The 53,893-nt window shown below is 63.6% G+C and carries 58 protein-coding genes, 1 tRNA gene, 3 pseudogenes and 1 riboswitch (1 of these 63 cut by a window edge); of the genes and pseudogenes, 30 read left to right on the top strand and 32 right to left on the bottom strand.

Translation table 11 applies throughout. The features are described from left to right. From ASD63_RS00310 to ASD63_RS00270, 9 genes are all read left to right on the top strand, one after another. A protein-coding gene (locus ASD63_RS00310) for an ABC transporter substrate-binding protein (RefSeq protein WP_034792104.1) crosses the window boundary here: on the top strand, positions 1 to 422 show its end. 739 nt of this gene lie to the left of the window's left edge; only the last 422 of its 1,161 coding nucleotides appear in the window; its start codon lies off the left edge, out of view; the stop codon is at positions 420 to 422. Between the two features lie 194 nt (positions 423 to 616). After that, positions 617 to 1,615 (top strand): ABC transporter ATP-binding protein, encoded by a 999-nt coding sequence (locus ASD63_RS00305; protein ID WP_029742593.1) that lies wholly within the window; start codon positions 617 to 619, stop codon positions 1,613 to 1,615. Next, positions 1,612 to 2,562, top strand: a complete 951-nt coding sequence (locus tag ASD63_RS00300) for an ABC transporter permease (RefSeq protein ID WP_034792101.1) — start codon at positions 1,612 to 1,614, stop codon at positions 2,560 to 2,562. The genes ASD63_RS00305 and ASD63_RS00300 overlap by 4 nt, the downstream gene beginning before the upstream one ends. Further along, entirely contained in the window at positions 2,552 to 3,364 is an 813-nt protein-coding gene (locus ASD63_RS00295) for an ABC transporter permease (protein ID WP_034792091.1), read from the top strand. The genes ASD63_RS00300 and ASD63_RS00295 overlap by 11 nt, the downstream gene beginning before the upstream one ends. Before the next feature lie 24 nt (positions 3,365 to 3,388). Beyond that, positions 3,389 to 4,816, top strand: a complete 1,428-nt coding sequence (locus ASD63_RS00290; RefSeq protein ID WP_034792090.1) for a gamma-aminobutyraldehyde dehydrogenase — start codon at positions 3,389 to 3,391, stop codon at positions 4,814 to 4,816. Positions 4,817 to 4,875: 59 nt separating this feature from the next. After that, positions 4,876 to 5,370 carry a nuclear transport factor 2 family protein gene (locus ASD63_RS00285; RefSeq protein ID WP_034792087.1) on the top strand — a complete coding sequence of 165 codons (495 nt, stop codon included), beginning with the start codon at positions 4,876 to 4,878 and terminating at the stop codon, positions 5,368 to 5,370. 333 nt (positions 5,371 to 5,703) lie between these two features. Further along, a complete protein-coding gene (gene fhuF / locus ASD63_RS00280; RefSeq protein WP_082572779.1) occupies positions 5,704 to 6,363 on the top strand; it encodes a siderophore-iron reductase FhuF in 660 nt (219 codons plus the stop codon). A gap of 33 nt (positions 6,364 to 6,396) precedes the next feature. Then, a complete protein-coding gene (locus ASD63_RS00275; protein WP_034793544.1) occupies positions 6,397 to 7,506 on the top strand; it encodes an ABC transporter substrate-binding protein in 1,110 nt (369 codons plus the stop codon). A gap of 250 nt (positions 7,507 to 7,756) precedes the next feature. After that, positions 7,757 to 8,281, top strand: a complete 525-nt coding sequence (locus ASD63_RS00270; RefSeq protein WP_060515871.1) for a hypothetical protein — start codon at positions 7,757 to 7,759, stop codon at positions 8,279 to 8,281. Between the two features lie 58 nt (positions 8,282 to 8,339). Here the strand turns inward: ASD63_RS00270 and ASD63_RS00265 are convergent, their stop codons facing one another. Next, positions 8,340 to 8,924 (bottom strand): cysteine hydrolase family protein, encoded by a 585-nt coding sequence (locus ASD63_RS00265; RefSeq protein WP_034792084.1) that lies wholly within the window; start codon positions 8,922 to 8,924, stop codon positions 8,340 to 8,342. A 113-nt stretch (positions 8,925 to 9,037) separates the two neighbouring features. Between ASD63_RS00265 and ASD63_RS00260 the strand changes: the two genes are divergently transcribed. Further along, positions 9,038 to 9,481, top strand: coding sequence for an Lrp/AsnC family transcriptional regulator (locus ASD63_RS00260; RefSeq protein WP_226020607.1), 444 nt, complete (start codon positions 9,038 to 9,040; stop codon positions 9,479 to 9,481). A gap of 62 nt (positions 9,482 to 9,543) precedes the next feature. Here ASD63_RS00260 and ASD63_RS00255 read toward each other — a convergent pair whose 3' ends face one another. From ASD63_RS00255 to ASD63_RS00245, 3 genes are all read right to left on the bottom strand, one after another. Continuing rightward, the gene (locus ASD63_RS00255) at positions 9,544 to 10,776 is read right to left on the bottom strand and encodes an aromatic ring-hydroxylating dioxygenase subunit alpha (protein WP_034792082.1); all 1,233 of its coding nucleotides are present in this window, start codon (positions 10,774 to 10,776) and stop codon (positions 9,544 to 9,546) included. A gap of 129 nt (positions 10,777 to 10,905) precedes the next feature. Then, positions 10,906 to 13,353: an FAD-dependent oxidoreductase gene (locus ASD63_RS00250; RefSeq protein WP_034792080.1), complete on the bottom strand. Its 2,448-nt coding sequence runs from the start codon at positions 13,351 to 13,353 to the stop codon at positions 10,906 to 10,908. Next, a complete protein-coding gene (locus ASD63_RS00245; RefSeq protein WP_034792077.1) occupies positions 13,350 to 15,797 on the bottom strand; it encodes an FAD-dependent oxidoreductase in 2,448 nt (815 codons plus the stop codon). Before ASD63_RS00245 ends, ASD63_RS00250 begins: the two co-directional genes overlap by 4 nt. Positions 15,798 to 15,920: 123 nt before the next feature. On the opposite strand from ASD63_RS00245, the gene ASD63_RS00240 reads away from it, so the two are divergent. Beyond that, entirely contained in the window at positions 15,921 to 16,796 is an 876-nt protein-coding gene (locus ASD63_RS00240; protein WP_034792075.1) for a LysR family transcriptional regulator, read from the top strand. On the opposite strand, the gene ASD63_RS00235 is transcribed toward ASD63_RS00240, so the two are convergent. The 4 genes from ASD63_RS00235 to ASD63_RS00220 form a co-directional block, all read right to left on the bottom strand. Further along, positions 16,793 to 17,464 carry an amino acid ABC transporter permease gene (locus tag ASD63_RS00235; RefSeq protein ID WP_034792072.1) on the bottom strand — a complete coding sequence of 224 codons (672 nt, stop codon included), beginning with the start codon at positions 17,462 to 17,464 and terminating at the stop codon, positions 16,793 to 16,795. The two genes, ASD63_RS00240 and ASD63_RS00235, sit on opposite strands and share 4 nt — an antisense overlap. A 17-nt stretch (positions 17,465 to 17,481) precedes the next feature. Continuing rightward, positions 17,482 to 18,297 carry a transporter substrate-binding domain-containing protein gene (locus tag ASD63_RS00230; RefSeq protein WP_159415440.1) on the bottom strand — a complete coding sequence of 272 codons (816 nt, stop codon included), beginning with the start codon at positions 18,295 to 18,297 and terminating at the stop codon, positions 17,482 to 17,484. 11 nt (positions 18,298 to 18,308) lie between these two features. Continuing rightward, positions 18,309 to 18,611, bottom strand: coding sequence for a GYD domain-containing protein (locus ASD63_RS00225; protein ID WP_034792064.1), 303 nt, complete (start codon positions 18,609 to 18,611; stop codon positions 18,309 to 18,311). Positions 18,612 to 18,730: 119 nt separating this feature from the next. After that, positions 18,731 to 19,399, bottom strand: a complete 669-nt coding sequence (locus tag ASD63_RS00220; RefSeq protein ID WP_034792059.1) for an isochorismatase family cysteine hydrolase — start codon at positions 19,397 to 19,399, stop codon at positions 18,731 to 18,733. Positions 19,400 to 19,535: 136 nt separating this feature from the next. Between ASD63_RS00220 and ASD63_RS00215 the strand changes: the two genes are divergently transcribed. Then, a complete protein-coding gene (locus ASD63_RS00215) occupies positions 19,536 to 20,450 on the top strand; it encodes a LysR substrate-binding domain-containing protein (RefSeq protein ID WP_034792055.1) in 915 nt (304 codons plus the stop codon). Here ASD63_RS00215 and ASD63_RS00210 read toward each other — a convergent pair. The 3 genes from ASD63_RS00210 to ASD63_RS00200 all read right to left on the bottom strand — a co-directional run bounded on the left by ASD63_RS00210 (position 20,444) and on the right by ASD63_RS00200 (position 24,163). Next, positions 20,444 to 22,129 carry an alpha/beta-hydrolase family protein gene (locus ASD63_RS00210; RefSeq protein WP_060528744.1) on the bottom strand — a complete coding sequence of 562 codons (1,686 nt, stop codon included), beginning with the start codon at positions 22,127 to 22,129 and terminating at the stop codon, positions 20,444 to 20,446. The genes ASD63_RS00215 and ASD63_RS00210 overlap by 7 nt on opposite strands. Positions 22,130 to 22,277: 148 nt before the next feature. Beyond that, positions 22,278 to 23,567 (bottom strand): mechanosensitive ion channel domain-containing protein, encoded by a 1,290-nt coding sequence (locus tag ASD63_RS00205; RefSeq protein ID WP_034792051.1) that lies wholly within the window; start codon positions 23,565 to 23,567, stop codon positions 22,278 to 22,280. Positions 23,568 to 23,704: 137 nt separating this feature from the next. After that, positions 23,705 to 24,163 carry an Lrp/AsnC family transcriptional regulator gene (locus tag ASD63_RS00200; protein WP_034792047.1) on the bottom strand — a complete coding sequence of 153 codons (459 nt, stop codon included), beginning with the start codon at positions 24,161 to 24,163 and terminating at the stop codon, positions 23,705 to 23,707. Positions 24,164 to 24,289: 126 nt separating this feature from the next. Between ASD63_RS00200 and ASD63_RS00195 the strand changes: the two genes are divergently transcribed. After that, on the top strand, positions 24,290 to 25,573 hold the full coding sequence (locus ASD63_RS00195; protein WP_034792023.1) for a cystathionine gamma-synthase family protein: 1,284 nt from the start codon (positions 24,290 to 24,292) through the stop codon (positions 25,571 to 25,573). Positions 25,574 to 25,713: 140 nt separating this feature from the next. Here ASD63_RS00195 and ASD63_RS00190 read toward each other — a convergent pair whose 3' ends face one another. Continuing rightward, the gene (locus tag ASD63_RS00190) at positions 25,714 to 26,064 is read right to left on the bottom strand and encodes a VOC family protein (protein ID WP_034792008.1); all 351 of its coding nucleotides are present in this window, start codon (positions 26,062 to 26,064) and stop codon (positions 25,714 to 25,716) included. A gap of 123 nt (positions 26,065 to 26,187) precedes the next feature. Further along, on the bottom strand, positions 26,188 to 26,808 hold the full coding sequence (locus ASD63_RS00185) for a TetR/AcrR family transcriptional regulator (protein WP_034792004.1): 621 nt from the start codon (positions 26,806 to 26,808) through the stop codon (positions 26,188 to 26,190). A gap of 83 nt (positions 26,809 to 26,891) precedes the next feature. Here ASD63_RS00185 and ASD63_RS00180 point away from each other — a divergent pair, with 83 nt between their 5' ends. The 3 genes from ASD63_RS00180 to ASD63_RS00170 are packed head-to-tail and all read left to right on the top strand — an operon-like array spanning position 26,892 to position 28,683. Then, positions 26,892 to 27,707, top strand: coding sequence for a crotonase/enoyl-CoA hydratase family protein (locus ASD63_RS00180; RefSeq protein ID WP_034791976.1), 816 nt, complete (start codon positions 26,892 to 26,894; stop codon positions 27,705 to 27,707). A gap of 50 nt (positions 27,708 to 27,757) precedes the next feature. Further along, complete coding sequence (locus ASD63_RS00175; protein WP_060528743.1) at positions 27,758 to 28,120, top strand: metalloregulator ArsR/SmtB family transcription factor; 363 nt, start codon at positions 27,758 to 27,760, stop codon at positions 28,118 to 28,120. Next, positions 28,117 to 28,683, top strand: coding sequence for an SRPBCC family protein (locus ASD63_RS00170; protein WP_034791972.1), 567 nt, complete (start codon positions 28,117 to 28,119; stop codon positions 28,681 to 28,683). The genes ASD63_RS00175 and ASD63_RS00170 overlap by 4 nt, the downstream gene beginning before the upstream one ends. Before the next feature lie 69 nt (positions 28,684 to 28,752). On the opposite strand, the gene ASD63_RS00165 is transcribed toward ASD63_RS00170, so the two are convergent. Further along, entirely contained in the window at positions 28,753 to 29,232 is a 480-nt protein-coding gene (locus ASD63_RS00165) for an anthrone oxygenase family protein (protein WP_034791970.1), read from the bottom strand. Beyond that, a complete protein-coding gene (locus tag ASD63_RS00160; protein WP_034791968.1) occupies positions 29,229 to 30,059 on the bottom strand; it encodes an NAD(P)H-binding protein in 831 nt (276 codons plus the stop codon). The genes ASD63_RS00165 and ASD63_RS00160 overlap by 4 nt, the downstream gene beginning before the upstream one ends. 104 nt (positions 30,060 to 30,163) lie before the next feature. Here ASD63_RS00160 and ASD63_RS00155 point away from each other — a divergent pair, with 104 nt between their 5' ends. The 3 genes from ASD63_RS00155 (at position 30,164) to ASD63_RS00145 (ending at position 32,329) form a co-directional block, all read left to right on the top strand. After that, entirely contained in the window at positions 30,164 to 30,856 is a 693-nt protein-coding gene (locus ASD63_RS00155) for a TetR/AcrR family transcriptional regulator (protein WP_051659240.1), read from the top strand. Next, positions 30,855 to 31,117, top strand: a riboswitch (cobalamin riboswitch). (Overlaps the previous gene by 2 nt.) Positions 31,118 to 31,157: 40 nt before the next feature. Next, entirely contained in the window at positions 31,158 to 31,334 is a 177-nt protein-coding gene (locus ASD63_RS00150) for a CbtB-domain containing protein (protein WP_034791966.1), read from the top strand. A 197-nt stretch (positions 31,335 to 31,531) separates the two neighbouring features. Next, the gene (locus ASD63_RS00145) at positions 31,532 to 32,329 is read left to right on the top strand and encodes a CbtA family protein (protein WP_034791964.1); all 798 of its coding nucleotides are present in this window, start codon (positions 31,532 to 31,534) and stop codon (positions 32,327 to 32,329) included. Positions 32,330 to 32,367: 38 nt separating this feature from the next. On the opposite strand, the gene ASD63_RS00140 is transcribed toward ASD63_RS00145, so the two are convergent. Beyond that, complete coding sequence (locus ASD63_RS00140; RefSeq protein WP_143106227.1) at positions 32,368 to 33,216, bottom strand: (2Fe-2S)-binding protein; 849 nt, start codon at positions 33,214 to 33,216, stop codon at positions 32,368 to 32,370. Positions 33,217 to 33,236: 20 nt separating this feature from the next. Beyond that, the gene (locus tag ASD63_RS00135) at positions 33,237 to 34,583 is read right to left on the bottom strand and encodes a glucoamylase family protein (RefSeq protein WP_060528742.1); all 1,347 of its coding nucleotides are present in this window, start codon (positions 34,581 to 34,583) and stop codon (positions 33,237 to 33,239) included. Between the two features lie 147 nt (positions 34,584 to 34,730). On the opposite strand from ASD63_RS00135, the gene ASD63_RS00130 reads away from it, so the two are divergent. From ASD63_RS00130 to ASD63_RS00120, 3 genes are all read left to right on the top strand, one after another. Beyond that, positions 34,731 to 35,525 (top strand): DUF1194 domain-containing protein, encoded by a 795-nt coding sequence (locus ASD63_RS00130; RefSeq protein WP_034791962.1) that lies wholly within the window; start codon positions 34,731 to 34,733, stop codon positions 35,523 to 35,525. A 104-nt stretch (positions 35,526 to 35,629) separates the two neighbouring features. Beyond that, on the top strand, positions 35,630 to 36,352 hold the full coding sequence (locus ASD63_RS00125) for a GntR family transcriptional regulator (RefSeq protein WP_051659285.1): 723 nt from the start codon (positions 35,630 to 35,632) through the stop codon (positions 36,350 to 36,352). Between the two features lie 245 nt (positions 36,353 to 36,597). Continuing rightward, positions 36,598 to 36,837 (top strand): DUF982 domain-containing protein, encoded by a 240-nt coding sequence (locus ASD63_RS00120; protein ID WP_034791960.1) that lies wholly within the window; start codon positions 36,598 to 36,600, stop codon positions 36,835 to 36,837. 158 nt (positions 36,838 to 36,995) lie between these two features. Here the strand turns inward: ASD63_RS00120 and ASD63_RS00115 are convergent, their stop codons facing one another. Together ASD63_RS00115 and ASD63_RS00110 are read right to left on the bottom strand one after the other, a co-directional pair. Further along, on the bottom strand, positions 36,996 to 38,012 hold the full coding sequence (locus tag ASD63_RS00115; RefSeq protein WP_051659238.1) for a glycosyl hydrolase: 1,017 nt from the start codon (positions 38,010 to 38,012) through the stop codon (positions 36,996 to 36,998). A 186-nt stretch (positions 38,013 to 38,198) separates the two neighbouring features. Then, positions 38,199 to 38,552, bottom strand: coding sequence for a hypothetical protein (locus ASD63_RS00110; protein WP_034791958.1), 354 nt, complete (start codon positions 38,550 to 38,552; stop codon positions 38,199 to 38,201). Between the two features lie 42 nt (positions 38,553 to 38,594). Between ASD63_RS00110 and ASD63_RS34770 the strand changes: the two genes are divergently transcribed. From ASD63_RS34770 to ASD63_RS00105, 3 genes and pseudogenes are all read left to right on the top strand, one after another. Then, positions 38,595 to 38,993, top strand: a complete 399-nt coding sequence (locus ASD63_RS34770) for a hypothetical protein (RefSeq protein ID WP_143106220.1) — start codon at positions 38,595 to 38,597, stop codon at positions 38,991 to 38,993. Positions 38,994 to 39,382: 389 nt separating this feature from the next. After that, positions 39,383 to 39,876, top strand: a pseudogene (locus ASD63_RS35905) (glycosyltransferase); the annotation flags it as partial. A 16-nt stretch (positions 39,877 to 39,892) separates the two neighbouring features. Next, a pseudogene (locus ASD63_RS00105) lies at positions 39,893 to 40,702 on the top strand (glycosyltransferase family 4 protein); the annotation flags it as partial. Positions 40,703 to 40,761: 59 nt separating this feature from the next. On the opposite strand, the gene ASD63_RS00100 reads toward ASD63_RS00105, so the two are convergent. From ASD63_RS00100 to ASD63_RS00090, 3 genes are all read right to left on the bottom strand, one after another. After that, complete coding sequence (locus tag ASD63_RS00100) at positions 40,762 to 41,013, bottom strand: hypothetical protein (RefSeq protein WP_034803422.1); 252 nt, start codon at positions 41,011 to 41,013, stop codon at positions 40,762 to 40,764. A 203-nt stretch (positions 41,014 to 41,216) separates the two neighbouring features. Continuing rightward, complete coding sequence (locus ASD63_RS35395) at positions 41,217 to 41,543, bottom strand: ATPase inhibitor subunit zeta (protein ID WP_034803424.1); 327 nt, start codon at positions 41,541 to 41,543, stop codon at positions 41,217 to 41,219. Between the two features lie 200 nt (positions 41,544 to 41,743). Next, a tRNA-Ile gene (locus ASD63_RS00090) sits at positions 41,744 to 41,819 on the bottom strand. 259 nt (positions 41,820 to 42,078) lie between these two features. Between ASD63_RS00090 and ASD63_RS00085 the strand changes: the two genes are divergently transcribed. Further along, positions 42,079 to 42,819, top strand: coding sequence for an SIMPL domain-containing protein (locus tag ASD63_RS00085; protein ID WP_034803426.1), 741 nt, complete (start codon positions 42,079 to 42,081; stop codon positions 42,817 to 42,819). A gap of 749 nt (positions 42,820 to 43,568) precedes the next feature. Here the strand turns inward: ASD63_RS00085 and ASD63_RS00070 are convergent. The 4 genes from ASD63_RS00070 to ASD63_RS00055 form a co-directional block, all read right to left on the bottom strand. Next, positions 43,569 to 43,955 (bottom strand): hypothetical protein, encoded by a 387-nt coding sequence (locus ASD63_RS00070; protein ID WP_034803430.1) that lies wholly within the window; start codon positions 43,953 to 43,955, stop codon positions 43,569 to 43,571. Between the two features lie 407 nt (positions 43,956 to 44,362). Continuing rightward, complete coding sequence (locus tag ASD63_RS00065) at positions 44,363 to 44,767, bottom strand: ketosteroid isomerase-related protein (RefSeq protein WP_034803432.1); 405 nt, start codon at positions 44,765 to 44,767, stop codon at positions 44,363 to 44,365. Positions 44,768 to 44,867: 100 nt separating this feature from the next. Then, positions 44,868 to 45,290, bottom strand: coding sequence for a secondary thiamine-phosphate synthase enzyme YjbQ (locus tag ASD63_RS00060; protein WP_034803443.1), 423 nt, complete (start codon positions 45,288 to 45,290; stop codon positions 44,868 to 44,870). 126 nt (positions 45,291 to 45,416) lie between these two features. Next, positions 45,417 to 45,770 (bottom strand): DUF1428 family protein, encoded by a 354-nt coding sequence (locus ASD63_RS00055; RefSeq protein ID WP_034803445.1) that lies wholly within the window; start codon positions 45,768 to 45,770, stop codon positions 45,417 to 45,419. Between the two features lie 159 nt (positions 45,771 to 45,929). Here ASD63_RS00055 and ASD63_RS00050 point away from each other — a divergent pair, with 159 nt between their 5' ends. Beyond that, complete coding sequence (locus tag ASD63_RS00050; RefSeq protein ID WP_034803434.1) at positions 45,930 to 46,382, top strand: VOC family protein; 453 nt, start codon at positions 45,930 to 45,932, stop codon at positions 46,380 to 46,382. A gap of 44 nt (positions 46,383 to 46,426) precedes the next feature. On the opposite strand, the gene ASD63_RS00045 is transcribed toward ASD63_RS00050, so the two are convergent. Further along, a complete protein-coding gene (locus tag ASD63_RS00045) occupies positions 46,427 to 46,996 on the bottom strand; it encodes a membrane protein (RefSeq protein WP_034803436.1) in 570 nt (189 codons plus the stop codon). Between the two features lie 251 nt (positions 46,997 to 47,247). Here ASD63_RS00045 and ASD63_RS00040 point away from each other — a divergent pair, with 251 nt between their 5' ends. Beyond that, on the top strand, positions 47,248 to 47,661 hold the full coding sequence (locus ASD63_RS00040) for a lysozyme inhibitor LprI family protein (protein WP_082572739.1): 414 nt from the start codon (positions 47,248 to 47,250) through the stop codon (positions 47,659 to 47,661). Beyond that, positions 47,637 to 48,482, top strand: a complete 846-nt coding sequence (locus ASD63_RS00035; protein ID WP_051659655.1) for a DUF2066 domain-containing protein — start codon at positions 47,637 to 47,639, stop codon at positions 48,480 to 48,482. Before ASD63_RS00040 ends, ASD63_RS00035 begins: the two co-directional genes overlap by 25 nt. A 55-nt stretch (positions 48,483 to 48,537) precedes the next feature. Here ASD63_RS00035 and ASD63_RS00030 read toward each other — a convergent pair whose 3' ends face one another. The 3 genes from ASD63_RS00030 to ASD63_RS00020 form a co-directional block, all read right to left on the bottom strand. Then, positions 48,538 to 48,831: a GYD domain-containing protein gene (locus ASD63_RS00030; protein ID WP_034803438.1), complete on the bottom strand. Its 294-nt coding sequence runs from the start codon at positions 48,829 to 48,831 to the stop codon at positions 48,538 to 48,540. Positions 48,832 to 49,024: 193 nt separating this feature from the next. Beyond that, complete coding sequence (gene rpoD / locus ASD63_RS00025; RefSeq protein ID WP_034803439.1) at positions 49,025 to 51,082, bottom strand: RNA polymerase sigma factor RpoD; 2,058 nt, start codon at positions 51,080 to 51,082, stop codon at positions 49,025 to 49,027. Between the two features lie 462 nt (positions 51,083 to 51,544). Next, positions 51,545 to 51,889 carry a GFA family protein gene (locus tag ASD63_RS00020; RefSeq protein WP_034803441.1) on the bottom strand — a complete coding sequence of 115 codons (345 nt, stop codon included), beginning with the start codon at positions 51,887 to 51,889 and terminating at the stop codon, positions 51,545 to 51,547. 217 nt (positions 51,890 to 52,106) lie between these two features. Between ASD63_RS00020 and ASD63_RS00015 the strand changes: the two genes are divergently transcribed. After that, entirely contained in the window at positions 52,107 to 52,565 is a 459-nt protein-coding gene (locus ASD63_RS00015; RefSeq protein WP_034803450.1) for a hypothetical protein, read from the top strand. Between the two features lie 38 nt (positions 52,566 to 52,603). On the opposite strand, the gene ASD63_RS36520 is transcribed toward ASD63_RS00015, so the two are convergent. Together ASD63_RS36520 and ASD63_RS00010 are read right to left on the bottom strand one after the other, a co-directional pair. Further along, entirely contained in the window at positions 52,604 to 52,750 is a 147-nt protein-coding gene (locus tag ASD63_RS36520; RefSeq protein WP_200953440.1) for a hypothetical protein, read from the bottom strand. Positions 52,751 to 52,763: 13 nt separating this feature from the next. Then, a pseudogene (locus ASD63_RS00010) lies at positions 52,764 to 53,893 on the bottom strand (L-threonine 3-dehydrogenase); the annotation flags it as partial.

The following is a 53,893-nucleotide window of genomic DNA, read 5'->3' as shown; positions in this document are numbered from 1 at the left end:
ACTTCAAGAACGAAGGCGTCGTCGCCTCCGGCTCCTGGCCGTTCCAGGTCAACCTGATGGAAGCCGAGAAGCTGCCGATCGCCTCGACCATTCCGGAAGAAGGCGTGACCGGATGGGCCGACACCACCATGCTGCACGCCGACAGCCAGCATCCGAACTGCGCCTATATGTGGATGGAGCACTCGCTGTCGCCGAAGGTCCAGGGCGACGTCTCCGCCTGGTTCGGCGCCAACCCGTCGGTCGGTGCGGCCTGCAAGGGCAACGAACTCTTGACCGACGCCGGCTGCAAGACCAACGGCTACGAGGACTTCGACAAGGTCAAGTTCTGGAAGACGCCGGTGACGAAGTGTGAAAGCCAGGGCGAATGCGTGCCCTATCACCGCTGGGTCTCCGACTATATCGGCGTGATCGGCGGCCGCTAAGCCGTCAGACCTATCGCAAGCATTTGCCCCTCACCCTGACCCTCTCCCCGCACGCGGGGAGAGGGAACGCCCCCGGCCAAACCGTAGGGCGTGAACTTGAGGCAAGACGCCCGCCGCACGTCCCCTTCGCCCCGCCTGCGGGGCGAAGGTGCCCGGCAGGGCGGATGAGGGGCCACATTTCCCGGAGCCATACAATGACCACCGCCGTTCTCTTCGACAATGTTTCCCGCCACTTCGGCGCCGTGCGCGCCGTTGATGGCGTGAACCTCGAGATTGCCGAGGGCGAGTTCTTCGCCATGCTCGGCCCCTCAGGCTCCGGCAAGACCACCTGCCTGCGCCTGATGGCCGGCTTCGAGCAGCCGACCGGCGGCCATATCGAGATCTTCGGCGAAACGGCGGAGGGCGTGCCGCCCTATCGCCGCAGCGTCAACACCGTCTTCCAGGACTACGCGCTCTTCCCGCACCTCTCGATCCTCGACAACGTCGCCTATGGGCTGATGGTCAAGGGTGTCGGCCGCGAGGAGCGCCGCAAGGCGGCCGAGGACGCACTCGCCATGGTCAAGCTGCCGGGCTATGGCACCCGCCGTCCCGGGCAACTCTCCGGCGGCCAGCGCCAGCGCGTGGCGCTCGCCCGGGCACTTGTCAACAAGCCCAAGGTGTTGCTCCTCGACGAGCCGCTCGGCGCGCTCGATCTGAAGCTGCGCGAGCAGATGCAGGAGGAACTGAAGAGCCTGCAGAAGTCGCTCGGCATCACCTTCGTCTTCGTCACCCACGACCAGGGCGAGGCGTTGTCGATGGCCGACCGCATCGCCGTCTTCAACGATGGCCGCATCCAGCAGCTTGGCAGCCCGGAAGACGTCTACAAGCAGCCGAAGACGCGGTTTGTCGCAGATTTCGTCGGCTCGTCCAACGTGCTGCCGCAAAAGCTCTGCCAGCGGCTCGGGCTGAAGGCACCCTTTGCGAGCCTGCGTCCCGAAGCGATCGTCCTCGCCCAGCCGGTAGATGGCGCGCTCAGCCTCTCGGGCACCGTCTCGGCCCATAGCTTCCTCGGTGCCGTCAACCGTGTCGTCGTCGATGTCGATGGCGCCCGCGTCGCGGTCGCCAGCCCCGCAGCGCTCGCCGTGCCCGCGCTCGGCAGCCCCGTCACCATCAGCTTTGCCGCAAACGAGCTGCACCCGATGGAGGACGCATGACCGCCTTTGCCGAACCCCTCGTTCTGCCTGAACGCCGAGGCCCCGCCGGCCGCCTGTCGGACTTCTTCTGGAAGCACCCGCATCTGCTTCTGTTGATCATGCTCGCCCCGCCGCTGCTCTGGCTCGGCGTCGTTTATCTCGGCTCGCTGTTTGCGCTTCTGCTCCAGAGCTTCTTCTCGATCGACGATTTCTCGGGCCTGATCAACTACGAGTTCACGCTCGCGACCTATCGCCAACTGCTCAGCGAAACCAATCTCGACATTATCCTGCGCACCGTGCTGATGGCGGCGACCGTCACCGTCGCTTCCGCCGTCATCGCCTTCCCGATCGCCTATTACGCCGCGCGCTACGCACAGGGGAAATGGAAGGTGCTCTTCTATCTCGGCGTGATGCTGCCGCTCTGGTCGAGCTATCTGGTCAAGATCTATGCCTGGAAGCTGATTTTGGCCAAGGAGGGCATCCTCACCTGGTTCTTCGAAAAGCTGCATCTCATGTGGCTGCTCGACGGCTGGCTGTCGCTACCCGTGGTCGGCGGCAACTCGCTCTCGGTCAGCTATACCGGCACCTTCATCGTCTTCGTCTATGTCTGGCTGCCCTTCATGATCCTGCCGATCCAGGCAGCGCTGGAGCGCGTGCCCGGCAACCTGATCGAGGCCTCCTCCGATCTCGGCGGCACGCCGGCCCAGACCTTCCGCCACGTGCTCTTTCCGCTGGCCCTGCCCGGCATTGTCGCCGGCTCGATCTTCACGTTCTCGCTGACGCTCGGCGACTACATCATCCCGCAGATCGTCGGCTCGTCGCGCCTCTTCATTGGCCAGGCCGTCTATGCCCAGCAGGGCACGGCCGGCAACATCCCGCTGGCCGCCGCATTCACGGTCGTCCCGATCGTCATCATGGGCGCGTACCTCTTCGTCGCCAAACGCATGGGAGCCTTCGATGCGCTCTGAACGAAACCGCTCACCGATGGGCCTGAAGATTGCGGCCGCCGCCGGCCTCGCCTTCCTGCACCTGCCGATCCTCCTGATCTTCCTCTATGCCTTCACGACGGAGGAAAAGAGCTATCAGTTCCCGCCGCCGGGGCTGACGACGCAGTGGTTCGCCGTTGCCTGGAACCGGCCCGACGTCTGGGCGGCGCTAACGCTTTCGGTCAAGGTCGCCTCAATCGCAACCGCGGTCGCGCTGGTGCTCGGCACGCTCTGCGCCGCAGCCGTCAGCCAGACGCGCTTCTTCGGCCGCGAGACGGTCTCGCTGCTCGTCATCCTGCCGATCGCGTTGCCCGGCATCATCACCGGCATTGCGCTGCGCTCCGCCTTCTCGATGGCCGATATTCCGTTTTCCTTCTGGACCATCGTGCTCGGCCACGCGACCTTCTGCATCGTCGTCGTCTACAACAATGCGGTCGCCCGCTTCCGGCGGATTTCCGGCTCGCTGATCGAGGCCTCGATGGACCTTGGCGCCGACGGCTTCCAGACCTTCCGCTACATCATCCTGCCCAACATCGGCACGGCTCTGCTTGCCGGAGGCATGCTCGCCTTCGCGCTCTCCTTCGACGAGGTGATCGTCACCACCTTCACTGCCGGCCAGCAGTCCACGCTGCCGATCTGGATGCTCGAAGAGCTGATCCGCCCGCGCCAGCGCCCGGTGACCAATGTGGTTGCCATGGTCGTGGTGCTCGTCACTTTCCTGCCGATCCTCGGCGCCTACTACCTCACCCGCGACGGCGACCAGATCGCCGGCGCCGGCAAATAACTCGACTATCAAGGGAGAACAGACATGGACACCCAACTGCTGATCGGATCGCGCTTCGAGGCCGGCACCGAGGCCGACGAACACATCCTGAACCCGCGGACGGGCGGCAAGATCGTCGATCTGCCGGAAGCCTCGCATGCCCAGGTCGAGGCGGCCGTCGACGCTGCTGAAAGCGCCTTCACCAGCTGGTCGCAGACGACACCGGCCGAACGCTCCAACTATCTCTTGAAGATCGCCGATGCGATCGAGAAGGATGCGGACGGCTTTGCAGCCCTCGAGGCGCTCAACTGCGGCAAACCGATCAATGCGGTCAAGAATGATGAGCTGCCGGCGATCGTCGACTGCTGGCGTTTCTTTGCCGGCGCCGTGCGCAACCTGCACGCCCCGACCGCAGGCGAATACCTGCCCGGCCACACCTCGATGATCCGCCGCGATCCGATCGGCATCGTCGGCTCGATCGCGCCGTGGAACTATCCGCTGATGATGATGGCCTGGAAGCTGGCGCCGGCGATCGCCGGCGGCAACACCGTCGTCTTCAAGCCATCCGAACAGACGCCGCTGACGGCGCTGAAGCTCGCGCGGGTGCTTGCCGACATCCTGCCGGAAGGCGTGGTCAATGTTGTCAGCGGCCGCGGCGAAACCGTCGGCAATGCGCTGATCAACCATCCGAAGATTTCGATGGTCTCGATCACCGGCGATATCGCCACCGGCAAGAAAGTGCTGGCGGCGGCCGCCAAGACCGTGAAACGCACCCATCTGGAGCTCGGCGGCAAGGCCCCGGTCATCGTCTATGACGACGCCGACCTCGAAGCGGTGGTCAACGGCATCCGCACCTTCGGCTATTACAATGCCGGCCAGGACTGCACCGCCGCCTGCCGCATCTATGCCGAAGCCGGTATCTACGAGAAGCTGGTCGCCGACCTCACCTCGGCCGTCTCGACCATCCGCTACAACCTCGCCGACGACACCGAAAACGAGATCGGCCCGCTGATCTCGCGCCGCCAGCGCGATCGCGTTGCGAGCTTCGTCGAGCGCGCCGCCGACCAGAAGCACATCGAGATCACCACCGGCGGTGCCGCCGGCAGCTCGGACGGCTTCTTCTTCCAGCCGACGGTTGTGGCCGGCGCCACGCAGGAAGACGAGATCGTGCGCCGCGAAGTCTTCGGCCCCGTCGTCTCCGTTACCCGCTTCACCGGCAAGGACGATGCCGTCGCCTGGGCCAACGACAGCGACTATGGCCTCGCCTCCTCCGTCTGGACCAAGGACATTTCCCGGGCGATGAAGGCCGCCTCCCGCCTGCAATACGGCTGCACCTGGATCAACACCCACTTCATGCTGACCAACGAGATGCCGCATGGCGGCGTCAAACAGTCGGGCTACGGCAAGGACATGTCGGTCTACGCGCTCGAGGACTACACCGCCGTTCGCCACATCATGATCAACCACGGCTGAGGCTCACCGCCCCGGGCGCGGAGAATGCATGCAAACGAAACAAACGGGAGGAGTTTGCGATGTACCGTCGTCAATTGCTTGTTACCGCTGGAGCCCTCGGCCTCAGCGCCCTCGTGCTCACGCCGGCGGCGTTTGCCGCCGACGCGGCGCCGGATGTGGTCGCGGCCTATGTCGCGGCCTGGAATGCCCATGACTCGAGCAAGGCCGCATCCTACTTCGCCGATGACGTCACCTATTACGACGCGTCGGTCGGCAAGCCGGTCACCGGCAAGGATGCCGCCAAGACCGGCGTCATCGACAATTTCCTGAACGCGGTGCCTGATGCCGTCTGGACCATGAAGGGTGATCCGATCGCTAGCGGCGACAAGGTCTCCTTCGAATGGGAGTTCTCCGGCACCAATTCGGGCGCCTGGGCCGACGGCACGGCCGCGACCAACAAGAGCTTCAAGTTCACCGGCGCCTCGGTCTTCACCGTCAAGGATGGCAAGATCGCCGCCCAGAACGACTATTACGACGCGCTCGGCTTTTACAAGCAGCTCGGTCTGATGCAGTAGACGAGCCGAGCGGCGGTTTCGCCGCTTCGATGGCCGCAGGCTTCGGCTTCCGGCCATCGTCTCTTGGCTTCAAATCATGAATACAAAACTCATAAATGACTTGCACCGGAAAAAATCTTGAGTAACACGATCACCTTATGAGTTTCTGACCACGCTCAGAAGGTATCGCATGCTTGCAGGACGGCGTTCTTCCAAGGCTCCATTTCCGATCGGGCTTACCCGCGCGCGGGTGACGTCTTGACGGCGGCCGTGTCCGAACCGGTCGTCGCGACAGGCGGCCCCAAGGCGCTGTCGGCCGCCTTTGCCGGCACCCATGCCTGGTGCAATGAGAAGATGGTGCTCTCGGACGAGCTTTCCGACGGCATGGCGCTGCCGGACTTCTTTGCCTCCGGCGCCTTCGACCGCGCGCTCGATATTCACACGGAGAAATCCGGCGCCAGCGACCGCCGTGCCGTCGCCTCCATGTGGTCGCTCTACTATTTTTCGAGCCTCACCATTCCCTATCTCGTCGCGCGCGTGCTTGACCATCAGGTGCTGCCCGTCGCCTTCGATCAGATGAAGGTGGCGCTCGCCGAGGATGGCCTGCCGCGAACCTTCGGTGTCGCCACACCGGGCGACTGGCAGAAAGCGGACGATAGCGACGTTTTCGCCACGCTTGCCCCCCTGATGCAGGGGCATCTGCGTGAGGTCGTCAGCTATCTCAAGTCCGTCGGCGGCATCGCCCCGAAGCTCGCCTGGAACAATGCGCTCGTCTATATCGACTATGCGCTGCGCGCCTCCGGCATCGAGCCGCTGAACGCGCAGGCCGACGCGCTGATCGGCAGCAAGTCCCTGCCGGACGGTACACCCAATCCCTTCTTCGATTGCCTGCGGCACGAGGAGGAAGATGGCGCCCGTGTCTGCCGGCGCAAGATCTGCTGCCTGCGCTATCTGCTGCCCGGCGTCCCGAGCTGCGGCAGCCTCTGCGCCCTCCCAAGCCAAAGGAACCAATAGGTTTTGTCTTCCCGCTTCCTCTTCCCGGCCGCCCTGCGGCTGACGCTCGTTTTCATCACCGCCCTGCTCTTTGCTGTCTCCGCCCGCGCCGAAAGCAACTGGCCGATGACCGTAACCGATGCGGTCGGCCGCGAGGTGACGATACCGGCAAAGCCGAAGGCGATCCTGCTTGGAAGCGGCTTCAATCTCGTCGCCCTGTCGCTCATCCATCCCGATCCCGTCAGCCTGCTTGCGGCCTGGTCCGGCGACATGAAGACCGACAACCCCGAGATCTACGAGAGCTTCCGGCGTAAGTTTCCTGATATCGCCGACGTGCCGCAGATCGACGATGGCACCGGCCCGGGCCTCTCCTTCGAGACGCTGCTGACGGTGAAGGCCGATCTCGCGCTGCTCAATAACTGGCAATCCGACACCGAGTCCGGCAGGCGCGCCATCGAGTATCTGACCGGCATCGGCGTGCCCGTGGTGGTGGTCGATTTCAACAACGACGCGCTGACCGGCACGCCGCGCATGATGCGTCTGCTCGGCCGCATCCTCGAACGGGACGAACAGGCAGAAGCTTTCGCCCGGTTCTACGAGGACAAGCTCAAGCTGATCCGCGACCGCATCGCCGCCAAGCCGGAACCGCGCCCGCTGGTGCTGATGGACGCCTTCCCCCAACCCGACCGCTGTTGCTGGGCCTATGGCACCGGCGGTCTCGGCGAATTCCTGACGGTGGCCGGCGGCCGCAACTTTGCCGAAGGCGTGCTGCCACGGCCGGGCGGGACCGTCAACGCCGAGGCGATCATGGCCGCCAATCCGGAAATCTATATCGCCACCTCCTCGCCCGGCGGCAAATACGGCACGCTCTCGATCGGCCCCGGCGTCAGCGAAGACGAAGCGCGCGAGACGCTGGCCCGCACCATCGAGGCGCCGGCGCTGAAGACCATCCGCGCCGTCGAGGAAAAGCGCGTGCACGGTCTCTGGAACTTCTTCAACGCGATCCCGCTCAACATCGTCGCCGCCGAAGCCTTCGCCACCTGGATCCGGCCGGATCTGTTCGGCGATCTCGACCCCCAGAAGAGCCTTGCCGAGATCAACGCCCGCTTCGCCGCGGTGCCCTTCGAGGGCACCTACTGGGTGGACCTGACACCCGCCAGATAGGGAGACGTCCTGTACACGCGAGCGCGGACCCACGCGGCATCGTCATGCGTGTTCACCAATTCGTCAGGGTGCTTCCTTTCGTCCGACGCCCCGGCGTGTTGCCAGTCGGCGCCCACCCTATATAAAGGCCAGGTGGTATAGAGCACCGTTCCAAAATGCGAGCGTCGCTGTAACACGTTGATCGGCTGCACGATTTCTCTGTTGCGTCGATTCCGGACCAAGGAATGATGCGGGGTTGAGGAGGATCTTGATGCTATGGTTGATCGCGTTACCGCTGGGTCTTGTCGTGGTGTATCTGGCAGCGCGCTTCAGCCGCTTTCGTCATTGGGCCGAACCGATCCTCTCCGTCGCCGTGGCGCTCGGCCTGCTCGTCGCCTTCATCATCTGGTTTGCCGACCGCGACGGTCGCACGCCGGCCGCGCCCCCGCCCGTTGAGACGACCCAACCGGCCGGCCTCACGGCCGCCGACGTTGCCCTCGAAGGCCTGACCTTCGAACAGAGCCAGCCGGAGAGAAGCTTCCGGCTGCGCGGCACGGTGACGAACAAAGGGCCGCAACTGCTCGAATATTTCCGCCTCGCGGTAACGCTCGAAAACTGCCCTGACGGCAATTGCGAGACGATCGGCAACGACACCGCACTCATCCTCGCCCGCGTGCCGGCGGGCCAGAGCCGTTCGTTCGAAACCTTCCTCACCTTCCCCAACCGCGAGGGCGAAAGCCTGACGGCGCCGAAATGGACGACCGAGATCCAGGAAGTCCGCGGCGCCAACCGGTAGTCGGCGGCGCGGGAGCGGAAGCACCTGAACGGTAGCCCCGTCTGCCCGCGCCCGACCGTCAAGCCGCTGCCGGTCGCTGCAACGCCTCGACGAGCTTCGCCGTCGACAACACCTCGGCAAATTCCGCCCGCAAGGTCGCCACGTGGGCGCGGTGGATTTCGCGCGCCGAGATCACTCCGCCTTCGCCGTCCGGCTGGTCGAAACAATCGCAGGCATCCTCGACGAGGATCATTCGGTAGCCGAGATTGGCGCCGACGCGCACCGAGGTCGAGACGCACATGTCGGTAGAAATGCCGAAGGCGACGACCGTCTCGACGCCGAGACGACGCAGGCGCAAGTCGAGGTCGGTACCGATAAAGGCGGCGTTGACGCCCTTGGTGACGAGTGCCTCGTCTCCCATCGGTCCGAAGCCCGGCCGGAAGCCGTTGCCGGGCGCGCCGAGGGAAAGCGTCGAGCCGGGCATGACGCTGTCGTGGCGCACGTGAATGACTGGTCGGCCGCTTGCCCGCCAGGCGGCAAGAAGCGCAAGGCCGTTGCTGTCGACCGCCTCATTCCAGCGACGCGGCCAGGGGGTGCTGTCAAAGGCCTGCTGCATGTCGATCGGCAGCAGCACGGCGTTGTCGGGGACACTCATTTTGGGCATGGCAAGGCTCCTTGGTTGTAGGGAGACGCTATCTTGCCTATCGTCCGATTTCACTGGACATGATGACGCCTGACCGGACATATGTCCGGAAATGGCGACAAGGAGGCGACGTTTTGACGGAAATCGATGAAAAGGATCGCCTGCTTTTGGCAGCGCTCAGGCAGGATTCGCGCCAGAGCCTGGTGGCACTGGCCCGCCACAGCGGTCTTTCGCGCAGCGCGGCCCATGACCGGCTGCGACGGCTGGAATCGAAGGGCGTCATTGCCGGCTACACCATCCGCCTCGGCATCGAAGACCAGAGCCCGACCGTCAAATCGCTGATCGCGATCACCTTCCAGCCCGGCAAGAACTGCGACCATATCGTGCCGCATCTCTCGGCCATGCCGCCCATCGTCACCTGCTGGTCGCTCGCCGGCGCCACCGACCTGATGGTGCTGGTCGAATGCGCCTCCAACGGCGATCTCGACACCATCCGCCGCCAGATATCGATCATCCCGGGCGTCGCGACGGTGCAGACGCACGTGGCGCTGAGGACGCATTTCAACCGGCGGGACTAGGCAAACGAAATGCGTCGCCGGCACGCTTGCACCGGCGACGCGATTTGCCTGCAGCTTGCCGCTCAGGCCGGCCGGCTGATCTCGTCGAGATACCAGTTGATGTAGCGCAGCTCGTTCTGCTCCATCGGCGCGATTGGGCCTGGCACGAAGTAGTGCGAACGCACGCCGCGCGACGTGTGCTCGATGATCGCCTTGTCCTCGTCGGTCGTCACCTTCCAGAGCCAGGTGAGCTTTTCCAGATCGTAGTCGCGCCCCTCCTCGGCCTTGCCGTCGACGAGCCAGATCAGCTCCATCTCCGAGGTTTCGGCCGTCTTCGGGATGAAGCGGTAGATCATGCCGTGGTCCGGATAGCAGACGAGGAAGGTGGTGCCACCCAGATGGATCGAGGTGACGCCGCCGTCGAAATCGGTGAAGCGGCCCATCAGCGTGCTCAGCGCCTGCCCGTCCTTGCTGCCGGTCTGGACGCCATCATAGAGCGCGTAGCGGAAGGCATGAATGGTCTCCTTGCCGCCGGTGGAATTCTGCCAGTGATTGCCGGAGGCGACCTCGATGCCGAGCGCGCAGGTGCGCGCCTCCATCCTGGCGTTCAGTTCCTCGATCAGGTGCAGCGGCTGTTCCAGCGCATGGGTTTCGGAATATTCCGGATGCGCCGGCCCGCAATGGTAGCACTCGACATAGTTTTCGACCGCAAGCTTCCAGTTGGCGTCGATCGCATAGCTCTGACGATGGGCGATCTTCGCCGATCCCCAGCCATACTGGCCGCAGGTCGCACGCAACAGGCGCTCGACTTCGGAGAAATCAAGCGGCTCGGCGGCAAAGGAGATGAAGATCAATCCTTCGACGACACGCACGTTGAGCTTCTTCAGGCCGTGGTCCTCGCGCTTGAAGTCCTTGGGCATCAGCCGCGCCGCCTTCAGCGCGCCATCATTGCCATAGGTCCAGGCATGGTAGGGACAGACGAAGGCACGGGCATTGCCCTTGTCCTTGGTGCAGACCTCGGCCCCGCGATGACGGCAGACATTGAGCATCGCATGGATCTCGCCGCTTGCCGTACGGGTGACGATCACCTGCTCGGAGGCCATGCGGAAGACCTCGAAATCATTGGCGTTGGGGATCGCGCTTTCATGGGCGACGCAATGCCAGTGACGCCGAAAAACCCGCTCGAGGTCCCGTTCATAGATCTCCGGGTCGAGGTAGAAGGCGCGGGCAAGCCCATGGCCCGGACGATGGCCGGCGACCAGCTGATCGATGCGGTCGCCCGCAACTGTCGTATCCTTAAGCTCCGATGCGAGCATGGACTGAACTCCAGAAAGAAGACCGGAAACCCGCGATCCGGCACGCGTATTTTCGTTGTGCCTCGAAGAGCCCCTCATCCGCGCGGTGAGGGGCTGTCTCAAGCGCCAGGCACGCCACCCAACGCCTGCCTACATCCGCACCCGCTCCGCCCGCGGGTCGTACATCGGCTTCAACGACGCCTCCGCCTTCACCCGCGTTCCGGCGATCTCGATCTCGAAGCTTGATCCGAGCACGTCCTCTGCGCTCTCGCCTTCCGAGGGCACGTAGCCGAGGCCGATGGCGCCGCCGAGGTGGTGGCCGTAATTGCCTGACGTGATCGTGCCGACGATCTTGCCGTCGCGAACGATCGCCTCGTTGTGGAAGAGCAGCGGCTCTGGATCTGCGAGCCGAAACTGCACCAGCCGGCGCGAAAGCCCGCGATTGTGCTTGGCAAGCACCGCCTCGCGGCCGATGAAATCGCCCTTGTCGGCCTTGACCGCAAAGCCGAGTCCGGCTTCGAGCACATGATCTTCGTCGGTGATGTCGTGGCCGAAATGGCGGAAGGCCTTTTCGATGCGGCAGCTATCCAGTGTGTGGATGCCGCAGAGCTTGAGGCCCAGGTCCTGCCCCGCCGCCTCCAGCGCCTCGAACACATGCGCCGTCTGGTCGGTCGAGACATAGAGCTCCCAGCCGAGCTCGCCGACATAGGTGACGCGGTGGGCGCGGGCGAGGCCCATGCCGACCTCGATCTCGCGCGCCGTGCCGAACGGATGCCCCGCGTTGGAAAAATCGTTCGGGCTCACCTTCTGCATGAGCTCACGCGCCTTCGGCCCCATGACGCAGAGCACGCTTTCGCCAGCGCCGACATCAGTGATCACCACGAACTCGTCCGTCAGATGCTTGCGCAGCCAGGCGAGGTCGCGCTGGAGCGTGGCACCGGGCACGACCAGCAGGAAGGCGGTTTCCGACAGCCGCGTCACCGTCAGGTCGCTCTCGATGCCGCCGCGGGCGTTGAGCATCTGGGTATAGACGATCCGGCCGGGCTCGACGTTCATCTCGTTGGCGCAGAGCCGCTGCAGGAAGGAAAGCGCATCGCGCCCTTCAACCCGGATCTTGCCGAAGGAGGTCATGTCGAACAGGCCGACGCCGTTTCGCACCGCAAGATGCTCGTCCCTCTGGTTCTCGAACCAGTTCTGCCGCTTCCATGAATAGCGGTACTCGCGCGACTGGCCTCCCTTCGCAAACCAGTTGGCGCGTTCCCATCCGGCGACTTCACCGAAGACAGCGCCGCGAGCTTTCAGATGCTCGTGCAGCGGCGAACGGCGCACCCCGCGCGCGGTCGCCATCTGGCGATAGGGGAAATGGTCGGCGTAGAGCAGGCCGAGCGTTTCCGAGACGCGGTCTTTCAGATACGCGCGGTTCTTCTGGAACGGCTGCGCCCGGCGGATATCCACCTCCCAGAGATCGAAGGGCGGCTCGCCGTCATTCATCCATTGGGCGAGCGCCATGCCGGCGCCGCCCGAGGAAACGATGCCGATCGAATTGTAGCCGGCCGCGACCCAGTATCCCTTCACCTCCGGCGCTTCGCCGAGATAGTAGCGGTCGTCGGGCGTAAAGCTTTCCGGGCCGTTGAAGAAGGTATGGATCCCAGCCGTTTCCAGCATCGGCATGCGGTTGACCGCCATTTCGAGGATCGGCGCGAAGTGGTCGAAATCGTCCGGCAACTGGTCGAAGCAGAAATCCTCGCGGATGCCGTCCATTCCCCAGGGCTTGGCCTTGAGCTCGAAGGCCCCGATCAGCATCTTGCCGGCATCTTCCTTGTAGTAGGTGCACTCGTCCGGCACGCGCAGAACCGGCAGGCGCTTCAGCTCCGGGATCGCCTCGGTGACGATGTAGAAATGCTCGCAGGCGTGCAGCGGCACCGTGACGCCCGATTGCCGCGCAAACTCCCTGCCCCACATGCCGGCGCAGTTGACGACATGATCGGTCTCGATCGTGTAGCTCTCGCCATTCTGCTCGCAGGTGACGCCGGTGACCCGGCCGTCCTTCTTCAGGACGGATGTCACCTTGACACCTTCGATGATCGTTGCGCCGTTTTGCCGGGCGCCCTTGGCGAGCGCCATGGCGATGTTGGCCGGGTCGCACTGGCCATCGAGCGGCAGATGCACCGCCGCCTTCACATCCGAGGTGTTGAGGTGCGGATACATCGCCTTGACCTCGTCAGGCGTGATCTCGCGCACGTCGACATTGAAGGCGCGCGCCAGCGATGCCTGGCGGTAGATCTCTTCCTTGCGTTCTTCCGTCAGTGCCACGGTGATCGAGCCGTTCTGGCGCATGCCGGTGGAAATGCCGGTTTCGGCCTCGAGCTTGACGTAGAGGTCGGCCGAGTATTTCGCGAGCCGCGTCATGTTCTGCGAGGCGCGAAGCTGACCGATCAGGCCGGCCGCATGCCAGGTGGTACCGGAGGTCAGCTGCTTGCGCTCAAGCAGAACCACATCGGTCCAGCCGAGCTTGGCGAGGTGATAGGCGACGGAACAGCCGGAGACGCCGCCACCGATGATGACTGCGCGGGCTTTCGAGGGAATGGGCTTGCTCATGCGCGCAGTCTTTCATTGGAGGGATCCCAGAGCGGCTGGTCGGCCTCGACCGTCGCCTTGAAGCGATCGCCGAAGATCTCGACCTCGATCTCGTTGCCGGGCACGGCGAGATCGGCGCGCAGCATGCCGAGCGCGATCGACTTGCCGACGCGGTAGCCCCAGTTGCCCGAGGTGGTCTCGCCGACAACCTGGCCGTCCGACCAGAGCGTCGACATATAGGGCGCATCGCAGCCGTCGGCGGCGACGGTCAGCGTCACGAAGCGTTTGGAAACGCCCTGCTGCTTCTCACGCTCCAGCGCCGCCTTGCCCTTGAAGCCGGGCTTGCCCCAGTCGACGAAGCGCTCCAGCCCACCCTGCAGGATGGTGTAGTCGGTCGACAGATCGCCCTTCCAGGCGCGGTAGCCCTTCTCGATGCGCAGACTGTCGAGCGCTTCCATGCCGAAGGGTTTGAGGCCATGCTTCTGACCGGCCGCCCAGACGGCGTCGAAGATGGCGGCCGTATCCTCCACCTTGGTATGGATCTCCCAGCCGAGTTCGCCGGCGAAGGAGACGCGCACGAGCTGGCAATAGCGCCCGGCGATCTGCGCCGTCTGGTGCGTGAGCCAGCCCTTGGCGAGATCCGCTTCGCTGACCTCGGCGAGGATCGCGCGCGACTTCGGCCCGGTCAGGATCTGGCAGGAGAAGGACTTGGTGACGTCGTCGATGGTGAAGGCGGCGTCGGCCGGCCGGTGCTTCATCAGCCATTCGAAATCGTGCCACTGCGCGGTTGCGGCGGTGATGAGGAAGAAGAAGTCTTCGTCGAGCATCATCACCGACATCTCGGTAACGATCCGGCCCTTGTCGTCGGCGAAATAGGCCAGGCCGATGCGCCCAGGCTTCGGCACGCGGCCTGTGATGAGGCCGGAGAGCCATGCGGTCGCGCCCTCGCCCTTTACCCGGAAGCGCGAGAAGCCCGGCAGGTCGAGTATGCCGGCGGCATCGCGCACGGCCAGGCACTCTTCTTCGATGCGCTTGGCCCAAGGCCCTTCGCGGCCCCAGGTCTGCGTCGCCTCTTCCGAGGTGTCGTCGCCTGGTTTGGCGTACCACATCGCACGCTCCCAGCCGTTATAGGGCTTGAACTGGGCGCCGAGGGCGGCGATGCGGTCGTGGATCGGCGATAACTTCTTGCCGCGCCCGGCTGGCCAGTAATGCTTCGGAAAGTGCATCGCGTATTCGTGGCCGTAGATCTCCATGCCCTTGGCGATGCAATAATCCTGGTCGGTATAGTCGGTGTAGCGGCGCGGATCGCAGGACCACATGTCCCACTCCGTCTGGCCCTCGGTGATCCATTCGGCGAGCACCTTGCCGGCGCCACCCGCCTGGCAGATACCGAAAGTGAAGACGCAGGCTTCGAAGGCGTTCGGCACGCCCGGCATCGGGCCGATCAGCGGATTACCGTCGGGTGCATAGGGGATCGGGCCATTGATGATCCGCGAAAGGCCGGCCGTGCCGAGGATCGGCACGCGCTCCACGGCATCGTTCAGGTACCATTCCAACCGGTCGAGATCGTCCGGAAAGAGCTGGAACGAAAAATCCTCCGGCATCGGATCGTCAGGCGTTACCCAGTGGGCGCGACAGTTGCGCTCGTAGGGGCCGAGGTTCATGCCGTTCTTCTCCTGGCGGAGATAGTAGGAGCTGTCGACGTCACGAAGCAGCGGCAGCTTGTGGCCGGCCTCCTTCGACCAGGCGGCAAGCTCCGGGATTTCGTCGAACAGGATATACTGATGGCTCATCACCATCATCGGCACGTTGCGGCCAAACATCTTGCCGACCTCGCGGGCGTAGTAGCCGGCGGCGTTGACGACGTATTCGCAGCGGATCTCGCCCTGCGGCGTAGAGATGACCCATTCGTCGTTTTCGCGGCGCGCGCCCGTGACCGGACAGAAGCGGATGATCTTGGCGCCCATGTCGCGCGCACCCTTGGCGAGCGCCTGCGTCAGCTGCGCCGGGTCGATGTCGCCGTCATAGGGATCGTAGAGCGCGCCGGTCAGCTCGTGTGTCTCGAGAAACGGATAGCGGGCGCGCATCTCGTCGGGCGACAGGATATCGAGATCCATGCCCTGGTAGCGCCCCATGCCGACGACGCGCTTGAACTCCTGCAGCCGCTCCTTCGAATGGCCGAGCCGGATCGAGCCGGTGACGTGATAGTTCATCGGATAGTCGACGAGCGCGCCGAGGTCACGATAGAGCGACGCTGAATAGCGCTGCATGTTCATGATTGACCAGGAGGACGAGAAAGTCGGCACGTTGCCGGCGGCATGCCAGGTGGAGCCCGCCGTCAGCTCGTTCTTTTCCAGAAGCACGCAGTCGGTCCAGCCGGCCTTGGCGAGATGGTAAAGCGAGGAAGCCCCGATCGCTCCCCCACCGATGATCACGACGCGTGCGTGCGACGGCAAATTCGACATCAACTGTTCCCTCGTTTTGGCGAATTCTTGCCGGTGAAGCCGGGCGCCATCAAGCAACGGAAACAGGCTTTATTGATCGATGCTTTCGATTAGATTGGAGCGATTGCAGCGGGAGAGAACGGCATGCAGGTGGAGCTGATCGAAACCTTCCTGGACCTGATGGAGAGCCGCTCCTTCAACCGCACCGCCGAGCGCCTGAATCTCACCCAGTCGACCGTCTCACATCGGGTGAAGGCACTGGAAGCGCAGTTCAACCGCAAGCTCTTTACCCGCAACAAGGGTGGCACCGTGCCGACGGCCGCCGGCCTGCGCTTTCTAGATTACGCAAAAGCCCTGCAAAACCAATGGCATGAGGCCACACGCGCGGTCACCAATGCCGGCGCGCTGGAGCGCTCCATGCGGCTTGGTGTCCAGCATGATCTGGCGGAAGCCTTTGCCGGGGAATGGATGGCAACGATCCGCCGGGAGCTGCCCGGCATCGAGATCTATATGGAGGCGGACTACTCCAACCAGATGAACCGCGATCTCGGCGCTGGCGACCTGGATCTGGCGATCCTCTACACGCCCCACTACCTGCCCGATCTCTATTACGAAAGGATCGGCGATCTGCATTACGTGATGGTGAGCACGGAGGCGCAGATGCTCGCCGAGATCCGCTCCGAGAGCTACATCCGCTCAAGCTTTTCGCCAGGCTTCGATCGCGCCCACCGGCTGGCGCTGCCGCATCTCTCCGCAGCGCTGCTTGCCGCCGGCCAGAACATGGCGATCACCCGGCTGCTTCGCACACTCGGCGGATCGGCCTACGTGACGGCAGCAACGGCCGAGCGGCTGGCGGACGATGGATTTACTGCGCGCGTTCAGGACGCGCCCGTCATCCCGCAAACGGTCTATGCCGCCACCAGCCTGCGCACCCGCCACGCCCACCAGCACCGCAAGATCATCGCCGCCATGGCCGATCTGCTCGCGACGCTGCCGGTGCCGAATTCGGAAGCGGGTTAAGCCATGCGCCGCTGGATCAGCCGCTGCAGAAACATCAGGATCGAAACGATCGCGAGATAGTAGACCAGCGCTGCCGAATACCACTCGACGAAGCGGAAGCTGGAGGCGATCGCGTCGTTGACGACCGCCATGATCTCGCGCATCGAGATTACATAGGCGAGCGAGGTCAGCTTGATCAGGTTGATGAATTCGTTGACCAGCACCGGCATGACGATGCGCAGCGCCTGCGGCAGAACCACCAGAAAGAAGGTCTGCCAGCGATTGAGCCCGAGCGCGCGGGCGGCATCCGTCTGCCCCTGGCCGATCGCCGCAAGCGCCCCGCGCATCGCTTCCGCCATATAGGCGGCCGTGACCAGCGTAAACGCGATGAAGGCAGCGACGAAGGGCGTGTACCAGGGCGCCCGCGTGAGCCCCGGAAAGAGCTGCGGTGCGCCGTTCCAGACGATCAGGAGCACGAGGATCAGCGGCGCCGAGCGAAACAGCCAGACATAGACCTGCGCCGCTGTGCGCCTGACCGCCGCCATCGAATTGAGCGCGACGGCCAGCGGCAGGCAGAGCAGGAACGACGCCGCCTGCACCAGGATCGACAGCAGGATGGCGATGCCCGCCCCCTGCAACATGACGGGCATGGTCAGGGCATCGAAAAACAGTTTCGTATCGAAGTTCATGCCCCGCCTCCTTTCGCTCAGGAGTCGTAGTCGACGTCGAAGAGCGCCGGATCGAGCCCGTATTTCCTGGCGAGATCGCCGAAGAAGCCCTTCTCCTTGAGCGCCTTCAGCCCTGCCTTCACCGCGGCTGCATCGCCACCGTCACGGCGGCTGTAGATGCCGTATTTGAAGTCCGAGGCCCAGATATAGGGGAGCGTGAGCGCGCCGTCGGAGCGCGACGCGCGATAGGCGCCCTCCGCCTCTTCCGTTACGGTCGCATCGACGCGGCCGACGAGCACCTGCTGGTAGGCGGCCTGCTGGGTCGGGTATTCCTGCACATCGACCGGCGGCAGGCCCTTGGCCGCGAGCGCCTCGTTTAAGGGCCCGATCCGCTCTTCCTTGTAGTAGGCGCCGGCTTCGAGCGCGATGACCTTGCCGCTGAGATCCTCCGGCGCCTTGATCGTATCGCTGCCCGCTTTGGTGACCATGGCGGTCGCCGATTTCATGTAGGGCACGCCGTCATAGGTCTCGCGCCGCTTGGCGTTGATGTAGATGCCGCTGACGATGACGTCGCAGCGCCCTGCCCCGAGCGTCGGCAAGAGGCCGGCGAATTCGGTGACGGTGTAGTTCACCTTCGCATTCCATTGCGCGGCCAGCGCTTCGGCGATCTCGATGTCGATGCCGGTCGGCTTCGCATCGGCCGGATGCTCCTTGAAGGAAAGCGGCGGAAAGGCCGCGGTGGTGCAGACGCCAACCTCTCCATCGGCGGCGAAAGCCGGCGGCTCGGCCTGTGCGGCGCCGGCCGTAAGCACGGCGGTCGTCAGAAGGGTTGCGCAGGATGCCAGTCTGATCATCTTCATTCCCCTCATTGTGCTGGTGAAACGCGGCCGACGATGTCGCCATAGGTCTGGCTGTCGAAGGCAGGAAGGATGAGCGGATCCACGAAGCCGTCGCGCCGCGCCGTCAGCACGTATTGCATCATCGACGCATTGTCCGGCATCTCGAAAACCTGGACGAAGTCATAGGTCCCGAGCGTGGCATAGAAGGCGACCGAGCGGCCGCCGAGCGCTGCGACCCGATCCTCGCTCACCTTGCGCCGGCTGCCACTATCGGCAAGCTCGGCCAGTCCCTTCGAGGTCAGTCGCATCAGCGAGATGTATCGTTGCATAGGGCATCATTCCGTTGAACGGTTGGCAAAAGGCTTTGGAAATGTGAGGACCGCGCCTGGAGCAATTCCAGGAGAAGCGTGAAGCGGCTTTTCGCCCGGAATTGCGCGGTGCCAGAGCGCTAGCGGGCGGCGGCCTTGGCCAGTCCGGCAATAACGGCATCACTGGTCGAGACCGTGCCGAAGATGCCGTTCTCGATCGAGATCATGTTGATCGCCGCCTCATGCGCCCACTGCTCGCCGCTGGCGCAGCAGTCTGAAATCGTCAGGCACTGGAAATTGCGGTCGCAGGCTTCGCGCAGCGTCGTATGCACACAAACGTCCGTGGTGCAGCCGGTAAAGAGCATGTGGGTGATGCCCTGGGATCTCAAGACATGCTCGAGATCCGTATAGGTGAAGGAACTGTTGCAGGTCTTGTCGATGATGACGTCGGTGTCGGCGACATCGAGTTCCGGAAGCAACTGGAAGCCGGGGCTGGAACGCAAAAGCACCTGCGTGTTCTCAAGTCCGGAGCGCTTGCGCCGCCATTTCTCGTAAGGCGTCATGTCGGCGAGATCGGCGCGGTAGCCCTGGCGCGTGTGGATGATCAGGCAGCCGGCTTGCCGTGCGGCCGCAATCACCCGGTTGACCGCGGGCACGATCGCGGCCAGCGGCGCCGGATCGTAGCCCATCGAGGCGAAGTAACCGTTGGCCGAGCAGAAGTCGATCTGCAGATCGATCACCATCAGCGCCGTCTGCGCCGGAACCAGCTTTCCATCATAAGGAAAATCAAACGGTTGTGCCTCGATCATTGTGTTCTCCCTCTCTCAGGCCCGATTCATAGGAGCAAAAATCGATTGGGAATAGCGATTTTTTATGCTTGATATTGTGCAGTCTGGCTAAACGATTTCACGCCGTGAGGGGCGCGATCAGAGCGGGAGGGCTCACGTGAAGGCGTTGCATTTCCTGCCCTATATCCGGGCGTTCGAGGCGGTCGCGCGCATCGGTTCCGTGCGCCAGGCGGCGGATGAGCTCGGCTTGAGTCCCGGCGCCGTGTCGCTGCAGCTGCGCCGGCTCTCGGAGACGACCGGCCTGACGCTGCTTGAAAAATCCGGCCGCAACATCAAGCTCACGGCCGCCGGCCGCGAGTTCGCGCAGACGGTTTCCCACGCGATCGGCAACCTTGCCGCCGCCGTGGAGGACGGCACCGACCGACGGCTCGAAAGCCACCAGCGCAAGCTGACGGTCGGCCTGCCCCCGGCGCTCGCGATTGCCTGGATGGCCGGCCTCCTCGTACAGTTCGCGGGTGCGCGCGGCGTCACCGATCTTTCGATGCGCAATTGCATCCGCGCCAGCGACGTCGTCTGGGACGATGTCGATCTCGCCGTCGTCTACGACAATCCGCCCTTCGACGGCCTGTGGTGGCAGCCAGTCAGCGACGTGAAGCTCAGGACGGTCTGCTCGCCGCTCCTCTTCCCCCGGCTTGAAGGCCCGCTGCGCGAGCGGAAGCTGCGCGACGTCACGCTGCTGCATGAGGATGACGGCCGGGAATGGACGCGCTGGTCGGCCGCATCGCGCATTTCGCTCGAAGGCAGCCGGAGCGTGCGGGTGCAATCGGTCGCGATCGCCGTCGCCTCGGCGCTACAGGGCCAGGGCATCGCGCTCGTCTCAGACGTGCTGACACGCTCCTATCTCTACGAAGGACGCCTGATCCAGCCCTTCCCGACGGCGATACCGGCCTCGGCCGGCTACTATCTGCTCTGCCCGACGGAAAAGGCGGAGGAGCCGCTGATCCAGGCCTTCGCCAACCAGATCGCCGCGCACCTGCGTGGCGAGCGGTCCGGCGACAAGCAGGCTCAGTAGCGACCCTTGAGCAGCGCCTTCAGCCGCTCGGCGTCCGCCTCGCTGACATCAGCCGGTGCCATCACCTGCATCCACGCGTCGATATAGTGCTCCGGCGCATAGACATGGCCGTAGCCGATCGGCGAGGTCGTCGCGAGCGCCATGTCGGCAAGCAACTGAAACATGGTGACGACGGGGAACCATCTGAGCGCAGGAGAGACGTCGGCACCGCGCGGCGCCTTCATCCAGTCGGGCTCGCGGTAGAAGGAGTATGGATCGAAGAAGGTGATCGGATCACTGGCATATTGCAGATAGACGATGCGGACATTGCCCCAGGTCGCGCCCGGGATGTTCAGCGCATTCTCCTGATTGGTGAAACGGATCACCGAGCCGTCGCGATAAAGCGGCCGCCATTCCGGCGAGCCCGGATTGCGGTTTCGGGTGATCTGCAGCCAGGTCTTGGTCGGGAACGGCGAGCCGACCCAGAGCGCGCCCTGGAACGGATCGCTGATGATATCGAAGGGATCGACCGAGCCTTGCGAGTTCATCGAGCCGAGGCTGAGGCCATAGAGATAGAGCTTCGGCCTTCTGTCCTTCGGCAACGTCGTCCAGTAGCCATAGACCGCATCGAAGAGCGCATCGGCAGTCTCCGCGCCATATTCCGGCTCGACCAGCAGCGACAGCCAGCTCGTGAGATAGGAATACTGCACCGCGACGCTGGCGACATCGCCCTTCAGCAGATATTCGAGCGAATCGAGGCCCGGCGGGTCGATCCAGCCGGTGCCGGTCGGCACCACGATCAGAAGGTTCGATCGCTCGAAACCACCGACGCGCTTCAATTCCTCCAGCGCGAGCTTCGCCCGCTCCTTGGCGGTCTCGGCCGAGTTGAGACCGGCGTAGACGCGCAATGGCTCTTGTGCCTCTCCGCCGAAGAAGCCGCCGATGTCCTTCGCCGTCGGACCGGAAGCGATGAACTGGCGGCCCTGGCGGCCGAGTTCGTCCCACGTCATCAGCGACGCGCTGCTGCCGGTCTTCAACGGATCGGTCGGCGGCGCGACATCCGGATCGATCAGCGCGTCCAACCGCTGGAACGAGCTGTCGGCCGCATGCAGCGCGAAGCGGAAGATGACGCCGTCAACGGCGGACCAGAACAGCGCGAGGGCGGCAACGACGGCTGCGACCTTTGCCAGCGGCCGGGTCAACACATGCTCGAAGCGGCGGGTCAGAAACCGGAAGGTCAAGCGGAACAGGCGCGCGATGAGCACGATGGCGACAAACACGAGTGCCGCGATCAGCCCGAGCTTGAACGGCTCAGCACTTTCGACCGGGTCGAGCCCCATGATCTGCCGCACCGTGTTCTGCCAGTAGGCGGTGCGCCAGAGGAAGGCGAGCGCAACCGCGGTGCAGCCGAGCGCCGCTAGCACCTTCACCGTAAGGCCTGTGCGGCCGCGGATCTCCGGCAGGTCGAGCAAGGACCACAGCCAGCGCAACAGTACGCCGATCGCATAGCCGGCGGAAAGCGACAGGCCCGAAATCACCGCCTGCACCACATAGGGCCGCGGGATGAGGCTCGGCGTCAGCGACATGGCAAAGAAGAAGACGCCGACGATGAGCCCCGTGGTCGAGAACGATGCCAGCAGCGTCGAGAGAAAACGCGGCATCGGCAACCTCGACAGCGGCGTCTGTTGAAGATGGTCCATGGCGTCGGGTCCCCACTGATGCTGGCACGGTCACCGGAACGACTGCGGGCTGTTCCGGCGCCGGCAATGTCGCTTCCCCGGCGTGTCCAGTCAATCGCCACAACCGCAAGACACCCTGACGCGAACCGGCCGACGGGCACTTCGGCCCCTAAACCCGGGTGACCTCGACCGGCGTCTTCATGATGATTTCACGGTGCGGGAACGGGATCGAAATGCCCGCCGCCTTGAACGCATCCCAGAGCGCCATCAGCACCTGGCCGCGGATGTTGGTGAGCCCGTTACTCGGATCGGAGATCCAGAACCTCAGCTTGAAATCGAGCGACGAGGCGCCGAAACCCGTCATCCAGCACACCGGCTGCGCGTAGCTGCTCGCCACCCGCGGCAGCGATGCGGCAGTCTCGATGGCGATGCGCGCCACCTCGTGCGGGTCGCTGTCATAGGAGGTACCGAAATCGACCTCGATGCGGACGAAGTCGCTGGAGAACGACCAGTTCACCACCTGCTGCGAGATGAAATCCTCGTTTGGAATGAGGTATTCCTTGCCGTCCCGGGTGATGACGGAGACGAAGCGGGAGCGCAGGTCGCGCACGGACCCGAAGGTATCGCCGAGCGTGATCGTGTCGCCCGGCTTGATGGATTTGTCGAGCAGGATGATGATACCGGAGATGAAGTTGGAAACCACCTTCTGCAGACCGAAACCGATGCCGACACCGACCGCCCCGGAAAAAACCGTCAGCGCCGTCAGGTCGATGCCGGTGGCCGATAGCGCGATTGCGCCGGCAAAGCCAATCAGCGCAATCTTGACCAGCTTGCTGATCAGAACCTTGAAGGAGGGGGTCAGGTCCGCTGACCGCTGGATCCAGTGCGACGAGACATTGCCGATCAAAACGGCAAGCCAGATCAGCGCGGCGGAGAGCACGATGGCTTTCAGGACGAGCAGCAGCGACAGGCGAACCGCACCGAGATTGATGGCAACGCCATCAAGTGTCGTCAGGATCACCCGGTCGAGCCCGACCGCATAGAGCGCAAAATAGATCCAGCCGACGACGGCGGTGACGCGCGCCAGCATCTGGTTGCGGATGATGCGTGTGAGCACCGAGATGACGAACCACGCCGCCGTCAGCGTCAGCGCGGTCGCCACCAACCAGCGATAGGACGGCCAGCCAAAGCGCAGGATCATGCCGTCGGCAATCCAGAGCCAGACGATCAGAAACAGCCACCGCAGCCGCCGCATGAAGGCGATGATGACCCGCAAAAGATCCGGATTGCCCTTGATCAGACGGGCTCGAGCCTCGACCCGCGGCTCTATTCGCTTCGCCAGTGCGCCGCAGACCAGGTAGCCGGCGACGATGACGGCGAGCTGATAATAGGTCCACTCGTTCAAAAAGACCGTCTGCAGCCAGGAAGCGGCGGCATCGAGCGCTGTTGCGAAATCCATCGTCTCTCTCCGAGAGAGCAAGGCGCCCGCCGAGCGTGTGGGACGCCCTCCTAACTCGAATCTAGGGCATCCCTGATGGTTTCAAAGCCGGATGGACGATTATCGAACCGCTTCAGAGGCTTATGGAGGGGTTGGCGCTAGACTCGCCGCTCCTTGATCGTGTTCATCACGAAACTCGTCTCGATCGAGGCGACGCATTTGAGCCTTGCGATCTTCTCCTTGATGAAACGCTCGTACTGATCGAGGCCGGCGCTCATCACCTTCAGCACGTAGTCGCGCGAGCCGGTCACCAGATGGCATTCGAGCACCTCGTCCCAGCCGCGCACCGCCTCTTCGAACATGACGATCTCGTCTTCGTGCTGGCGGCTGAGCGTGACGGTCGCAATCGCCGTCATCGTCCAGCCGTCGACTGCGGGATCGACCAAAGCCGTATAGCCGCGGATGACCCCGGTCTCCTCCAGCCGCCGTAGCCGACGCAGACAGGGCGACGCCGAGAGCCCCACCCGCTCGGCGAGCTCGTTGTTGGTCAGGCGGGCATCCGCCACCAGTTCCTTCAAAATCCTGCGATCCGTCTCGTCGGCTATTTTCTGCGCCATATCTTCTCAACTCAGCCAAATCTTTGCGCAACTCAAGGCGATCCCGCCGGAAATAGCAAGGATCGGTCCAAGCATCTGATATAATTTGCCTGTCAGTCGAGTCCGCTTCGCTTGAGGAGACAAGCCATGACCGCACCGCATCCCTCCAAAACCCACATCGGAAACCACAAGCTGCATCCTGAAACGCAGATGCTGAACTATGGCTACGATCCGGAACTGTCGGAGGGCGCGGTCAAACCTCCGGTCTTTCTGACCTCCACCTTCGTCTTCCGCTCCGCCGAAGAGGGCCGCGACTTCTTCGACTTTGTCTCCGGCCGGAAGGAACCGCCGGCGGGTGTCGGCGCCGGCCTCGTCTATTCGCGCTTCAACCACCCGAACAGCGAGATCGTCGAAGACCGTCTCGCCGTCTACGAGCGCACCGAAAGCTGCGCACTGTTCTCGTCGGGCATGTCGGCGATCGCCACGACGCTGCTCGCCTTCGTCAAGCCGGGCGACGCGGTGCTGCACAGCCAGCCGCTCTATGGCGGCACCGAGACGCTGCTTGCCCGCACCTTCCTCAATCTCGGCGTTTCCGCCGTCGGTTTTGCCGATGGCGTGAACGAGGCGGCCGTCAGCGCCGCCGCAGAAGAGGCGATGGCCAAGGGCCGGGTCTCGGTGATCCTGATCGAGACGCCGGCGAACCCGACCAATAGCCTCGTCGACGTCGCCATGATCCGCCGCGTTGCCGATGCGATCGGCAGGAAGCAGGGCCATACCCCGATCGTCGCCTGCGACAACACGCTGCTTGGGCCCGTCTTCCAGCGGCCGATCGAGCACGGCGCCGACATCTCGCTCTATTCGCTGACCAAGTATGTCGGTGGTCACTCCGACCTGATCGCCGGCGCCGCGCTCGGCTCCAAGGCGGTGATGAAGCAGGTAAAGGCGCTACGCGGTGCGATCGGCACGCAGCTCGATCCGCATTCCTGCTGGATGCTCGGCCGTTCGCTCGAAACGCTGGCGGTGCGCATGCAGAAGGCCGACGACAATGCCCGCATCGTCGCCGAATTCCTGCACGACCACCCGAAGGTCGAGCGTATCCACTACCTGCCCTTCCACGGCGAGGACACGCCGGTCGGCCGCACTTTCAAGACGCAGTGCACCGGCGCTGGCTCGACCTTCTCCTTCGATATCGCTGGCGGCCAGGAGGCGGCCTTCCGCTTCCTCAATGCGCTGCAGATCTTCAAGCTCGCCGTCAGCCTCGGCGGCACGGAATCGCTCGCCAGCCACCCGGCGGCGATGACCCATTCCGGCGTGCCGATCGAGGTGCGCCACCGCATCGGCGTGCTGGAATCGACCATCCGCCTGTCGATCGGTATCGAGCATCCCGACGACCTCGTGGCCGATCTTTCAAACGCGCTGTCGCTCGCCTGATGCAAGAGGCCGCCGGTCCAGCCGGCGGCATCCTTCGCGAGTTTGCAAGGACGCAATTCCGGACGGAAAACCGCTGCGCACTTTTCCTGGAATTCGCTCGCTTGGCTGGCGCAATTGCTTCGCACTTTTCCTGGAATTGCTCAGTGCGCCAGGATGTTGACGATATTGCCGAACGGGTCGCGCATGTAGAAACGGCGCACGCCCCAGGGCTCGTTGGTGATGTCGTAGACGATCTCGACACCGGCGGCCTTGGCTCGCTGATAGGCCCGGTCGACATCGTCCACCTCGATCGAAAGCACCGGCACCGGCGTATCGTTGCCGCCCTCGCTGGCGATGCTCACCTGTGGCATCGCGGCCTTGCCCTCGGCGGCAAAGGTCAGGATCCAGCCGTGATCCATCACCACGTCGAGTTCCAGCAGGTCGCCGTAGAAGGCGCGCGCCACTTGCGGGTCCGGGGCGTAGAGGTTTGAGACGATACGCTTGACTGTCATGGATTTCCTCCTCCGGTGAGCCGCAACGCGGCCACACCGGCGCTCAATGGTTGTTCGGCTGATAACGATACAGCCCATACTGCCCGCCAACGGCAGCCGATTGAAAGCGGAAATCGCCTCGCTTCAGAATGAAGCCGCCGCATGTTCCGATGGCGCCTTCGGGTTTGCTCCGGCAAGCGCCACCCGCACAAGCGTCGCCGCAGCCTTGCCCGCCACCTCCATGTAGTTTGGATCCCGGTGCAGCAGCACGACCGCGAAACTGCCGTCGAGCAGCAGCAGGATCTGCTTTGCCAGCACGGCCGGCTCGGCGACACCGGCTTCGGTAAAGGTCTCGGCAATCCAGGCCTCGAACTTCTTCTTGTGGGCGGCACCGATGCGGATCGCCGGATGACCGGGCATGTTGGCAAGCTCGGCGGAGGTGCGCAGGAAGCCACAGCCCTTCCATTTCGGATGGCGCGCCGCCCGCGCCAGGTTGACGAAGATCGCCTCGACCTTGTCGGCAATGTCCCCGTCGCCCGCGTCGAACCACTTGCGGAAGAGTTTCAGATTGGGCTGGTCGCGGCCTTCGAGATAGGCGGCGATCAGCTCGTCCTTGCTGTCGAAATGATAGTAGAGCGTGCGTTTGGTCACGCCCGCGGCTTCCGCCACCGCATCGACGCTGACGGCGCGGATGCCCTCGGCATAAAATAGCTTTTCCGCCGCTGCGACGATCAGCTCCCGGGTCGATTTCTCTGCTTTCGCCATCTCTCATGTATACCGACTAGTGAATATACATGGCATCTTCCCTCACCTAGCCTCTCCCCGTCAACACCTGCCGGAGAGCAACCATGTCGAACACCGTGCTGATGCAGATTTCCGAGGGCATCGCCCTCCTCACTCTCAACCGCCCAGAGAAACTCAACGCGCTGAACTACGAGCTGATCGACCGGCTCATGAGCCTTCTCGACCAGATCGAAGCGAACGACGGCGTCGGCGCCGTGATCATCACCGGCACCGGCGACCGCGCCTTTTCCGCCGGCGGCGATATCCATGAGTTCTCGGAAAGCGTGGCCAAGGGCGTAAACCCGGCCGTGCGCGATTTCGTCCGTCGCGGCCAGGGCCTGACGGCCCGGCTCGAAGCCTTTCCGAAGCCGGTCATCGCTGCCGTCAACGGGCTTGCCTATGGCGGCGGCTGCGAGATCACCGAAGCGGTGCATCTCGCTGTTGCCAGCGACCGGGCGCGTTTTGCCAAACCGGAAATCAAGCTCGGCATGCCGCCGACCTTCGGCGGCACCCAGCGCCTGCCGCGGCTGGCCGGCCGCAAGCGCGCGCTTGAACTGCTGCTGACAGGCGAGGATTTCTTGGCCGATCGCGCGCTGGAGTTGGGGCTCGTCAACCACGTCGTCGCTCATGAGGAACTGATGTCGGCCGCCCGTGACCTGGCAAAACGCATCATGGGCCACTCCCCGCTTGCAGTGCGCTCGATCATCACCGCCGTCACCCGCGGCCTCAACATGTCGATCGCCGAGGGGCTGCTGGTCGAAAGCGAACAGTTTGCCCAGATGGTGCCGACCGACGATCTTGCCGATGCGCTTGCCGCCTGGAAGGGACGGCGCATCCACGACGACCCACCGCGGCCTGGTCTCTTTTCGCGATACTTTTAAATTCAACCGAACGGTTGACAATTAGGTCGACCGAGAGGATATTCAACAATATGATTGAATATCAGAACGCACATCTCGATGCCGTGTTTCACGCGCTTTCGGACCCGACGCGGCGCGCCATGCTCCAGGACCTTTCGCAGGGCGAAAGACTGGTGGGTGAGCTTGCGGCGCCGTTCTCGATCTCGCTGGCCGCGGCATCGAAGCACATCAAGGTGCTGGAAGGAGCAGGTCTGGTGCGCCGCGAAGTGAAAGGTCGCACGCATGTGTGCCGGCTCGATGCCGCGCCGATGCATGCAGGCATGGAATGGATGCGCCACTACGAAGCCTTCTGGCGCACCCGCATCGACGCACTCGAGGCGCTGCTTCTCGCCGAAGACGCCACAATCCAAACTGATCCGGAGGAAAAGCCATGACTTCGTCTGCCACAGCCTTTGCCGGCGCCGATTACGGCCGTGTCGTCGCACCGGACGCGGTGCGCATCGAGCGCCTGCTTCCCGGCCCGATCGAGCGGGTCTGGTCCTATCTGACGGAGGAAAGCAAGCGCCGGCTCTGGATGGCGTCCGGAACGATCGGATCGAAGGAAGGGGCCGAGGTCGAGCACGTCTTCCGCCATTCGGAACTGACGACGGAGGACGATCGGCCACCGCAGAAATACGCCGAGCACGCCGGCGAGGTGCGCAATTACGGCCACGTGCTCGCCTGGGAGCCGCCACGACTACTGGCCTATACCTGGAACGAAGAGACCGGCACCCCGTCGGAGGTCCGCTTCGAGCTCAGCCCCCGCGGCGACAAGGTGCTGCTCGTCGTCACCCATAAGCGCATCGCCGACCGCGCGGTCATGACCAGCTTCTCTGCCGGCTGGCACGTACACCTCGACATATTGCGTTCTCTGCTCGAAGGCGAAAAGCCGGCAGCCTTCTGGAGCAAGTTTGCCGACCTTGAAGCGCAATACGACGCGCGTATTCCGAAGCCCTGACGGCGGGATGTGCTTGAAGGTCAAGGCGCGTGCAGGCGCCGGCAAGGATCGACTTGCCGGCGCTTTTCGTCAGGCGCGGGCGAAACCGAGAACGAAAAACGCCAGCGCGCCGATCGAGGCCCATGTGCGCACGTGGTTCCACCAGACCCAATCAGTCAGATAGCGCTCACGCCAGAGATCGGTCGCCGCCTGACCGGGGGCTGCCGCGGCGAGCGCGTCATTCATCGGCACGTTGAAGACAATGGTCACCAGCAGCACGCCAACGACATAGGCAATGCCACCGGCGGCAAGCCACCACCTGCCCTCGCCCCCCGAGATGAAGGCGACGACGACGAGCGCAAGGGCGAGCAGCGCCGTGCCCATGAAGGCGCTGAGGAAGATCGGGTTCTGGATCACGACATTGATGGCGTTCATCGCGGCGATCCCCTGCTCCGGCGGCAGCCGCGACAGGGCCTGCATGATGCAAACCGAGAAGATGAAGAACAGCCCGGCCATCAGGCCGGAACCGATCGCGGCGGCAAACGCCAGAGCGGGGATCAACGGGATCATGCGGCAAGACTCCAAACACCAGTTGCTGCGGTTTCCCGGGCGTAATCGGCAAATTCGCGCGGACGCCGCCCAAGCACGCGCTCGACATCGGACGTCATGCTGGAATTGCGTCCGTCGAGCACCGAGGTGAAGAGATAGCGGATGAGTTCGACATAGTCATCCGGCACGCCGTCCGCCTTGAGATGCGCTGCGAAGTCGGAAACCGGAATGGCCTGATAAGAGATCCGACGGTTGGCGGCCGCGGCGATCTCGGCGACGGCCTGGGCAAAGGTCATCAGGCGCGGGCCGGTCAAGGCATAGACCTTGCCGATATGCGCATCGTCCAGAAGGGCCTCAACCGCCACGTCGGCAATGTCGTCGCAACTGACGAAGGGCTCGGTGACCTCGTCCACCGGCAGGAAGACCGAACCACTCACCACGCTGTCAGCCAGGAAGCCTTCGTCGAAGTTCTCGAAGAACCAGCTGCCCCGGATGACCGTCCAGTCGGCGCCGGAGGCCTGCAGCGCACGCTCGGAGGCTTCCGCCTCGTCCTCGCCGCGGCCCGACAGGAGCACCAACCGTTTGATGCCGGTGCGAACGGCAAGGCTCGAGAACTTGGCGATGACGTCGACGGCGCCCGGCACCGCCAGATCGGGCTGGTAGCAGACATAGATGCGATCGACATTTTCAAGGGCGGGCGTCCAGGTCGCCTCATCCGTCCAATCGAAGGAAGGCGACGCCGAACGGGCGCCGATGCGGACCGCTACGCCCCGCTCCCGAAGGCGATCGGCCACCCGCCGCCCCGTCTTGCCGGTACCGCCCAAAACCAGTGTGACTTTCTGAGACATCGCTTCCTCCTGAGGTTCCACCAACAAACATGAGCATCTCTCACATTTGCAAATGTGATAAATCCTCGTATTTTAGGAGTCAAGTCAAAATGTGAGCATTACTCATGATTCCAGATGCAAGTCCCGCCACGCTTCCCGCCGACGACGAGCCTGCGCTGCGCCGGACGCCGAGCCAGAAGCGCAGCCGCGAGCGCGTCGAGCAGATCCTTGCCTGCGCGACGGCGCTCATCCAGGAGAAGGGCAGCGACGCCATGCGCATGAGCGAAGTCGCTGAAAAGGCGGGGATCTCGATCGGCTCGCTTTATCAGTACTTCCCCGACAAGGCGGCAATCGTGCGCACGCTGGCCGAGCGCTACAATGCGGTCTGCAACGAGTGCATCGCGGCCGAACTGGCAAAGGTCACGTCGATAGCCGAACTGCGCGACGCCTTCTCGCTGCTGTTCGACATCTACTACGACATGTTCCTCGCCGAGCCGGTCATGCGCGACATCTGGTCGGCGATGCAGGCCGACAAGGCACTGCGCGAGATCGATCTTGCGCAAAGCCGCGCCGGCGGAAAGCTGCTTGCCGATGTCTGGGCCTGCCTTGTGCCGGAGACGCCGCGCGAAGAGATCGACAGCGCCGCCTTCCTGATCATGCATCTCGGCGACTGCACCATGCGACTTGCAGTCTCGGTCGACCGGGCCGAGGGTGACCAGATCGTCGAAGCCTACAAACGCATGACCATCAAGGATTTTGTCGCGGATGGACCGCGCGGCGGCGCGCACTCAATTGACAACTCCATGACACAATCCTAATCATCTGGGATCGATTGGTTCCCGGGACGCGAACGTGTTTCGGGAGTAAACGGGAATGTGACGGATGGACCCAAGCTGGGCATTCAAATCACGGCCGACCCCGCGACTGTAGAGCGACGTCGATCCACCGTTCCGGAGCGATCCGGAAGAAGCCACTGGCAAGACCGCGAGAGGGCGGCCGAGCTGGGAAGGCGAGGCAGATCGAGGGCATCGAGCCCAACGCCGTGAGCCAGGAAACCTGCCACTCGATACGGGCATAGGGCCCAACCGGGAATTTCCCGATGCCATCACGGAGGTTGTCATGGCTACGTCTACCATTTCGAGCACCCCGCTCTCCCTCAGCGATCGTCTGACCGCTGGCGTCATCGCGCTCTTCATCGGCGCATTCCTCGTCTTTGGCGCCGGCCTTGCCAACTCGGCAGTGCTGCACGACACGGCGCACGACACTCGCCACTCCTACGGCTTCCCCTGCCACTGACCGATGCGCCGGAACGTGAACAACGTTCCGCATCGAACAATCTGCGGACCTGAACGCATCCGGCCTGAGCCGGATGGAGGCCTGCGTGCATCCCGGTTTTTCCGGCGCGCGAAGGCCATCCGCAGCATTGGGAAAATGGGAAGGCTCAAGGACCACGCCACAGGGCGTGGCTTTTGTCGTTATCGAGGGATTTCAAGATGATTGTCAGAACGCTTCTGGCCGCGATCGTGGCTGGATTGATTGCCGGTGTCTTCATGACCGGCGCCCAGGAACTGCGCGTCACACCGCTGATCCTGCATGCAGAAGAATTCGAAGGCGAGGCACCGGCCGCCACCGAACAGCCCGCCGCCCAGCCGGGTGCGGCACAGCCGGCCGCAGAAAACCACGACCAGCATTCGTCGCTCAAAGCCGTGTCGCCGTTCGGCGCTTTCCTCGACGCTTTGTCGCCGATCACCCCGGCCTATGCCCATGAGGGCGAGCATGAGGAAGGCGGCATCATGTTCGGCATGAGCCGCTTCTCCGGCACGCTGATGGCGAACCTCGTCACAGGTTCCGGCTTCGGCCTGCTGCTCGCCGGCGTCAGCCTGGTGATCGGCTACCCGATCACGCTCAGGAACGGCGCGCTGTGGGGCGCCTGCGGCTGGCTTGCCGTGCACATGCTGCCGGCGATCGGTCTGCCGCCGGAACTGCCGGGCTTTCCGGCAGCCGAACTCGGCGACCGCCAGACCTGGTGGCTGGTGACCGTGGCGCTCTCCGCCGTCGGCCTCTATCTCGTCGTCCTGCGCGAGGAGATCGTCTCCAAGGTCGCAGGCCTGGTGGCGATCGCAGCACCCCATGTCTACGGCGCGCCGCAGCCGCTCGATATCACCAGCAACGTTCCGGCCGTGCTCGGCGCCGAGTTTGCGGTTGCCGCACTCGCCACCACGCTTGCCTTCTGGATCGTGCTCGGCGTCGTCTCCGGCTTCATCAACGAGCGCTTCGTCAAGGCACAGTGATCACTGATCACAGATCGTCAGCAAAGCGACGGCGGGGTTCAGGTCCCGCCGTTTTGCATGAGATGCGCCGCCAGCCGCGCGCGGCGATCTTCCGGCTCCAGCAGCACGCAGGTGTCGCAGAAACTGCCCCCTTCCGTCTTGAAGTAGAGACAGCAGCCGCAACGGATCCGATACTGGCGCGACAGCTGAGCGCCGCTTGCCGGATCGAGAGCCGCGATCTGCTCGTAGCAGAGCTCCTCTGAGTAGAGCCGCGAACCCGGTCGTTTGACGATCGCCAGCGCCTCGGCCATGCCGCGCGCCTCGTCGCCGATCGCGCGGCCGATTTCCAGGAACGCGCCGGCCAGGGCATCAGCCGCGAGCCGCCATTGCGCCCCGCTCGACAGCCCTGCTCGCGCTTTCAGAACCGCAACGACGGGTGCCAGATGGGCGATGAAGCCCGGTTCGAATGCGCTGACGCCTTCGCCACCCTGGCGCTCCGTCGCCGGCGGATGCAGGCGAAAATGATAGCGCTTGCCCGCGACTTCGACGCCACGGTGAAGCCGCGTCCAATCCTCGAAACGAATGCCGGCCACCTCCGCCTGCAACCCGGCGCCGAGATGGAACGCGCCAAGGACCACGCTCAGCTGGCGGCTATAGAAGGCGATCAGATGCGCCGCCCGGATCCGGTCGGTCATGCCGACCCCGAAGAAATCCTGATAGGCGAGCCCCGCCTCAAGGCCAGCGCTGCCCGCAGCCCAGAAGTCGCCCGGCGCGCTGAAATCACTGGCCGCCGGCCCGAGCGAGACGGCAGCCTCGGGAAACTGGGCACGCAGATGGTCGGCGACGGCCAGCGCCTGCGGCGCAAACGCCGCGGTCTCCGCTGTCGGCCGGTGGTCGTTCAAGCGCATGCCGTCTCCGTCGTCCATTCTCATCCTCTGGCGCGGGATGCGGGCGGATTACCACACGCGCCTTCCCCCTCCTGCAGCCAGCCACCGTCGAAGCCCGCCCGCTCAAGGCCGAGACGGATCGCCGGCATGCTGCGCATCAGCGCCCAGCTAAGGCCGCTTTGCCAGTTCTCGATCATCATGACAACGATGCCCTGGTCAAGACCGACGACACGCGCATCGATCCAGCCCTCCGGGCCTGCGCCGGCGGCCAGGCTCGGGTTAAAGCCGCCGGGAAAGCGCCCTTCGCTCAAAAGTCCCGGATAACTGTCTGCCATATGCACGAGGGAGGCCCGCGCCGCGTCCGGCTCGAACGGCAGGCAGGCGAGCGGCGCCCAGGGCACGAGCGTGCCGTCATCAAGGCCGTAGGGTGCGCCGCGGTTCACATAGCCGAAAAGCCGCTGCTGGCGCCCATCCGCAAGCCGCAGCCGGCCGCGCGGCGCATGGCAGGCGCTCAGGCCCCACAGGTCCTCGCCATATCCGGCGAAACCGCCGGGATTGGAGCGCGCATGGTCCCGCTGCAAGGCGATGGCGCGTCGGGTATTCTCGAAATAATCCGTCCCCCGCTCCCGCATCGTCCGGTCGGAAAGCCCGCGCAGATCGAGCCAGGCCTGCGGAAAGAGATGGATGAAGAGTGGCGCCGCATGCAGATGCGGCCGGCCGTCGACGGGAATCCAGTCATGGCCCTCGGCAAAGGCCGCATAGTGCTCCGGTTCGATCGAATGGTCGGGCGCGCCGAGTGCCAGCACATAGAGCAGCAGCGCTTCGCTGTAACCCCGCCAGCGATGCTTCAAGAACCGCCCCGGCGGCCGCCAGCCCATCGTCAGCGTGTCGGCCCGATTGAGCGCCCAGCGCCAGTCCACCCGCGCATAGAGCCGATCGGCAAGCGCGCGGATCTCGCATTCGTCCGCATCCCTACCGGAAAAATATGCAGAGGCGGTCAGGCAGCCGGCGATCAGCAGCGCCGTATCGACGGTCGAAAGCTCGCTCTGCCAGGTGCGCTCGCCGGTCCGCATGTCGAGGAAGTGATGGTAGAAGCCGCGATAGCCGGTCGCCTGCCGGTGGCGGGACTGCGGGCTTTGGACAAGGAAGCGCAGGGTCGTCACCACCCGCCGCGCGGCATCGCTGCGCGAGAGCCAGCCGCGCTCGACGCCGATCGGATAGCAGGAAAGGCCGAAGCCGGTCGCAGCGATGCTCGCCGGCGCGCCCGGCAACGCGGTGTCGGCGATCAGTCCGGTGACCGGATCCGAATGTTCGAGGAAATACCCGAACGCCGCCTGCTGCAATCGATCGATCTGAAATCGCTCAGTATTTTCCGTACGCTGCGGCATTTCGCCTTTCCTGTCCGACATCCGGCCTCATGCAGGACCCGGCAAAATCACTCTTTAGTGAAGGCCAACTACACCCAAACGGTCGCCGAAATCCAATCTTGTGTTACAGTCTTCTAATCTGACCGCGCGCAATGACTGGTTGAAGCGATGTTGAGCGTGTTGGCGTTACTCCTTTCATTGAGTGGTGGCCCGAGCCCATCGACCGCCGAGGCGACGAATGTCGACGTCGAACTGATCCTGGCGGTCGACATGTCCGGCTCGATGGATCTCGACGAGGCCCGCATCCAGAGGGCCGGCTATGTCGAGGCACTCCGGCATCGCGACTTCCTTGATGCGGTCGAAAGCGGCCAGCTGGGCAAGATCGCCATCGGCTATTTCGAATGGGCCGGAACGGTGAACGAGTCCTCCGTTGTCGCCTGGAAGGTCATCGACAATGCCGCCGACGCCGACGCCTTCGCCAAGCTGATCGAAGCGCGGCCGGTCGGCACACGCCGCGGCACCTCCATCTCCAACGCCATCACCTATGGCACGGCGCTGATCGATTCCAACGCGTTCAGCGGCGTGCGAAGGGTCATCGACATCTCCGGCGACGGGCCGAACAACATCGGCCCGCCGGTGCTTCCAGCCCGCGAGATCGCGATCACGCGCGGCATCACCATCAACGGGCTTGCCATCCTCATCCGCCCGTCGGTTTCGACCGGCCCGCTTGACCAATATTATGCCGAATGTGTCATCGGCGGCCCCGGCTCCTTCGTGCTGCCGGTGCACGAGCCCGAAGATTTCTCCATCGCGATCCGCCAGAAACTGGTGCTCGAAGTCAGCGGCCTGCCACCACCGCCGACCATACGCTATGTCGATGCCTTCCCGGCGCCCGATTGCCTGATCGGCGAGAAATTGCGACCGGGCTTCCTCGACCGGGTCTATCCGGAGCTCGACAAGTAGCCTCGCTCGACCTGACGATGCCCCCGCAACCTTTGCGCGTCAGATTGTCGTTTCCCTTCGCTTCGTCCGACGATAAGATGGCGCGTTGCTTCGCGGATCGATTCATGTCCTTGACCACCACGCCCCATCAGGCCGAACTGGCCACAGACCCGACCACCGACACCGGCAGTCAGCACATCCGCGATACATTGCGCGATGCGATCGTCGAGCGGCGGCTTGCGCCTGGCACGAAGCTTTCGGAAAGCGACGTCGGCGAACTCTTCAACGTCAGCCGAACGCTGGTGCGCGCCGCCCTGCAGGCGCTGTCCTATGAGGGCCTCGTCAACGTCGAGAAGAACCGCGGCGCCTTCGTTGCGCACCCTTCGATCGACGAGGCGCGCCAGATCTTTGCGACCCGCCGGCTGATCGAACCCGGCGTCGTGCGCGCCGCCGCCGCCCAGATCGGCAAGGCGGAGCTTTCCGAACTCAGGCGCATGCTGGCAGCCGAGCGCCAACTGACCGAACAGCGCGGTCAATCGGCCCGTCGTGCGGAAATCAAGGCATCGGGCGATTTCCACCTGGCGCTTGCCGACCTCTCGGGCAACACCATTCTGCGCCGCTTCATGGACGAGCTCGTCGCCCGCTCCTCGCTGGTCATCGCGCTTTACGGACAATCGACCGTTTCGAGCTGCGGCCACAGCGAACACGACGAGATCGTCAACGCGATCGAGCGTGGCGACATCGACGCGGCCGCGCGGCTGATGATCCACCACATCGACCATATCGAAGCCGACCTCGACCTGCGCGTTCTGAAGTCGACCGACCTCAAGGCAGCGCTGGAACTCTAGTGCCGCCACCTGCGCCGGGCCTGGATTTTCAAAACTTTTCAACACCGGTCCGAGCTCGATGGAGCTCCCCGCCGCACCTCCCTTCGTCCGCCGTCGGCAAAAGCGACGCAACCAAAAGATCAGGTTCGCAAAGCCGGAGAGAACTCGCCTGCCGTCAGCGCGAATAAAATCGGTCGACAACATGGAACCATCCCGCTGCTCTCGCGTTGCCCTCTCGCTCGAAAAGACTGTGAACGAGGAATGCAATGAGCGAGAAACTCTTTCCCACTCCCATCCCCCTGAAACTTTCGGCACGACGGCAGACCGTGGTCAGAACGGTGTTCGAAGCCGTGGAACTGCTCAGGCAGTGGCCGGGCCGTCGTGGCCGGGAATATCGCGCAGCCCTCAGACGCTGCCTGGATGCGCTGGATGGATTGACGAGTACGGACCGGGCGAGCCGCTGCTTTGCCGCAGCCGCCCGGGAATCGGGCCTGTTGCTGGCCTGATCCGGGCGACCGGGATGATCCGGAACCGCAAAGGTGATCCGGGATATCAAGGGCTCGGAGTTTGAAGCTTTCACGATGCGCCGAAGGACGATCGGCGCATCGCCCCGACCGAAAGCACCTCAGCTGCGATCAGCAAGATTTCATGCCACGCGCGGCGATCAGTCGGCGAGTTCGGCCGCTTCCTTCGGTCCACGGTCGGCAAGCGCCTTGAGCGCCGCCTTGTCGAGCCGCCAGTCCGGCGCGCCGTAACCGAGCGGCCACTTGTACGGCTCCTTGTCGTTGAAGAAGACGACGGTCGTCAGAAGCGGGAAGGCCTGGCGGTAGGTCTGCTGATCCAGGATTTCGGCATACCATGCACGCTTGTAATCGGCCGAGCCGGAGACCCCGAGTTCGGCAACGATCACGGGCTTGCCGTAACGCGAAACGCGCTGGTACTTTTCCTTGAGCGCTTCGCCGAAGCGACGCTCGCGGCCCCAATAGTCGACGTCCATCTTCTGCAGGCCCCAGACCGGGATGCCGATCGCATCGACGACATCGTCGCCCGGATAATAGGCCGCGAGATTGCGATGGCCCTTCGGCGACCAGACGTAGCGGGCGGCCGGCGCGAGTTCCCGGCACTTGCTGACGAAGTAGCGGAACGCCGTCTTGTAGCCTTCGCTGTCGCGCCGCGCCCAGGGATAGCGCTCGCCGGGCTCTTCCATCTCATGGCCCCAGCGAATGTAGACCGGCCCGCGGAAGTCGGCGGCGCGCGTGCAAATATCGGTAATCTCGCGATCGAAGCGGCCCTTGCCGATATCGGCAAACAGCCGGTTGCCGCCGGCGCGCCAGTCGGCGGCATGGGTATAGGGCTCGACCGAAAGCATCAGCGCCCGCCCCTGTCGCGCGGCATTTGCGAACTTCCGTTTCAGCTGCGCCCGATCCGGCTTCTGCCAGTAGACGAAGACATGCTCGAGTGTCAGCGCGTCGCTGGATGCGACCGCATCATGCGGATCGTAAACACCGATTTCGACCGTGCGTGTTTCCCGCTCCCTTGCCTCAGGCGTGATGGCGGCGGTCGTCAGCGACCGGTCGATACCATCTACGGGATCCTGCGCGCGGCCCGGCGTGACACCGGCAACCGCCAGAAGCGCCAGCGCGCCAGCACCGAGGACCGATCTTGGGACAGCAATAGGCAACGATTTTCTCCGGCGTGCCACATCTGGCACCGCATAAAACCAGACATGGCTTGCTGCGCGCTGGAAGCCGGTGCGATCGCGAGGCCGTGGGCGTCATGCCCGGATGGCAAAAAGGCCGCCGCCAAGGCTGGCAACCGCCCCGTCTCCATGATCGATTGCGCCTGCCTTCCCGAACGCGACAGACTGTTAGAGCGAGGCTCTGAGGAAACAGTGCGACGTGCGCCCGAAGCCGCTCGGCGAGCAGATATAGGGCGCGCGGCCGAGGTAGGTTGCCGTGCGCCTGCGCGTCGGTGCCGGCTCGACGATGTCTTCATCCGCCTCGGCGATCTTCAGCTGCTTCTCTTCCTTGCGGACCTTGATCGAAGGGCTCGCATAGGCACTCGAATGGCCCGATGCAAACAGCGGCGTTTCGCTGACGACCGTCGACGAGCAGCCGGCGGACAGAAGCAGGAGGCTTAGAACTGATGTCGTCGGTACGAGAAACTTGAAACCCGAAACGGCGGTGCGGCCTACGCCGGCACATGCGGTTTTGATTCGCATAAACGTCCTTTCGAATAGCGGTCCAGCCGCCTGGGGCTTCCTTTGGGCGAAAAGGCGGCGATCTTCAACCCCCTTTTTCATTATTCATTGCTTAAATTAACAATTCCTTTCTTAGAGATTCCGCCATGGTTGTGCCGCCGCTTTCGCCCTGCGCTGGCGAACATCGACGCCATGCGGACGGCGGACGCAGGCATCGGCGCGGGCTATGAGCGAAACAAATACGGAAAAGCAAAGGCTTGCCGGGCCCCCTGTATCACGGCATCGGCGAACGGCGACCCGTCTCTGCCGCTTCCGCGCCACCACGCCCGGTGGCAATATCCGGCCGATGCTACGGCTGATGTCCCCGGACAAAAAAATCGACCCCACCCACCGGTTCTCCGCTGGAATCCGGACGGCGGCGGCTGGCGGGGACGACGGGCCGCTGCCATTCGCTATTTTTAGCTATCGCGCATTTACGGATCCTTGACCTCTGCCGGCCACCTTGGAGCGAGGCGCAACATGTTTGAGCGTATGCGCCCACTCCAAAACTGCCCGCCTCCCGCGGGCATTTTTTTGCGCGCACGGTAGCCCTGCGAGCACCAGCCGCCCGGTATTCCCAGAAACGACGCCTTCCCCCGCGCGCCGCTTCATCCCGCCCCATCCTCGACGCCCATTGCACGGGCTGAGGCCTTCCAACGTCTGGCCTCGCCTTGCCGATGGGACATGCGAACTGCGCGCCGGCCAGCCGCGATCGGCTGCTCGCCAGCGCGTTTACCACACTGCGAAAGTCCCATTGCGCGAATTTAAGGAGTTGTTAATAATAGAAAGCGGAGAGCGAGGGGCAATCCAAATTGGATCAAGATACAGGTGCCGACATCGTCGGAGCCGCCGGCATCGCTGGCGCGCGCATAACCATCATTGTTTCTGCACTCGGCGCCGGGGGTACCGAGCACGTCGTCAGTCTCGTTGCCAGCCACTGGGCCCGCCTCGGCTGCACGTCACGGTCATTACACTCGAAGCGCCGACCTCCGAACCCTATTACAGGCTCGATCCGCGCGTCACCATCGAGCGGCTCGACGTGCCGGTTCAGAAGGCTGGCAAGCTGCGGGCCGCCTGGCTGGTGGCAAGGCGGCTCTACCGACTGCGCTCGACGATCAGCCGCACCCGTCCCGACTTCGTGCTGAGCTTCCTGACGCGCACGAACGTGTTGACGCTGCTCGCAACACGAGGCCTCAGGCTCCCGGTGATCGTGTCCGAGCGCAACAACCCGGCGGTGCAGCCCTTCGGCCCCTTCTGGAAATGGCTGCAGCTTCGTCTCTACCCGCGCGCCTTTGCGCTGGTGACCGCCTTTGCGCTGGTGACTCAGGCTTCCGGTGATCGTGTCCGAGCGCAACAACCCGGCGGTGCAGCCCTTCGGCCCCTTCTGGAAATGGCTGCAGCTTCGTCTCTACCCGCGCGCCTTTGCGCTGGTGACGATGACCAAGGGCGCGCTGGACTATTTCCCGCCGAATGTTCGCCGCTCCAGCCGGGTGATCGCCAATGCGATCAATCTGCCCGACGGCTGGCAAAAGAAGCGCGGCAACAATGTGCTCACCGCCGTCGGGCGCCTGACTGAGCAAAAAGGCTTCGATCTGCTGCTCGAAGCCTTCGCCAAGGTGGCCAGTGACCACCCCGAATGGAAGCTCGTCATCTGGGGCGAAGGCGAGGCGAGAAAAGCGCTGGAAGCCCAGCGCAATGCGCTCGGATTGGCCGACCGGGTGGAAATGCCCGGCGTCACCGCGAAACCCGGCCTCTGGGTCGAAACCGCCGACCTCTTCGTCCTGTCATCCCGCTACGAAGGCTGGGGCATCGCCCTGCTTGAAGCGATGGCCGCAGGCCTCCCCGTCGTCTCCTTCGCCTGCGAATGGGGCCCGACCGACATGATTGCCAACGGCGACGACGGCATCCTCGTCGAAAACGGCGACATCAACGCCCTGGCCGAAGCCCTCTCCAACCTGATGGGCGACGAGACCCTGCGCGCCCGTCTCGCGGCCAACGCCGAAGCCAATGTCCGACGCTACGACGCCGAACATATCCTCTCCCAATGGGACGCCGTGGCGCTCTCGGCACTGGAAAACTCGAGCACCCCGAGGGCCACGATGAAGCCCCGGGCCATCCCCGCTTCCGGCTAAGGATCTGGCCGCGTTGGCGGAGACAACTGCGAACGTGGCCTCGGAAAGGGTATGTCCTGTCAAACCGGTCGCGACAGGCGAGCGCTTTGTAGACCAATGCTGGTCAGCGTGCCGCCATAGTTGAAGACCCGGTAGATGCCGGCGCCGAAGCTGCCGCCGGAGGAGACGGAAACGTTGAGCGTGCCGTCGAGCACCAGGTTGCCACCGACATCGACAAGATCGTTGAGCGCGCCACCGGCGACATTGGCCTGGCCGAATTCGAAATCGACGATGGAAGCGGCAGCGAGCGACAGATTGCCATTGATCGTCAACGTTCCCGGGCTGTTGCCGAGCGCCAGCGTGCCGCGTCGTTCACGACGACGCTGCCGCCGATCGTGCCGTTGCCGCCGAGCACGGCGCCAGAACCAACCGTCGTCAGTCCGGTTGCAATCGACTGGTTGCCGTTGACCAGCAGCTTGCCGGCATCGACGTTCGTGGCACCCGAATAGCTGTTGCGCCGGAGAGGATCCGTCGCTCACGATCCTTGCATGAGGTGACGTGCAATCTGCACCAGCGCTGCATCGCTGCCGTCTGACCCCTTTGTTCGTTTTCCCGCCTCCAGCCAGCAAACGTTCATGACCGCCAGAATGTCGTCATCCGACTGGACCACGCCTGCCGCGTCAAAGTCTCTTCGAATGATCGCAAGAATGTCGCTGCGTTCGACCTCCAGCGCCGCCATCGCAAGACCATCCGAGTAGGTCTTGGCATTTTCGCCGGCAAGGGCCAGTTTCTCCGCCGCCCAAAAGCCAACCAGCTTGTTGCGACGTACGATTCGCACCATTTCCGCGCCCGGACCAGCCATCGAAATTCTCCATTGCCGCCTGGCCGGCCATCCTAGCAGAAACCACGAGGAAGAGGGTTGGATTATCCGACGTTGGCGGAACATGCCGTGCGCAATTTCGCGTCGTGCAAAGTCGCTGGAAGTGTCCCCAACCTGCGCGCACATCAAATCTGGGCAAAAATCAGCCAGAAAACCTAGAAAACTCAATGTTCGCAAGTGACTGGTGGGCCCGGAGGGACTCGAACCCCCAACCAAGCGGTTATGAGCCGCCGGCTCTAACCATTGAGCTACAGGCCCACTCTGGATCCGCTCCTGTCCTTAAACCGTAACGGTCCAGGGATAAGACACGGGGCAGCAACTTTAAGTGCTACGGTGGCCTTTGCGCTTCTGAACGAGGCGTGGCACCGTCGTGATCCAGGCCCGCGAACCAATGGCAGTTTGCGGGTGGCCAAGGCTCTAGCGGAAAACCTTTTTGCGGACAAGCCATTGCCGCAATGCTCACACAATCGATAGCCAAGAAGACGCTTGGGACGGAACAACCGGAGAGACATTGAAGATGATTTCCACACGCACTGCCCGCACGCTTTCGATCGCCGCCTTCGCTGCGGCTTTTGCTGGCGTTGCCGCCGCTCAGGCGCAGGAGACGGACAAGGACAAGGCCACCATCGTCGTTGCCGGCGAAGGCCGCGCGACGACCGCGCCGGACATGGCAGTCCTGCAGCTGAGCGTCGTCAAGGATGGCAAGACCGCGCGTGAAGCGCTGGACGCCAACAACAAGACCATGGCCGAAGTGCTGAAGGCGCTGAAGGACGGCGGCATTGCCGATCGCGACCTGCAGACGAGCGGCTTCATGCTCAACCCGCAATACAGCTACCCGACCAACACCGACGGCAGCAACCGCGCGCCGGAGTTGATCGGCTACCAGGTGACGAACGGCGTCAGCGTCCGCGTTCGCGATCTCGCCAAGCTCGGCGAAGTGATCGACAAGTCGGTTTCGCTCGGCGTCAACCAGGGTGGCGGCGTACAGTTCACCAACGACAAGCCGGAAGCCGTGATCACCGAAGCGCGCAAGGCAGCCGTTGCCGATGCCGTTGAGAAGGCCAAGGTGCTGGCCGAAGCGGCCGGCGTCTCGGTCGGCAAGATCGTCAACATCTCCGAGCAGGGCTTCCGCCCCGAGCCGGTGCCGATGATGCGCGCCGGCATGGCCAAGGAATATGCCGCCGACGCCGTTCCGGTCGCAACCGGCGAAAACAGCTACAACGTGACGGTCAACGTGACCTTCGAAATCAAGCAGTAAGGCTTGTCAGCAACGCCCGCGGCCAAGCGCGGGCGTTCAGCGATCGAACGCCCCTGGTGCCAAGGATGGGTGCCGGGGGCTTTTCTTTTGGGCGCTGGTGCTCGCGATGCACTCGACTAAGACCGGGCCCGGCGCTGAACGCCGTCCGACCTCCAGGCTTAAATTTGCCGGCACCTGCTTTGACATCGCTTCCCGCGCGCGATTTGCTGCCGCCCCTAGCCCTTCGGCATCGCCCGCGACCGCTCCGCGATCTCCGCCTGGCGTCGCCCTCGCCTCCACGTCCTCGTCATCTTCGCCGCTAAAGCGGACCTCCAGCCACATCGCATGGATCGTTGGTCCCGAGTGTTCGGTCGAGGAGATCCTTGGCAGGTATTCCGGGCGATGGCTGACACATGGGCTGGATCTGGTCTGAAGAAGATCAGCCGATGCCTAGGCCGCAGATGTCCGCGATGGAATTGCGCCGCGCGTTCATTCGTCTGGCAATGCTAGAGGGCAAACCGGCCGGAACCTTGCCGTCGGTTCGGCAACTACGGTGCCTGACACGACGATCGCCCGAGCGGACGATTCGCACGTGTGGACCGCGCTGTCGGCCTGATCCACTTCGCTTCGTTCACGCGTCCCGACCAGGACTGCGCGCAACCGGCGCCCCTTGGTCGCTGCGGCGTCAAACAAAAAGCCCCCCATGCCTTGGCATGAGGGGCCATTCTTCCGCCGGCCGGGGGAGACGAGGCGGGAAGATTGCTTAGGTGTTACCAGCGGCCGATCGTCGGGCAGCCGCGGGCGTTCGCAAACACGATCGTCTGGCGTTGGCCGTGGCGACGGCCTTCGACGACGACGCGGCGCGAAGAGACGTCGGCGACATAGGCGCGGCGGAGTCCACGATCGCGGGCCTTGTCGACGGCCATCCAGGGCGCGCAACGGCCGCGGCGGTCACGGTCCCAGTGGCGGTCACGGCCGCGACCCCAGTCGCGCTCGTCACCGTAGCCGCCGTCGTAGTCGCGATACTGGACATCGACGCCACCGCGCGGGCCGAAACCGAATTCGATCGATTCCGCCGAAGCGGTGGAGGCGGCACCCAGCAGGCCGGTAAGTCCGATGACGGCGGCGGCAGCGGCGTTAAAAAGGCGGTTCTTCATAAGATCTCTCCAAGCTTGAAGGGTTCGAGGGGCAATCACCGTCCCAAGCGATTGATCAGAGAATAGGGTCGCCAAGCTGAACGACAGCGGAACCCGATGTTCATGGGACGTTCAGATTGCCAGAACGTGATGACCACACGCGCGTGGAGGAGACTTTCGTGCAAGTCACAGTCGATAAGGCATTGCTTATAAACAAGTATTTCGAAGGGCTTTGACCGCGGCCAAGGCGCTGGGACGCGCCTTCGCCTGCGCTTGGACAAGCGGCGAATCAGCCGCCGTCATCGGCGTGCCAGAGGTGATTCGCGCCCGTATTTTCCCGATCAAGACATGATCGGTCATCCGGCGGTCAGTAAGAAAACTTGAAAATGAAGGGGCGCGACCGTCAGGAGCGGTCGGCTACGCGTCGCTCAGCCGGCAAGCGCCCGCTCAAAGACGCGAATATTGCGATAATGGCTGAGGCGGGTGATGGCGCCGTCCTCGATCTCGAAGACGAGCACGCTGGGAATGGAGTAGCTCTGGCCAGTCGCAGGGGGAAAGCCTTCCATGGTCTCGCGGTAGGTGCCCCGTACCGTCAAATCGGCGGCCACGCGCTGGCCGAAGGCATCGCGCATCAGTACCACGTCTCCGAACTGCTCGTCGAATCGGCGCAGATAGTTCATCAGCCAGGCGCGCAAGGGGCCGACGCCGACGGTGCGTTGACCGGTCAGCGAATCGAGTTCGATGTCCTCATGCACGAGCCGCGCCAGCGCCTCGAAATCCCGCTGGTTCAGCGCCTCGATAAAGCCGCTGGCAATCGTCTGTGCATCGGTCATTCCGGTTCCTCCCTAGCCTCGAAGGCCGGTTCCCAAGCCCTTGCTCTCGCCCCTTTATCTAGAACCCTTGCGCCGCCGTTCAATCGTCGGCGCCGGCCAATCAGGCGGAAAGATGCAGGACGATCTCGCGGCGATGCGGGCGGTCGCGATGCTCGAAGAGGTAGAGCCCCTGCCAGGTGCCGGTGAGCATCCGGCCACCACTGACGGGAATGCCGAGCGATACCGGCGTCAACGCCGCCTTGATATGTGCCGGCATATCGTCGGGGCCTTCCTGGGTGTGCACGATCCAGCGCATGGAGGGATCCGAGGACGGCGGCACGAGGCGGCGGAAAAAGGCGTCCAGATCGCGCTTCACGTCCGGGTCGGCGTTTTCCTGGATGAGAAGCGAACAGGAGGTGTGCCGCACGAAGACCGTGAGCAGCCCCTCGCCTGCCGCGTTGGCGCGCACGAAGGCCGCCGCCTCGTCGGTAAATTCATAGAGCCCCTGGCCATGGGTGGCGATGGTGATGCGCGTTTGCGGCATGAAGGCCTCCGGCAGGCGGTCGCATCCGCCCGAGAGGCGGTGCGACCCGTTGATATGCCCAATGCTTTTATCCCCGGACCGTTCCCGGTCCAAGGCGATCTGCCGCAATCCGTCGCGGTGGCGTGCCTACATCTCCAGGAAGGTCTCGAAGCCGCCATAGATCATGCGCTTGCCGTCGAACACCTGCTTCCAGGCATCGCCCTGCAGCCGCGGATCGGCCATGACCTTGGCAACGATCGCGTCGCGCTCGGCGCGGGATTTGTAGGTGATCCAGGAGAACACCACCGTCTCATCGTCCTTGGCCTGCACCGAGCGGGGAAAGGACGTCACTTCGCCATAGGGCGCGTCATCCGCCAGGCATTCGGTGTAGGCGAGCGCGCCGTGCTCCATCCACACCGCACCCGCCGCCTTCGCCATCGCCTTGTAGGCCTCGATATTCGCCTTCGGCACGGCAACGATAAAGCCATCCACATAGGTCATCGACATAGTCTCCTCTGTTCGTTCTACGAGCATAGGACGCAGGACGGCCAAGAGTTCCGACATCGGGACGGAATTTTCTTTCAAGTGCGGCGCTGCTTTTGTCGGAACCGCGCTTCCCCGTTCGTCCTTGGCCGGTAGCATCCAAATCGGGAGACACCCATGCAGAAGATCACGCCGTTTCTCTGGTTCGACGATCAGCTGGAGGACGCCATCGCTTTCTACACCGCCATTTTCCGCAACAGCCGCATCACCGACGTGAAGCGGGGCCCCGACGGCAGGGCCTTTACCGCGTCCTTCGAGATCGAGGGGCAGCACTTCATGGGGCTCAACGGCGGGCCGCATTTCAAGTTCAGCGAGGCCGTGTCGTTCTTCCTACGCTGCTCCGACCAGGCGGAAGTCGACTACTTCTGGGAAAGGCTCTTGGACGGCGGCACGCCGCAGCATTGCGGCTGGCTGAAGGACAGGTTCGGTCTTTCCTGGCAGATCATCCCGGACGCCCTGATGCGTCACCTCGGCGATCCTGATCCGGCGCGTGCGGCCCGCGCCCAGCAGGCGATGATGGGCATGGTGAAGATCGATGTCGCGGAACTTGATCGCGCAGCCGCTGGTTAAGCGGAAGAACGGTCCCCTGGCGCCGGCTCAACCGGGCTGCGGCGTCAGCTGCCGCAGCCTCTGAGCTGCTTGCTGTAGACCTGGGCCATGCCGGCCGCCCGCTTGGCGCCGTTCTTGGCCGTATCGCTCCAGTTGCCTCGGGAATAGCCGCCGTGGCCATGGTAATAGGCGATGTAGAGCCTGTAGGCGTCGTTGAGGGCGATGCCGTTCCGCTGGGCACTTTCGCGATGGTACCAGGCGATGAAGCGGATCGCGTCGCCGAAGTCCGAACGCCGCGCTGCCCAGCGGCCGGTCTCGCTCTGATAGCGCGCCCAGGTGCCGTCGAGCGCCTGGGAATAGCCGTATGCTGTCGAAGCGCGCGTCCAGGGGATGAAGCCGAAAAGCTTGGTGCGTGGCGGACGGGCATTATGGCGGAAGCCGGATTCGGTGTAGATCGTCGCCATCAGGATCGGCACGGGCACGCCGTATTCACGCTGGGCGCTATAGGCTTCCCGGCGCCAATTGTTGAAAAGGCCATCTTGCTGCTCGAAAACCGCGCAGGCATTCCGGGTGTCTCTCGGCACCGTTCCGCAGCCGGCCAGCAACAGGAGGACGACGACAAATACGCAACGCATCGCAGAACCTCTTGCTTCCCCGCAGCACGGCGATTGCGCGCAAGGCAATGCCGCGGGAAAAATGCTCGAACACCACGGGCCGCCCGTCGGGGCCGCGGCGCTCCAGAGATTGATAAAACGTAAACCTTAAGGATCTCTTTTGATTCAAAGGAGAACCATCGAAGGCCCGGCCATTGAACTTTCGCCACCGGAGGTTTTACGATCCACGGGAGACATGCAGCGCCAGCCATAGGGCGCAAAGGAGCGTATCGATGAAAATATCCGCCTTGATGGTGCTCGCCTTCACGGGCTTGTTCGCCGCGACTGGCCTTGCGCGCGCCGACGAATGCGCCGATGCGAGCGACCAGGCGACGATGAATGTCTGCGCCGACAAGGCGCTGAAGGCCTCCGACGCCGAACTGAACGCCCTTTACAAGCAAATCCAGGGACGCCTGAAGGACGATGCCGACAAGACGAAGCTGCTGGTTGCCGCGCAAAGGGCCTGGATCGCCTATCGCGATGCCGAATGCGATTTCGCAAGCTCGGGCGTTGCCGGCGGCTCGGCCCAGCCGATGATCACGCTTGAATGCCGCGACGATCGCACACAGAAGCGCGTCGCCGACTTCAAGACCTATCTGAGCTGTGAGGAGGGCGATCTCAGTTGCGTCCTGCCGCCGGCAAACTGATCCGGAAAAGAGCGACGGTCACGGCGCTCGTAGCGGCGCTTCTCTGCCACGCCGGCAGCAACGCCGGGGCGGCAGATATCGACGCGCTTTATCGCAGTGACGCGATCGTCACCGGCACGGGTGAGGCCAACCGTGCTATCGGTTTTCGCGAATGCCTGCGTGAAGTGCTCGTCAAACTATCCGGCGATCCGATGATCACAGAGGCGCCTCGGTTTGCTGCAGCGGAGGCCAAGGCCGGCAGCTTCGTCTCGACCTTCTCCTACCGCGATCGCCTCGAAGGCATCCCGATCCATGACGAACAGGGCACGCACGACCGCCCGCATGACCTCACCTGCCGGTATCACCCGGCAACGCTGGACCCGCTTCTCGCAGAACTCGGCCGCAAGCCATGGCTCTCCCCTCGCCCGGCGATCGCCGTATGGCTGGCGGTCAAGGACCAGAAGCGCCGCTTCGTGCTGACACGCGACAGCAGTGAAAGTCCCTATATGGCGGATTCGCTTGAGGCAGCTGCAAAGCCGCTGGCGCTTTCGACCGTGCTGCCGGATGCGGCGACCGTAACCGCCCGGAAACCCGCGCTCGACACCCTGCCGCAAGCGGATCCGGCGCAGCTCTTTTCACCCGTGACACAAACCGACGGCGACGTGCGGCTCATCGGCACGCTCGTCTGGTCCGACGCCGCCCGTGGCTGGATCGCCCAATGGCAGATGGACGCGGGCGGCAAGCGTTACCGTTGGCAGTTGAGCGGCATCAGCTTTGACGACGCCTTTCGCAACGCCATGCGCGGCGCGGCCCGCATCCTCTCGGGAAACGGTGCGCCGTGAACGAGGCATCTGGCGTTGTGGCCGCGATTATCCTCACGGCCGCAACACCGGCTGTTCATCCAAGCGAGGCAATCAGTTCGCGATAGGCAGCCTCAGGGAAGGCTTTCAGCGTCGTCGAGCGCACATTGCCGGCCATGCCAAGCGTGAGCGCGAAGCGTGCGGCCACCGCATCGTCAGGCGCTTCGACGATGGCCACCATGTCGTAGTCACCCATGGTCAGGAAGAAATGCTTGAAGGAGCCGCCCATCTCGCCGAGCACATTCCGTGCGAGGTCGAGCCTCTTCGGGGAATCACGCACATTCTTGACGCCCTGCTCGGTCCAGTTGAGGAGCATGACATACGTCGTCATCTGACACCTCCACGGGGGCACGCTTCACGCCCGCGGTGCGATTGCTCCCGCGTACAAGACGGGGTGCCCCAGATTACTGCGAAGGGGCGACTATACTCCCCGGCGAAAGCGCCCACAATAAATCGCATGGGTGAGGCGGAAACGAAAAAGCCGGGCACGTGGCCCGGCTTTCGATCTTTCCATGTACCCGACTTTAGCTGTCGAGGAAGCTTCTGAGCTTCCTGGAGCGGCTCGGATGCTTGAGCTTGCGGAGCGCCTTCGCCTCGATCTGACGGATACGTTCGCGGGTAACCGAGAACTGCTGGCCGACTTCTTCGAGCGTGTGGTCGGTGTTCATGCCGATGCCGAAGCGCATGCGCAGAACGCGCTCTTCGCGCGGCGTCAGCGAGGCGAGAACGCGGGTGGTTGTCTCGCGCAGGTTCGCCTGGATGGCGGCGTCGATCGGCAGCAGTGCGTTCTTGTCCTCGATGAAATCGCCGAGGTGCGAATCCTCTTCGTCACCGACAGGCGTTTCGAGCGAGATCGGCTCCTTGGCGATCTTCAGGACCTTGCGGACCTTTTCGAGCGGCATGGCGAGCTTTTCGGCCAGTTCTTCCGGCGTCGGCTCGCGGCCGATCTCGTGCAGCATCTGGCGCGAGGTGCGGACGATCTTGTTGATCGTCTCGATCATGTGCACCGGGATGCGGATCGTGCGGGCCTGGTCGGCGATCGACCGGGTGATCGCCTGACGGATCCACCAGGTGGCATAGGTCGAGAACTTGTAACCGCGGCGGTATTCGAACTTGTCGACCGCCTTCATCAGGCCGATGTTGCCTTCCTGGATGAGATCGAGGAACTGCAGGCCGCGGTTGGTGTACTTCTTGGCGATGGAAATGACGAGGCGCAGGTTCGCTTCGACCATTTCCTTCTTGGCGATACGCGCTTCGCGCTCGCCCTTCTGCACCATCGAAACGATGCGGCGGAACTCGGCGATCGAGATGCCGGTTTCCGTGGCCAGATTCTGGATCTCCTGGCGGATGTCGCGGATCGTCTGGTTTTCGCTCTTGGCGAATTCCTTCCAGCCCTTGCCGGCCAGGTTGCTGATCGACTTCATCCAGTTCGGATCAAGTTCGGCGCCCGAATACTGCTCCAGGAACGAGTCGCGCTTGACGCCGTAGGATTCTGCGAGACGCAGCAGGCGGCCTTCGTTCTGCATCAGGCGCTTGGAGATGTCGTAGAGCTGCTCGACCAGGCTGTCGACGCGGTTCTGGTTGAGCGACAGCGACTTGACCGCCTTGATCAGCTCGTCCTTGAGTTCCTTGTAGCGGCGCTCCTGGGCGGGCGACAGCGTGCCGGTGGCAGCAAGGCGGGCTTCCACCTGCTGGTCCTGCAGCTTGCGCAGCTTCTTGTAGGTCTCCGCGATGATGTCGAGGGTTTCCATGACCTGCGGGCGCAGTTCCGCTTCCATGGCGGCGAGCGAGAGGTTCGACTCGTCGTCGTCTTCCTCTTCCTCCTCGGCCGGCATGACGTCGCCGCCGACATTGGTGATGTCGTCGTCGTTGGCAGGCGAGCGAACCTTGCGGGTCTTTTCCTTTTCCTCGGCAGCCTTGCGGTCGGCCTCGATCTTTTCCGGGCTCTGGAACTGCGGAGCAGCCTTGGCCTCGGGACCGGAATAGGTGGTCTCGAGATCGATGATCTCGCGCAGAAGCGTCTGGCCTTCATTCAGTTCGTCGCGCCAGATAATCAGCGCCTGGAAGGTCAGCGGGCTCTCACAGAGACCGGCGATCATTGTCTCGCGGCCAGCCTCGATGCGCTTGGCAATCGCGATTTCGCCTTCGCGCGACAGAAGCTCGACCGAACCCATTTCGCGCAGGTACATGCGAACCGGGTCGTCAGTGCGATCGGTCGGTTCCTTCTTCTTGCTGGTCGCAAGCGAAGTACCGCTGGAAGGGGCCAGTTCGCCGCCTTCGCTTTCGTTATCGTCGTCGCTGGCCTCATCGTCGCCGCCGCCGGCAGCTTCTTCGGCTTCCTCGTCCTCGATCACGTTGATGCCCATGTCGGACAGCATTGCCATCGTGTCTTCGATCTGTTCGGAGGTGACTTCCTCGGACGGAAGGACCGAGTTCAACTCGTCCATCGTCACGTAGCCGCGCTTCTTGGCGGCCTTGATCATCTTCTTGACAGCGTCATCGGAAAGATCGAGAAGCGGGCCGTCCGGAGCGCCTTCGCGTTCTACGTCAGCTTCTTCGTTTTCTTTGACTTTGGTTGCCATTTAGTTCGTCGCTTTCCTTGTCGCAACCGGCGTGAGCCCGGTGCCAATGCCGCTCGAAGGTCCGGGTGCGCCGCGCACCCGCCACCGAATCATTTCCCCTGACGTAACGGGATGATGTTTAATTCCTGTTTAACCACGAGTGTACTCGTGGCAAAGCGGACAAGCTCCGACAGTCCTGCCACTGAAACGTCTCTGGCATGATTCCCTAACCGCCGTGTCATCTCGCCATTTCTTATTCGGAAATGGTGATTCCCAGAATTTTCGATCCCGTCAAGCATTTCCGCTGAAAAACCGGATGATTCGATAAAAATCACCGTTCCTGTCGCTTTTTGGGGTTTATCAGCTTCCGCTGAAGATGTAGGCGCTGCCCGCCAAAAGACAAGGGTAGCAACAATTTAATCGGCAAGGTCTCGTTGTGCCATATGCGCACGCGCAACCAGGACTGAATTTTTCGGTCCGGTGCTAAACCGATCGGCCGTCGTATTTGACGACTTTCACCGCCTCGATATCGAACTCCGGCAGGCAGCGCAGGTTGATCGCCGCCATCTTCCCATGCGGCCCGTCGCCCTCACCGAATGGCGCGATTCCGCAGGTGTCGCAGAACCGGTGCTGGATCACATGCTTGTTGAAGACATAGGTCGAGAGGTCCGCTTCCGGCGTCGTCAGCGTCAGCTTGTCGCGGGCAACGAAGGCGAGCAGTCCGCCGCGACGACGGCAGAGCGAGCAATTGCAGTCGATCGCTTCGCCAAATTCCCCTTCCACCTCGAAGGCGATCTTGCCGCAATGACAGCTTCCCTCATAACGCATGCATGCATCTCCTCTACTTCCCGGTGCGACGACGTCGCCACTGCCATCAAGATAGAGCCTCCCTGCCCTCAAGCAAGCGCAGGCGGCAGCCAGGCATGTGCACGCAAAACGATTCCCGAAGGAGCCCATTGTCGAGGAAAAATCGCAAGATTATTCCGGCTTTTTGCTTGCGCTTGACCTGATCGCGCAGGACCTTCGCACCGAAACGGAGGCTCGAATGCTCATCAAGGAAACCGACGCCATGCGGGTGTTATCGATCGGTCGGCGGCTCACCATTCCAGACGTCAAGACGGAGAGCGCCATACTGGCGCCTCTCATCGAGGCGGAGATGGAACGTGCAGGCATGATGCCCGCAGGCCCCTGGATCTTCATCGCGAACGATCTACCGAAAAACGCCAAGACGCCGTTCGACTGGCGCATCTGCCGCCCGGTCACGGGCGGCAAGGATTATCGCGGCGCGCTCGATCTGATCGAACTGGAGCCGATCATGGTGGCGTCCACGCTGCACCAGGGTCCGATGCGCAGCCTTTTCACCCAGGGTTACGCGCCGCTGGTCGCAAAGATCGAGATGTCCAGGCACAATTTCTCCGGCGAGAGCCGCGAGATTTACCACCGCTGGGCGGGCCAGGGCGCCCGCTATCACGAGATCGAGATCCAGTTCGGCCTCGCCAACTGAGCCGCCGACCCTCAAGGGGTACGCCGGCCCTTGCGGCCCTACCAGTCCATGACGACCTTTCCGGAATTGCCGGAGCGCATGGCCTGAAAGCCGTCGCGGAACTCGTCGATCTTGATGCGGTGGGTGATGACGGGGGCAAGGTCGAGCCCGCCCTGCACGAAGGCGATCATCTTGTACCAGGTCATGAAAGCCGTCGCGGAACTCGTCGATCTTGATGCGGTGGGTGATGACGGGGGCAAGGTCGAGCCCGCCCTGCACGAAGGCGATCATCTTGTACCAGGTCTCGAACATCTCGCGGCCATAGATGCCCTTGAGGTTGAGCATCTTGAAGATGACCTTGTTCCAGTCGATCTCGAAGCCGGCCGGTGCGATGCCGAGAATGGCGATCTTGCCGCCATTGTTCATCTTGTCGATCATGTCGCGGAAGGCAGGGGCCGCTCCCGACATTTCCAGCCCGACGTCAAAACCTTCGGTCATGCCGATCGCCTTCATCACGTCGGCAAGGTTTTCCTTCGAGGCATCGACGACATGGTCGATGCCGACGCTTTTGTCGCCCGACGTCAAAACCTTCGGTCATGCCGATCGCCTTCATCACGTCGGCAAGGTTTTCCTTCGAGGCATCGACGACATGGTCGATGCCGACGCTTTTGGCGAGCGCGAGCCGCGTCGGGTTGATGTCGGTGATCACCACCTTGCGCGCGCCGGAGCGCTTGGCAACCAGCGCCCCCATGATGCCGATCGGACCGGCGCCGGTCACAAGCACGTCCTCGCCGACGAGATCGAAGGAGAGTGCTGTGTGCACCGCATTGCCGAACGGATCGAAGATCGCCGCGATCTCGTCGGGCACATCCTCYGGGATCGGCACGACGTTATACTCCGGCAGGCAGACGAACTCGCCGAACGAGCCCGGCCGGTTGACGCCGACGCCGAGCGTGTTGCGGCACAGATGCCCGCGGCCGGCCCGGCAGTTGCGGCACTTGCCGCAGACGATGCTCGCCGAACGAGCCCGGCCGGTTGACGCCGACGCCGAGCGTGTTGCGGCACAGATGCCCGCGGCCGGCCCGGCAGTTGCGGCACTTGCCGCAGACGATGTGGCCCTCGCCGGAGACGCGCTCGCCGACATGGTATTTGGTGACGGCCGATCCGACCTCGGCGATCTCGCCCATGAACTCGTGACCAACGACCATCGGCACCGGAATGGTTTTTTGSGCCCACTGGTCCCAGTTCCAGATGTGCACGTCGGTGCCGCAGATCGCCGATTTCTTCACCTTGATCAGCACGTCGTTCGGGCCGATCTCCGGCACCGGCACGATCTCCGGCACCGGCAC

Source organism: Ensifer sp. Root558, from assembly GCF_001427045.1.
Classification (GTDB): Bacteria; Pseudomonadota; Alphaproteobacteria; order Rhizobiales; family Rhizobiaceae; genus Ensifer; species Ensifer adhaerens.
The sequence above is the reverse complement of the archived record's forward strand: the minus strand, read 5'-3'. Positions and strand labels throughout refer to the sequence as shown.

What these genes read in the sequence shown, in the direction of transcription:
- ASD63_RS00305 (WP_029742593.1), top strand. Translation starts at nt 617, where the DNA reads ATGACCACCGCCGTTCTCTTCGACAATGTTTCCCGCCACTTCGGCGCC.
- ASD63_RS00300 (WP_034792101.1), top strand. Translation starts at nt 1,612, where the DNA reads ATGACCGCCTTTGCCGAACCCCTCGTTCTGCCTGAACGCCGAGGCCCC.
- ASD63_RS00295 (WP_034792091.1), top strand. Translation starts at nt 2,552, where the DNA reads ATGCGCTCTGAACGAAACCGCTCACCGATGGGCCTGAAGATTGCGGCC.
- ASD63_RS00290 (WP_034792090.1), top strand. Translation starts at nt 3,389, where the DNA reads ATGGACACCCAACTGCTGATCGGATCGCGCTTCGAGGCCGGCACCGAG.
- ASD63_RS00285 (WP_034792087.1), top strand. Translation starts at nt 4,876, where the DNA reads ATGTACCGTCGTCAATTGCTTGTTACCGCTGGAGCCCTCGGCCTCAGC.
- fhuF (WP_082572779.1), top strand. Translation starts at nt 5,704, where the DNA reads ATGGTGCTCTCGGACGAGCTTTCCGACGGCATGGCGCTGCCGGACTTC.
- ASD63_RS00270 (WP_060515871.1), top strand. Translation starts at nt 7,757, where the DNA reads ATGCTATGGTTGATCGCGTTACCGCTGGGTCTTGTCGTGGTGTATCTG.
- ASD63_RS00265 (WP_034792084.1), bottom strand. Translation starts at nt 8,924, where the DNA reads ATGCCCAAAATGAGTGTCCCCGACAACGCCGTGCTGCTGCCGATCGAC.
- ASD63_RS00255 (WP_034792082.1), bottom strand. Translation starts at nt 10,776, where the DNA reads ATGCTCGCATCGGAGCTTAAGGATACGACAGTTGCGGGCGACCGCATC.
- ASD63_RS00250 (WP_034792080.1), bottom strand. Translation starts at nt 13,353, where the DNA reads ATGAGCAAGCCCATTCCCTCGAAAGCCCGCGCAGTCATCATCGGTGGC.
- ASD63_RS00245 (WP_034792077.1), bottom strand. Translation starts at nt 15,797, where the DNA reads ATGTCGAATTTGCCGTCGCACGCACGCGTCGTGATCATCGGTGGGGGA.
- ASD63_RS00240 (WP_034792075.1), top strand. Translation starts at nt 15,921, where the DNA reads ATGCAGGTGGAGCTGATCGAAACCTTCCTGGACCTGATGGAGAGCCGC.
- ASD63_RS00235 (WP_034792072.1), bottom strand. Translation starts at nt 17,464, where the DNA reads ATGAACTTCGATACGAAACTGTTTTTCGATGCCCTGACCATGCCCGTC.
- ASD63_RS00230 (WP_159415440.1), bottom strand. Translation starts at nt 18,297, where the DNA reads ATGATCAGACTGGCATCCTGCGCAACCCTTCTGACGACCGCCGTGCTT.
- ASD63_RS00225 (WP_034792064.1), bottom strand. Translation starts at nt 18,611, where the DNA reads ATGCAACGATACATCTCGCTGATGCGACTGACCTCGAAGGGACTGGCC.
- ASD63_RS00220 (WP_034792059.1), bottom strand. Translation starts at nt 19,399, where the DNA reads ATGATCGAGGCACAACCGTTTGATTTTCCTTATGATGGAAAGCTGGTT.
- ASD63_RS00210 (WP_060528744.1), bottom strand. Translation starts at nt 22,129, where the DNA reads ATGGACCATCTTCAACAGACGCCGCTGTCGAGGTTGCCGATGCCGCGT.
- ASD63_RS00205 (WP_034792051.1), bottom strand. Translation starts at nt 23,567, where the DNA reads ATGGATTTCGCAACAGCGCTCGATGCCGCCGCTTCCTGGCTGCAGACG.
- ASD63_RS00200 (WP_034792047.1), bottom strand. Translation starts at nt 24,163, where the DNA reads ATGGCGCAGAAAATAGCCGACGAGACGGATCGCAGGATTTTGAAGGAA.
- ASD63_RS00195 (WP_034792023.1), top strand. Translation starts at nt 24,290, where the DNA reads ATGACCGCACCGCATCCCTCCAAAACCCACATCGGAAACCACAAGCTG.
- ASD63_RS00190 (WP_034792008.1), bottom strand. Translation starts at nt 26,064, where the DNA reads ATGACAGTCAAGCGTATCGTCTCAAACCTCTACGCCCCGGACCCGCAA.
- ASD63_RS00185 (WP_034792004.1), bottom strand. Translation starts at nt 26,808, where the DNA reads ATGGCGAAAGCAGAGAAATCGACCCGGGAGCTGATCGTCGCAGCGGCG.
- ASD63_RS00180 (WP_034791976.1), top strand. Translation starts at nt 26,892, where the DNA reads ATGTCGAACACCGTGCTGATGCAGATTTCCGAGGGCATCGCCCTCCTC.
- ASD63_RS00175 (WP_060528743.1), top strand. Translation starts at nt 27,758, where the DNA reads ATGATTGAATATCAGAACGCACATCTCGATGCCGTGTTTCACGCGCTT.
- ASD63_RS00170 (WP_034791972.1), top strand. Translation starts at nt 28,117, where the DNA reads ATGACTTCGTCTGCCACAGCCTTTGCCGGCGCCGATTACGGCCGTGTC.
- ASD63_RS00165 (WP_034791970.1), bottom strand. Translation starts at nt 29,232, where the DNA reads ATGATCCCGTTGATCCCCGCTCTGGCGTTTGCCGCCGCGATCGGTTCC.
- ASD63_RS00160 (WP_034791968.1), bottom strand. Translation starts at nt 30,059, where the DNA reads ATGTCTCAGAAAGTCACACTGGTTTTGGGCGGTACCGGCAAGACGGGG.
- ASD63_RS00155 (WP_051659240.1), top strand. Translation starts at nt 30,164, where the DNA reads ATGATTCCAGATGCAAGTCCCGCCACGCTTCCCGCCGACGACGAGCCT.
- ASD63_RS00150 (WP_034791966.1), top strand. Translation starts at nt 31,158, where the DNA reads ATGGCTACGTCTACCATTTCGAGCACCCCGCTCTCCCTCAGCGATCGT.
- ASD63_RS00145 (WP_034791964.1), top strand. Translation starts at nt 31,532, where the DNA reads ATGATTGTCAGAACGCTTCTGGCCGCGATCGTGGCTGGATTGATTGCC.
- ASD63_RS00140 (WP_143106227.1), bottom strand. Translation starts at nt 33,216, where the DNA reads ATGCGCTTGAACGACCACCGGCCGACAGCGGAGACCGCGGCGTTTGCG.
- ASD63_RS00135 (WP_060528742.1), bottom strand. Translation starts at nt 34,583, where the DNA reads ATGCCGCAGCGTACGGAAAATACTGAGCGATTTCAGATCGATCGATTG.
- ASD63_RS00130 (WP_034791962.1), top strand. Translation starts at nt 34,731, where the DNA reads ATGTTGAGCGTGTTGGCGTTACTCCTTTCATTGAGTGGTGGCCCGAGC.
- ASD63_RS00125 (WP_051659285.1), top strand. Translation starts at nt 35,630, where the DNA reads ATGTCCTTGACCACCACGCCCCATCAGGCCGAACTGGCCACAGACCCG.
- ASD63_RS00120 (WP_034791960.1), top strand. Translation starts at nt 36,598, where the DNA reads ATGAGCGAGAAACTCTTTCCCACTCCCATCCCCCTGAAACTTTCGGCA.
- ASD63_RS00110 (WP_034791958.1), bottom strand. Translation starts at nt 38,552, where the DNA reads ATGCGAATCAAAACCGCATGTGCCGGCGTAGGCCGCACCGCCGTTTCG.
- ASD63_RS35395 (WP_034803424.1), bottom strand. Translation starts at nt 41,543, where the DNA reads ATGGCTGGTCCGGGCGCGGAAATGGTGCGAATCGTACGTCGCAACAAG.
- ASD63_RS00085 (WP_034803426.1), top strand. Translation starts at nt 42,079, where the DNA reads ATGATTTCCACACGCACTGCCCGCACGCTTTCGATCGCCGCCTTCGCT.
- ASD63_RS00070 (WP_034803430.1), bottom strand. Translation starts at nt 43,955, where the DNA reads ATGAAGAACCGCCTTTTTAACGCCGCTGCCGCCGCCGTCATCGGACTT.
- ASD63_RS00065 (WP_034803432.1), bottom strand. Translation starts at nt 44,767, where the DNA reads ATGACCGATGCACAGACGATTGCCAGCGGCTTTATCGAGGCGCTGAAC.
- ASD63_RS00060 (WP_034803443.1), bottom strand. Translation starts at nt 45,290, where the DNA reads ATGCCGCAAACGCGCATCACCATCGCCACCCATGGCCAGGGGCTCTAT.
- ASD63_RS00055 (WP_034803445.1), bottom strand. Translation starts at nt 45,770, where the DNA reads ATGACCTATGTGGATGGCTTTATCGTTGCCGTGCCGAAGGCGAATATC.
- ASD63_RS00050 (WP_034803434.1), top strand. Translation starts at nt 45,930, where the DNA reads ATGCAGAAGATCACGCCGTTTCTCTGGTTCGACGATCAGCTGGAGGAC.
- ASD63_RS00045 (WP_034803436.1), bottom strand. Translation starts at nt 46,996, where the DNA reads ATGCGTTGCGTATTTGTCGTCGTCCTCCTGTTGCTGGCCGGCTGCGGA.
- ASD63_RS00040 (WP_082572739.1), top strand. Translation starts at nt 47,248, where the DNA reads ATGAAAATATCCGCCTTGATGGTGCTCGCCTTCACGGGCTTGTTCGCC.
- ASD63_RS00030 (WP_034803438.1), bottom strand. Translation starts at nt 48,831, where the DNA reads ATGACGACGTATGTCATGCTCCTCAACTGGACCGAGCAGGGCGTCAAG.
- rpoD (WP_034803439.1), bottom strand. Translation starts at nt 51,082, where the DNA reads ATGGCAACCAAAGTCAAAGAAAACGAAGAAGCTGACGTAGAACGCGAA.
- ASD63_RS00020 (WP_034803441.1), bottom strand. Translation starts at nt 51,889, where the DNA reads ATGCGTTATGAGGGAAGCTGTCATTGCGGCAAGATCGCCTTCGAGGTG.
- ASD63_RS00015 (WP_034803450.1), top strand. Translation starts at nt 52,107, where the DNA reads ATGCTCATCAAGGAAACCGACGCCATGCGGGTGTTATCGATCGGTCGG.
- ASD63_RS36520 (WP_200953440.1), bottom strand. Translation starts at nt 52,750, where the DNA reads ATGACCTGGTACAAGATGATCGCCTTCGTGCAGGGCGGGCTCGACCTT.